At 71.4% G+C, this 57,671-nt stretch carries 48 protein-coding genes and 1 pseudogene (2 of these 49 cut by a window edge); 15 read left to right on the top strand and 34 right to left on the bottom strand.

All coding sequences use genetic code 11. The features are described from left to right. The 3 genes from cimA to JK363_RS33380 all read right to left on the bottom strand — a co-directional run. Positions 1 to 323, bottom strand: partial view of a citramalate synthase gene (cimA, locus tag JK363_RS33390; RefSeq protein WP_201881068.1) — the beginning only. 1,276 nt of this gene lie to the left of the window's left edge; the window shows 323 of its 1,599 coding nt (coding positions 1-323); its start codon is at positions 321 to 323; its stop codon lies off the left edge, out of view. Between the two features lie 301 nt (positions 324 to 624). Further along, positions 625 to 1,710, bottom strand: coding sequence for a branched-chain amino acid aminotransferase (locus JK363_RS33385; RefSeq protein ID WP_201881067.1), 1,086 nt, complete (start codon positions 1,708 to 1,710; stop codon positions 625 to 627). 205 nt (positions 1,711 to 1,915) lie between these two features. Next, on the bottom strand, positions 1,916 to 2,959 hold the full coding sequence (locus JK363_RS33380) for a 3-isopropylmalate dehydrogenase (RefSeq protein WP_201881065.1): 1,044 nt from the start codon (positions 2,957 to 2,959) through the stop codon (positions 1,916 to 1,918). Positions 2,960 to 3,087: 128 nt separating this feature from the next. Between JK363_RS33380 and JK363_RS33375 the strand changes: the two genes are divergently transcribed. Beyond that, positions 3,088 to 4,671 (top strand): purple acid phosphatase family protein, encoded by a 1,584-nt coding sequence (locus JK363_RS33375; RefSeq protein ID WP_201881063.1) that lies wholly within the window; start codon positions 3,088 to 3,090, stop codon positions 4,669 to 4,671. Here JK363_RS33375 and JK363_RS43965 read toward each other — a convergent pair. From JK363_RS43965 to JK363_RS33365, 3 genes are all read right to left on the bottom strand, one after another. Continuing rightward, positions 4,665 to 4,787 (bottom strand): hypothetical protein, encoded by a 123-nt coding sequence (locus JK363_RS43965; protein ID WP_268981122.1) that lies wholly within the window; start codon positions 4,785 to 4,787, stop codon positions 4,665 to 4,667. The genes JK363_RS33375 and JK363_RS43965 overlap by 7 nt on opposite strands. 542 nt (positions 4,788 to 5,329) lie before the next feature. Next, positions 5,330 to 6,961 (bottom strand): L-glutamate gamma-semialdehyde dehydrogenase, encoded by a 1,632-nt coding sequence (gene pruA, locus JK363_RS33370; RefSeq protein WP_201881062.1) that lies wholly within the window; start codon positions 6,959 to 6,961, stop codon positions 5,330 to 5,332. Between the two features lie 68 nt (positions 6,962 to 7,029). Beyond that, positions 7,030 to 7,956: a proline dehydrogenase family protein gene (locus JK363_RS33365; protein WP_201881061.1), complete on the bottom strand. Its 927-nt coding sequence runs from the start codon at positions 7,954 to 7,956 to the stop codon at positions 7,030 to 7,032. A 166-nt stretch (positions 7,957 to 8,122) separates the two neighbouring features. Between JK363_RS33365 and JK363_RS33360 the strand changes: the two genes are divergently transcribed. From JK363_RS33360 to JK363_RS43045, 3 genes are all read left to right on the top strand, one after another. Then, positions 8,123 to 9,379 carry a PucR family transcriptional regulator gene (locus JK363_RS33360; RefSeq protein ID WP_201881060.1) on the top strand — a complete coding sequence of 419 codons (1,257 nt, stop codon included), beginning with the start codon at positions 8,123 to 8,125 and terminating at the stop codon, positions 9,377 to 9,379. A 76-nt stretch (positions 9,380 to 9,455) separates the two neighbouring features. Further along, positions 9,456 to 9,746, top strand: a complete 291-nt coding sequence (locus JK363_RS43050) for a hypothetical protein (RefSeq protein ID WP_236076292.1) — start codon at positions 9,456 to 9,458, stop codon at positions 9,744 to 9,746. Between the two features lie 141 nt (positions 9,747 to 9,887). Further along, positions 9,888 to 10,052: a hypothetical protein gene (locus tag JK363_RS43045; protein WP_236076291.1), complete on the top strand. Its 165-nt coding sequence runs from the start codon at positions 9,888 to 9,890 to the stop codon at positions 10,050 to 10,052. 51 nt (positions 10,053 to 10,103) lie between these two features. On the opposite strand, the gene JK363_RS33350 is transcribed toward JK363_RS43045, so the two are convergent. Next, entirely contained in the window at positions 10,104 to 10,946 is an 843-nt protein-coding gene (locus tag JK363_RS33350; RefSeq protein ID WP_201881059.1) for a MerR family transcriptional regulator, read from the bottom strand. Between the two features lie 94 nt (positions 10,947 to 11,040). After that, entirely contained in the window at positions 11,041 to 11,634 is a 594-nt protein-coding gene (locus tag JK363_RS33345; RefSeq protein ID WP_201881058.1) for a TetR/AcrR family transcriptional regulator, read from the bottom strand. A 96-nt stretch (positions 11,635 to 11,730) separates the two neighbouring features. Between JK363_RS33345 and JK363_RS33340 the strand changes: the two genes are divergently transcribed. Beyond that, positions 11,731 to 13,350, top strand: a complete 1,620-nt coding sequence (locus JK363_RS33340; RefSeq protein ID WP_201881057.1) for an MFS transporter — start codon at positions 11,731 to 11,733, stop codon at positions 13,348 to 13,350. 55 nt (positions 13,351 to 13,405) lie between these two features. Beyond that, entirely contained in the window at positions 13,406 to 13,546 is a 141-nt protein-coding gene (locus JK363_RS44365) for a hypothetical protein (RefSeq protein ID WP_201881056.1), read from the top strand. 231 nt (positions 13,547 to 13,777) lie between these two features. On the opposite strand, the gene JK363_RS33330 is transcribed toward JK363_RS44365, so the two are convergent. The 8 genes from JK363_RS33330 to JK363_RS33295 form a co-directional block, all read right to left on the bottom strand. Continuing rightward, positions 13,778 to 15,280: an MFS transporter gene (locus JK363_RS33330; RefSeq protein ID WP_201881054.1), complete on the bottom strand. Its 1,503-nt coding sequence runs from the start codon at positions 15,278 to 15,280 to the stop codon at positions 13,778 to 13,780. A 60-nt stretch (positions 15,281 to 15,340) separates the two neighbouring features. Beyond that, positions 15,341 to 16,030, bottom strand: coding sequence for a TetR/AcrR family transcriptional regulator (locus tag JK363_RS33325; protein ID WP_307821965.1), 690 nt, complete (start codon positions 16,028 to 16,030; stop codon positions 15,341 to 15,343). Between the two features lie 217 nt (positions 16,031 to 16,247). Beyond that, positions 16,248 to 17,852 carry a phosphoglycerate dehydrogenase gene (gene serA / locus JK363_RS33320; RefSeq protein ID WP_201881052.1) on the bottom strand — a complete coding sequence of 535 codons (1,605 nt, stop codon included), beginning with the start codon at positions 17,850 to 17,852 and terminating at the stop codon, positions 16,248 to 16,250. Between the two features lie 268 nt (positions 17,853 to 18,120). Continuing rightward, positions 18,121 to 19,119 carry a ketol-acid reductoisomerase gene (gene ilvC / locus JK363_RS33315; protein ID WP_201881050.1) on the bottom strand — a complete coding sequence of 333 codons (999 nt, stop codon included), beginning with the start codon at positions 19,117 to 19,119 and terminating at the stop codon, positions 18,121 to 18,123. A gap of 117 nt (positions 19,120 to 19,236) precedes the next feature. Beyond that, positions 19,237 to 19,761 carry an acetolactate synthase small subunit gene (gene ilvN, locus JK363_RS33310; protein WP_201881047.1) on the bottom strand — a complete coding sequence of 175 codons (525 nt, stop codon included), beginning with the start codon at positions 19,759 to 19,761 and terminating at the stop codon, positions 19,237 to 19,239. 41 nt (positions 19,762 to 19,802) lie between these two features. Further along, positions 19,803 to 21,659 carry an acetolactate synthase large subunit gene (locus JK363_RS33305; protein ID WP_201881038.1) on the bottom strand — a complete coding sequence of 619 codons (1,857 nt, stop codon included), beginning with the start codon at positions 21,657 to 21,659 and terminating at the stop codon, positions 19,803 to 19,805. 214 nt (positions 21,660 to 21,873) lie between these two features. Continuing rightward, positions 21,874 to 24,783: a putative bifunctional diguanylate cyclase/phosphodiesterase gene (locus JK363_RS33300; protein WP_201881036.1), complete on the bottom strand. Its 2,910-nt coding sequence runs from the start codon at positions 24,781 to 24,783 to the stop codon at positions 21,874 to 21,876. A 334-nt stretch (positions 24,784 to 25,117) separates the two neighbouring features. Next, on the bottom strand, positions 25,118 to 26,122 hold the full coding sequence (locus JK363_RS33295; protein ID WP_201881035.1) for a 2-hydroxyacid dehydrogenase: 1,005 nt from the start codon (positions 26,120 to 26,122) through the stop codon (positions 25,118 to 25,120). A gap of 74 nt (positions 26,123 to 26,196) precedes the next feature. Between JK363_RS33295 and JK363_RS33290 the strand changes: the two genes are divergently transcribed. The 3 genes from JK363_RS33290 (at position 26,197) to JK363_RS33280 (ending at position 28,936) form a co-directional block, all read left to right on the top strand. Continuing rightward, positions 26,197 to 27,195 carry an aldo/keto reductase gene (locus tag JK363_RS33290; RefSeq protein WP_201881034.1) on the top strand — a complete coding sequence of 333 codons (999 nt, stop codon included), beginning with the start codon at positions 26,197 to 26,199 and terminating at the stop codon, positions 27,193 to 27,195. A gap of 185 nt (positions 27,196 to 27,380) precedes the next feature. Further along, positions 27,381 to 28,580: a PQQ-dependent sugar dehydrogenase gene (locus JK363_RS33285; RefSeq protein WP_201881033.1), complete on the top strand. Its 1,200-nt coding sequence runs from the start codon at positions 27,381 to 27,383 to the stop codon at positions 28,578 to 28,580. Positions 28,581 to 28,768: 188 nt separating this feature from the next. After that, on the top strand, positions 28,769 to 28,936 hold the full coding sequence (locus tag JK363_RS33280) for a DUF6191 domain-containing protein (RefSeq protein WP_201881032.1): 168 nt from the start codon (positions 28,769 to 28,771) through the stop codon (positions 28,934 to 28,936). Between the two features lie 128 nt (positions 28,937 to 29,064). On the opposite strand, the gene JK363_RS33275 is transcribed toward JK363_RS33280, so the two are convergent. The 4 genes and pseudogenes from JK363_RS33275 to JK363_RS44360 form a co-directional block, all read right to left on the bottom strand. After that, positions 29,065 to 32,184, bottom strand: a complete 3,120-nt coding sequence (locus JK363_RS33275; RefSeq protein ID WP_201881031.1) for a helix-turn-helix transcriptional regulator — start codon at positions 32,182 to 32,184, stop codon at positions 29,065 to 29,067. A 73-nt stretch (positions 32,185 to 32,257) separates the two neighbouring features. Beyond that, positions 32,258 to 32,452, bottom strand: coding sequence for a hypothetical protein (locus JK363_RS33270; protein WP_201881030.1), 195 nt, complete (start codon positions 32,450 to 32,452; stop codon positions 32,258 to 32,260). A gap of 256 nt (positions 32,453 to 32,708) precedes the next feature. Then, positions 32,709 to 34,946: an MMPL family transporter gene (locus tag JK363_RS33265; RefSeq protein WP_201881029.1), complete on the bottom strand. Its 2,238-nt coding sequence runs from the start codon at positions 34,944 to 34,946 to the stop codon at positions 32,709 to 32,711. 328 nt (positions 34,947 to 35,274) lie between these two features. Then, positions 35,275 to 35,376: pseudogene (locus tag JK363_RS44360) on the bottom strand (hypothetical protein); the annotation flags it as partial. 221 nt (positions 35,377 to 35,597) lie between these two features. Here JK363_RS44360 and JK363_RS43035 point away from each other — a divergent pair. Genes JK363_RS43035 through JK363_RS33250 form a run of 3 tightly spaced genes read left to right on the top strand, consistent with a single transcriptional unit; the run spans position 35,598 to position 37,919 of the window. Beyond that, positions 35,598 to 36,245 (top strand): ROK family protein, encoded by a 648-nt coding sequence (locus JK363_RS43035; protein ID WP_307821964.1) that lies wholly within the window; start codon positions 35,598 to 35,600, stop codon positions 36,243 to 36,245. Next, on the top strand, positions 36,146 to 36,385 hold the full coding sequence (locus JK363_RS44355; protein WP_307821963.1) for a hypothetical protein: 240 nt from the start codon (positions 36,146 to 36,148) through the stop codon (positions 36,383 to 36,385). Before JK363_RS43035 ends, JK363_RS44355 begins: the two co-directional genes overlap by 100 nt. Positions 36,386 to 36,413: 28 nt before the next feature. Further along, positions 36,414 to 37,919: a M81 family metallopeptidase gene (locus tag JK363_RS33250; RefSeq protein ID WP_201881028.1), complete on the top strand. Its 1,506-nt coding sequence runs from the start codon at positions 36,414 to 36,416 to the stop codon at positions 37,917 to 37,919. A gap of 111 nt (positions 37,920 to 38,030) precedes the next feature. Here JK363_RS33250 and gatB read toward each other — a convergent pair whose 3' ends face one another. From gatB to mnmA, 11 genes are all read right to left on the bottom strand, one after another. Continuing rightward, positions 38,031 to 39,536: an Asp-tRNA(Asn)/Glu-tRNA(Gln) amidotransferase subunit GatB gene (gene gatB / locus JK363_RS33245; RefSeq protein WP_201881026.1), complete on the bottom strand. Its 1,506-nt coding sequence runs from the start codon at positions 39,534 to 39,536 to the stop codon at positions 38,031 to 38,033. 14 nt (positions 39,537 to 39,550) lie between these two features. Beyond that, positions 39,551 to 39,790, bottom strand: coding sequence for a hypothetical protein (locus JK363_RS33240; protein WP_201881024.1), 240 nt, complete (start codon positions 39,788 to 39,790; stop codon positions 39,551 to 39,553). After that, on the bottom strand, positions 39,787 to 41,280 hold the full coding sequence (gene gatA / locus JK363_RS33235; RefSeq protein WP_201881022.1) for an Asp-tRNA(Asn)/Glu-tRNA(Gln) amidotransferase subunit GatA: 1,494 nt from the start codon (positions 41,278 to 41,280) through the stop codon (positions 39,787 to 39,789). The genes JK363_RS33240 and gatA overlap by 4 nt, the downstream gene beginning before the upstream one ends. A gap of 5 nt (positions 41,281 to 41,285) precedes the next feature. Beyond that, positions 41,286 to 41,582 carry an Asp-tRNA(Asn)/Glu-tRNA(Gln) amidotransferase subunit GatC gene (gene gatC / locus JK363_RS33230; protein WP_176180497.1) on the bottom strand — a complete coding sequence of 99 codons (297 nt, stop codon included), beginning with the start codon at positions 41,580 to 41,582 and terminating at the stop codon, positions 41,286 to 41,288. Positions 41,583 to 41,924: 342 nt separating this feature from the next. After that, positions 41,925 to 44,024, bottom strand: a complete 2,100-nt coding sequence (locus JK363_RS33225) for a putative bifunctional diguanylate cyclase/phosphodiesterase (RefSeq protein WP_201881020.1) — start codon at positions 44,022 to 44,024, stop codon at positions 41,925 to 41,927. A gap of 258 nt (positions 44,025 to 44,282) precedes the next feature. Then, positions 44,283 to 46,481: an NAD-dependent DNA ligase LigA gene (gene ligA / locus JK363_RS33220; protein WP_201881018.1), complete on the bottom strand. Its 2,199-nt coding sequence runs from the start codon at positions 46,479 to 46,481 to the stop codon at positions 44,283 to 44,285. Between the two features lie 15 nt (positions 46,482 to 46,496). Beyond that, positions 46,497 to 47,513, bottom strand: a complete 1,017-nt coding sequence (locus JK363_RS33215; protein ID WP_201881017.1) for a methionine synthase — start codon at positions 47,511 to 47,513, stop codon at positions 46,497 to 46,499. A gap of 58 nt (positions 47,514 to 47,571) precedes the next feature. Next, positions 47,572 to 48,261, bottom strand: a complete 690-nt coding sequence (locus JK363_RS33210; protein WP_201881016.1) for an SDR family oxidoreductase — start codon at positions 48,259 to 48,261, stop codon at positions 47,572 to 47,574. 138 nt (positions 48,262 to 48,399) lie between these two features. Beyond that, positions 48,400 to 48,927, bottom strand: coding sequence for an LOG family protein (locus tag JK363_RS33205; RefSeq protein ID WP_201881015.1), 528 nt, complete (start codon positions 48,925 to 48,927; stop codon positions 48,400 to 48,402). 198 nt (positions 48,928 to 49,125) lie between these two features. Beyond that, positions 49,126 to 49,809 carry an HdeD family acid-resistance protein gene (locus JK363_RS33200; RefSeq protein WP_307821962.1) on the bottom strand — a complete coding sequence of 228 codons (684 nt, stop codon included), beginning with the start codon at positions 49,807 to 49,809 and terminating at the stop codon, positions 49,126 to 49,128. 155 nt (positions 49,810 to 49,964) lie between these two features. Then, positions 49,965 to 51,122, bottom strand: a complete 1,158-nt coding sequence (gene mnmA, locus JK363_RS33195) for a tRNA 2-thiouridine(34) synthase MnmA (protein ID WP_201881014.1) — start codon at positions 51,120 to 51,122, stop codon at positions 49,965 to 49,967. A 184-nt stretch (positions 51,123 to 51,306) separates the two neighbouring features. On the opposite strand from mnmA, the gene JK363_RS33190 reads away from it, so the two are divergent. Beyond that, positions 51,307 to 51,999 carry an N-acetylmuramoyl-L-alanine amidase gene (locus JK363_RS33190; RefSeq protein WP_307821961.1) on the top strand — a complete coding sequence of 231 codons (693 nt, stop codon included), beginning with the start codon at positions 51,307 to 51,309 and terminating at the stop codon, positions 51,997 to 51,999. Between the two features lie 19 nt (positions 52,000 to 52,018). On the opposite strand, the gene JK363_RS33185 is transcribed toward JK363_RS33190, so the two are convergent. Then, positions 52,019 to 53,695 (bottom strand): hypothetical protein, encoded by a 1,677-nt coding sequence (locus tag JK363_RS33185; RefSeq protein ID WP_268981121.1) that lies wholly within the window; start codon positions 53,693 to 53,695, stop codon positions 52,019 to 52,021. 316 nt (positions 53,696 to 54,011) lie between these two features. Then, entirely contained in the window at positions 54,012 to 55,181 is a 1,170-nt protein-coding gene (locus JK363_RS33180; RefSeq protein ID WP_201881012.1) for a cysteine desulfurase family protein, read from the bottom strand. Between the two features lie 122 nt (positions 55,182 to 55,303). Between JK363_RS33180 and JK363_RS33175 the strand changes: the two genes are divergently transcribed. Together JK363_RS33175 and JK363_RS33170 are read left to right on the top strand one after the other, a co-directional pair. After that, positions 55,304 to 56,149 (top strand): alpha/beta fold hydrolase, encoded by an 846-nt coding sequence (locus tag JK363_RS33175; RefSeq protein WP_201881010.1) that lies wholly within the window; start codon positions 55,304 to 55,306, stop codon positions 56,147 to 56,149. Positions 56,150 to 56,296: 147 nt separating this feature from the next. Then, complete coding sequence (locus JK363_RS33170) at positions 56,297 to 56,884, top strand: TIGR03086 family metal-binding protein (protein ID WP_201881009.1); 588 nt, start codon at positions 56,297 to 56,299, stop codon at positions 56,882 to 56,884. Between the two features lie 40 nt (positions 56,885 to 56,924). Here the strand turns inward: JK363_RS33170 and JK363_RS33165 are convergent, their stop codons facing one another. After that, positions 56,925 to 57,671, bottom strand: the 3' portion of a protein-coding gene (locus JK363_RS33165) for an SRPBCC family protein (RefSeq protein WP_201881008.1). The gene runs 150 nt beyond the window's last position; only the last 747 of its 897 coding nucleotides appear in the window; the start codon falls outside the window, past its right edge; its stop codon occupies positions 56,925 to 56,927.

Genomic DNA, 57,671 nt, shown 5'->3' with positions numbered 1-57,671 from the left:
AGGGTGATCACCGGCGCGCCGGAGTCGAGGAGCGCCTTCACCTGCGGATCGGCCTCGGCGCTCACCCCCGCCTTGCGGGTCGCGCCGAAGGCGACGAGCAGTGCGTGCTTGAAGTCGATCTCTTCGCGCGCCCGCGCGAAGAACTCCGTGTCGCGCGGATTGGCGCCGGGCCAGCCGCCCTCGATGAAGCCCACGCCGAAGTCGTCGAGGTGACGGGCGATGGTCAGCTTGTCCGCGACCGTCAGATTGATGCCCTCGCGCTGCGCGCCGTCGCGCAGCGTGGTGTCGAAGACATGGAAACCGTCGTCGGGCAGATCCTTCATGGTGGTCGGGCTCCTGTCGGATGGATCTCGGTCTACCGGAATAACCGGTTCCGCGCCCTCCTATGATCCCTCACGCTCCGCATCCGGTGGGATGGTCCGGAAAACGAAAAGACCCCTCGCGGGTGCGAGAGGTCTGCGCGCGGGTCTGGGGCACGGTGTCCACGCCGTACCGGGTCGTACGGGGCGGTCACTGCGGACCGGCGCGCCTGCTGCCAATAATCATGGCGAACGAGAGCACGGGGGCAGTCTGGCACATTCCGCCCCCGGGCTCCCTTCCGTCTCAGTATGCGAACCGCGGGCGTCAGCCCAGGCGGTGCATCCAGCCATGGGTGTCCGGGGCGGCACCGGTCTGGATGTCCAGCAGCGCGCGGCGCAGCTTCATGGTGACCTCGCCGGGCTGCCCGTCGCCCACCGTCCAGCTGCCGCGGGCGGACTTCACCGAGCCGACCGGGGTGATCACGGCCGCGGTACCGCAGGCGAAGACCTCGGTGAGGGAACCGTCCGCGTTGCCCTCGCGCCAGTCGTCCACCGAGATCCGGCCCTCGGAGACCTCGTAGCCGAGGTCGGCGGCGATCCGCAGCAGCGAGGCGCGGGTGATGCCGGGCAGCAGCGAGCCGGTCAGCTCGGGGGTGACGATGCGGTTCCCGTACACGAAGTACAGGTTCATCCCGCCCATCTCCTCGATCCAGCGGCGCTCGATGGCGTCCAGCCAGACCACCTGGTCACAGCCCTGCTCGGCGGCCTGCGCCTGGGCGACCAGCGAGGCGGCGTAGTTGCCGCCCGCCTTGGCCGCGCCGGTGCCGCCGGGGGCGGCGCGGACGTACTCCTCGGAGAGCCACACCGAGACCGGCTTCACCCCGCCGGGGAAGTACGCCCCGGCCGGGGAGGCGATGACGACGAACAGGTACTCGTTGGCGGGCCGGACGCCGAGCCCGACCTCGGTGGCGAACATGAACGGCCGCAGGTAGAGCGACTCCTCGCCGGTGCCGGGCACCCAGGCCCGGTCCTGGGTGACCAGCGCGTCACAGGCCGCGATGAAGGTGTCCACGGGCAGCTCGGGCATGGCCATCCGGCGGGCGGACGACTGGAAGCGCTCGGCGTTCCGCTCGGGGCGGAAGGTGGCCACGGTGCCGTCGGGCTGCCGGTACGCCTTGAGCCCCTCGAAGATGGTCTGGGCGTAGTGGAGCGTCATGTTCGCCGGGTCGAGCGGCAGCGCGGCGTACGGCACGAGCTGGGCCTCGTGCCAGCCGCGGCCCTCCGTCCACTTGATGGTCACCATGTGATCGGTGAAGTGGCGGCCGAACCCGGGGTTGGCCAGAATCCGCTCCCGCTCGGCGTCGGAGAGCGGGTGGGCCGAGGGCTTGAGCTCGATCGTGGGCGTCGTCATGAGTGGTAGTCCTTCACCGTTCGGTTGTCACGGACCGCGCTCACACCGTCCTGACCGTGATCGGTACGAGGACGTCCAAGTTTCGCTGCACACAGCGGCCCCACCAGGATTATCGCCTAGGTGGGGCCGGGGGAAGAGGTGTGCGGGTTGCGCGCGGCCCAGGGGTCGATCGTCGCACCCGGCCGCGCACCGGCACCGGCTGGGGTCAGCCGGCCACCCGCGCGGCGAGCGCGTCGCCGGTCTCGTCGGTGGTGCGGGGCGTCGCGGCGTCCCGCTCGGCGAGGTCCTGCGCGACGGCGGCCTCGATCCGGGCCGCCTCCTCCGCGTAGCCGAGGTGCGACAGGAGCAGGGCCACCGACAGCACGGTCGCGGTCGGGTCGGCCTTGCCGGTGCCCGCGATGTCCGGCGCGGAGCCGTGAACCGGCTCGAACATCGAGGGGAAGGCGCCGGAGGGGTTGATGTTCCCGCTCGCGGCGAGCCCGATACCACCGGTGACGGCGGCGGCGAGGTCGGTCAGAATGTCACCGAAAAGGTTGTCGGTGACGATCACGTCGAACCGCTCGGGCTGGGTGACAAAGAAGATCGTCGCAGCGTCGACATGCAGATAGTCGGTGGTGACCTCGGGGTACTCCTGGCCGACCTGGTCGAAGATGTTCTTCCACAGATGACCGGCGTGCACCAGGACGTTGTTCTTGTGGACCAGGGTCAGCTTCTTGCGCGGACGGGCGTTGGCGCGCTCGTACGCGTCGCGTACCACCCGCTCCACGCCGTACGCCGTGTTCAGGCTGACCTCGGTGGCCACCTCGGCGGGGGTGCCGGTGCGCAGCGAGCCGCCGTTGCCCACGTACGGGCCCTCGGTGCCCTCGCGGACGACCACGAAGTCGATGTCGGGGCGGCCGGCCAGCGGGGTCGCGGTGTTCGGGAAGAGCTTCGACGGACGCAGGTTGACGTAGTGGTCGAAGGCGAAGCGGAGCTTGAGGAGCAGCCCGCGCTCCAGCACGCCGGAGGGTACCGACGGATCGCCGATCGCGCCGAGCAGGATCGCGTCGTGGTCCTTCAGCGACTCCAGGTCGGCGTCCGGCAGGGTCTCGCCGGTGGCGTGCCAGCGCCGGGCGCCCAGATCGTAGTTCCGGGTCTCCAGCTTCACGTCCTGCGGAAGGGCGGCGGCGAGGACCTTGAGGCCCTGGGCCACGACTTCCTGGCCGATACCGTCACCGGGGATCACTGCGAGGCGAAGGGAGCGAGACATACCGGGACCCTACTCCTCGTCCCATGGGCTGACACCGACCGTCCGCCATTCGGACAGACGCCGACCGGAAAGCCACCGTTCACCCCTCGTACCGCGCGCGGTTGACCGCCCGGGGGAGATTCCGGTGCATGGACACACCACGGTTCGGCATCCCTGAGCCGCTCGCGCGCCGGATGAGCCTGGCCGAGCAGCACGAGTACCTGCGGGCGCGGTTCTCCCGCCGGAGGGTGCTGCGCGGGGGCGCGGCCACCGCCGGCGCGGCCGTGGGCGCGGGACTGCTGGGCGGCTCGGCGTGCGCCACCGGCGCCCGGCCCGCCCCCGCGTCCGTACCGGTTCCGCGCCGGGCCACGGTGGACGGCTCGCTGGTGGCCCCGTTCGGCCGTCATCTCGCGTTCGGCGCCGACCCCACGACCGAGATGCGGATCTCCTGGCAGGTGCCGCTGGCGGTGCACAAGCCCTATGTGCGGATCGGCACCGGGCCCGGGGAGCTGACCCGGAAGGTCGAGGCCGAAGTACGGCCGCTGCACACCCCCGCGCTCAGCGACGATCTCCCCGCGGTGGACCAGTACTACCTGCATGCCGCGGTGGACGGACTGAGCCCCGATGTCACCTACTACTACGGCGTCGGCCACGAGGGCTGGGACCCGGCCGACCCCCGCCGCTTCTCCTCGGTGGGCACCTTCCGCACCGCGCCCGATCGGCCGGTGCCGTTTGTCTTCACCGCCTTCGGCGACCAGGGCGTGAGCTATCACGCGCTCGCCAACGACCGGGTGATCCTCGGCCAGAACCCGTCCTTCCATCTCCACGCGGGCGATCTGTGCTACGCGGACACCACCGGCCACGGCAAGAAATCCGACCTCTACGACGCCCGCGTCTGGGACTCCTTCCTCGCCCAGACCGAGGCGGTGGCCGCCACCGTGCCCTGGATGGTGACCACTGGCAACCACGACATGGAGGCGTGGTACTCCCCCGACGGCTACGGCGGACAGCTGGCCCGCTGGTCGTTGCCGCGGAATGGGCCCGCCCCGCGCACATCGCCCGGCGTCTACTCGTTCAGCTACGGGAACGTGGGCGTGATCGCGCTGGACGCCAATGACGTCAGCTACGAGATCACCGCCAACGCGGGCTGGAGCGGCGGTGAGCAGACCCGCTGGCTGGAGCGGCGGCTGACGGAGCTGCGGGCGCGGGAGGACATCGACTTCGTGGTGGTCTTCTTCCACCACTGCGCCTTCTCCACCACCAGCTCGCACGCCTCGGACGGGGGTGTGCGCGACGCATGGGTGCCGCTCTTCGACAAGCACCAGGTGGATCTGGTGATCAACGGTCACAACCACGTCTACGAGCGCACCGACGCCATCCGGGGCGGGAAGGCCGCCCGCCGGGTCCCGGTCGGCGGCGACGCGGACGCGGTGCGCGACGGGATCGTCTATGTGACGGCGGGCGGGGCGGGCGCGGATCTGTACTCCTTCCCCGTGCCCGACAGCTACGAGGGGAAGGTCCGGGACCTGGACGAGGTGAAGACCTACCACTGGACGAAGGACGGGGAGAAAAACCGCGACACCGTGGAGTGGTCGCGGGTCCGCTACACCGGCTTCTCCTTCCTCGCGGTGGAGGTGGAGCCCGGTGCGGAGCCGAAGCTGAAGGTCACGGCGCTGGCGGAGTCCGGTGAGCGCGTGGATCACTTCACGATCACGCGCTCCCGGCGTCAGTGACCGGTGGCGCCGCCGTTGTCCCGGCGGTCCAGCGCGCGCTGGAGCGCGGCGGCCGCCTTCTGACGGTCGGTGTTGTCGGTCTTGCGGCGGACCCGGCGGATGGTCTGCTCGGCCATGTACACGTCTCCTTGGCTCAGCCCCGGAACAGGCCGGGGGGAATCCCCGAGAAGGTGGCAGCCGGAAAGGGCGGGGGCCTGGGTGCGGCAGGGGTCGCCTGCGGCTGTGCACCGGCCACGTCCGCCGTCGCTCGATGGAGCGAGACGTTCGGCTTCCACAAAAGTACGACAGCCCGGCTGCGCTGTCTGCACAATTAGTCGGACGTCCTACTATCTGAGACGCAAAAAACGGCCGATGGAATCCATCGGCCGTCCTGCTGCCCCACGGCAGGGCCGTGGCGGGCCCGTCCTGATGATCGAGGCCGACCCCCGTCCGACCTCGACCACCCTGGCCGATCCCGTACCGCTGTGGGTGACCCCGCACCTGGTTACCCACGTAAACTGCGGTAAATAATGGCTACTTGATTGCCTGACGCTAGCATCGTTGCCGCTCGGGCGTCCACAGCTTTACGGCGTATTCCACTTCCGCACGCACTCCGCCCCCGGCCGGATAGGACACGGCCGGGGGCGGGGTTCAGCGGGCGCGGAGTGCGCCGGGCAGGTCAGCCCATGTGCGGGTAGCGGTAGTCCGTCGGCGGGACCAGGGTCTCCTTGATGGAGCGGGTGGAGGTCCAGCGCATCAGGTTCTGCTTGGCGCCCGCCTTGTCGTTGGTGCCGGAGGCGCGGCCGCCGCCGAACGGCTGCTGACCGACCACCGCACCGGTGGGCTTGTCGTTGATGTAGAAGTTGCCGGCCGCGAAGCGCAGCGCCTCGCAGGTGGCGGCGGCCGCGGCGCGGTCCTGGGCGATGACGCAGCCGGTCAGGCCGTAGGCCGAGGCCGACTCCATCTGCTGGAGCATCGCGTCGTACTCCGCGTCCTCGTAGACGTACACGCCCAGGATCGGGCCGAAGTACTCGTCCTTGAAGATCTCGTTCTCCGGGTCGGTGGAGACCAGGACGGTCGGACGGACGAAGTAACCCTCGCTGTCGTCGTAGGTACCGCCCGCGACCACCTCGATGGTCGGGTCGGACTTCGCCCGGTCGATCGCCGCCTTGTTCTTGGCGAACGACCGGTCGTCGATGACCGCGCCCATGAAGTTGCCGAGCTCGGAGACATCGCCCATCGACAGCCCGTTGACCTCGGCGGCGAACTCCTCCTTGAGGCCGCCGTCCCACAGCGAGCGCGGGACGTAGGCGCGCGAGGCGGCGGAACACTTCTGGCCCTGGAACTCGAAGGCGCCGCGGGTCATCGCCGTCTTCAGCACCCCCGGGTCCGCGGACGGGTGGGCGACGATGAAGTCCTTGCCCCCGGTCTCGCCGACCAGACGCGGGTAGGTCTTGTAGTTCTCGATGTTGGCGCCGACCGTCTTCCACAGGTACTGGAAGGTGCGGGTGGAGCCGGTGAAGTGGATGCCCGCGAGGTCCGGGTGGGTCAGCGCCACCTCGGAGACCTCCTTGCCGTCACCGGTGACGAGGTTGATGACGCCCTTGGGCAGCCCGGCCTCCTCCAGCAGCTGCATCAGCAGCACGGCGGCGTGGGTCTGCGTCGGGGACGGCTTCCAGACCACCACATTGCCCATGAGGGCGGGGGCGGTGGGGAGGTTGCCCGCGATGGCGGTGAAGTTGAACGGGGTGATCGCGTAGACGAACCCCTCCAGCGGCCGGTGGTCGGAGCGGTTCCAGACCCCCGGGGAGTTGGTGACCGGCTGCTCGGCCATGATCTGGCGTGCGAAGTGCACATTGAAGCGCCAGAAGTCGATCAGCTCGCAGGGGGTGTCGATCTCGGCCTGCTGGGCGGTCTTGGACTGGCCGAGCATGGTCGAGGCGGCGAGGGTCTCGCGCCACGGCCCGGAGAGCAGATCGGCGGCTTTGAGGATGATCGCGGCGCGGTCGTCGAAGCTGAGCGCGCGCCACGCCGGGGCGGCGGCCAGCGCCGCGTCGATCGCGTCCTGCGCGTCGGCCTTGGTGGCGTTGGCGTAGGTACCGAGGCGGGCCGCGTGGTTGTGCGGCTGTACGACGTCGAAGCGCTCTCCGCCGCCCATCCGCTTCTCACCGCCGATGGTCATCGACAGCTCGACCGGGTTCTGGGACAGCTCCTTGAGCTTGGTCTCGAGGCGGGCGCGCTCCGGGGTGCCGGGGGCGTAGGTGTGCACCGGCTCGTTCACCGGGACGGGGACCTGGGTGACGGCGTCCATGGTGGCCGTTGTCTCCTTCGATCGTCGGATTGCGAGGGGAAGTCTTCGGGGGGCTGCGGGCGGGACGATCAGCCGCGGCTGACCAGCGAGCGCAGGAAGAACGCGACGTTCGCGGGGCGCTCCGCGAGGCGGCGCATGAAGTACCCATACCAGTCTGTTCCATACGGGACGTAAACCCGCATCCGATGCCCTTCCGCCACCAGCCGCTCCTGCTCGCCCTCGCGGATCCCGTAGAGCATCTGGAACTCGTACTCGTCCAGCTTGCGGCCGACGCGGCGGGCCAGCTCCTGGGCGATGGCCACCATGCGCGGGTCATGCGAGCCGATCATGGGGTAGCCGTCACCGGCCATCAGGATCTTCAGGCAGCGCACATACGCCCGGTCCACCTCGCGCTTGTCCTGGTAAGCGACGCTCGCGGGCTCCTTGTACGCGCCCTTCACCAGCCGCACCCGGGAGCCTTCCCCGGCCAGCGCCCGGCAGTCGTCCTCGGTGCGGAACAGATACGACTGCACCACCGCGCCGGTCTGCGGGAACCGGGAGCGCAGCTCGCCGAGGATCGCCAGGGTGGAGTCCACGGTGGTGTGGTCCTCCATGTCCAGGGTGACGGTCGTCCCCGCCTCGGCCGCCGCCTCGACGACCGGGGTGACATTGGCGAGCGCCACGTCGTGGCCGCCGGGCAGCGCCTGGCCGAAGGCCGACAGCTTGACCGACATCTCCGCGCGGGTGCCGAGCTCCTCGGTGGCCAGTGCCTCGGCCAGCGCGAGATAGGCGTCCCGGCTGCGCAGCGCCTCGGAGCGATCGGTGACATCCTCGCCCAGATGGTCGAGGGTGACCTCAAGACCGCGCGAGGCCAGGGAGCGCACGGCCACAAGCGACTCGTCCAGCCGCTCACCGGCCACGAACCGGTCCACCATCGGGCGGGTGACCGGCGCGGCCGAGACGATGCGACGGATGGCAGCACTGCGCGAAGCGGCGAGCAGCACGGGTCCCAGCACGGGCACCTCCACGATGACGGCCGTCGAACGGCTTCAACAACTCACCGTGAAACTTAAGGATCGCGCGTATCCGCGGCCATCGACAGCTGTCCTACATCCGTGTCCGGGATCTCAGACATCTGTATGAGAATGGGAGAGGCGGATCCGGGAAGGAGGCGAGCGACCGGTGCGGGACGACTATCAGCAACTGGTGGACGAGATCACGGCGGCGCTCGGCGCGCCCGCGACCCTGGAGAACCGCGACTTCGCCCTGATCGCCTTCGGTGCCCACGACAGCGGGGACGCCGAGGAACCGGCGCTGGATCCGGTGCGTACCCGCTCCATCCTCCAGCGGCGCTCGACGGCGGCGGTGCGGGCGTGGTTCGAGGCGTTCGGGATCGCCCGCGCCCAGGCCCCGCTGCGGATTCCGCCGGATCCGGCGGCCGGGGTCTTCATGGGCCGTATCTGTCTGCCCGTGCGGCACCGCGGTGTGGTGCACGGCTATGTGTGGCTGCTGGACGACGGCCATCTCTCGGACCTGGAACTCGGCGGCCCCTTGGTCGCCCCGGACCCGCGGCTGGCGCGGGCCGTGGAGACCACCGCGCGGATCGGCGCGCTGCTGGCGGCCGAGGCACGGGCCGGGGAGGAGCTGGGCGAGCTGCTCGCCGAGCTGCTGACCGGGCCGCCGGGCGGCCAGGACGCGGCCCGCGCGGGGCTGCGGGCCGCGCTGCGCCCAGCGGCCGACGGCCCGCTGGCGCTGGTGGCGGTGGTGCCCTGGACCCCGGACACCGGTGCGGAGGCCGATCACCCGGGGCTGCCCCGGCTGCCGGGGATCGCGGCCGCCAGTGTGGTGCCCGGCGCCGGGGACGTCACCCTGGCCGCCCTGGTGCGGCTGCGCGCCGCCAGCGCCCTGGACCCGGCCCGCACCACCGCCGAACAGCTGCTGCGCTCCCCCCGCGCGAGCGCCCCGAACACCCCCGGCCCCGAGCTGCCGCCGGGCGGCGGCCGGGAGACGGCCGCCGGGGTCTCCGGACCGCGCCGCGGCCTGGACGAGCTGCCCACCGCCTGGGGCGAGGCACTGGCCGCCGCCCGCGCCGCCCGCGCGGACGCCCGGCTCGGACCGGTGGCCGAGTGGACCGCCATCGGCCCGTACCGCCTGCTGACCGCCCTTCCCCCGACCGCGCCGGACGCGGCCGTCCGCCCCCTGCTGGAGCGCTCGCACGCCGAACTCGCCCGTACCGCCGAGGCGTTCCTCGACTGCGCGGGGCAGGCAAGCCGCACCGCCCAGTTGCTCGGCATCCACCGCCAGACCCTCTACTACCGCCTGTCCCGCGTGAAGCAGCTGACCGGCCTCGACCTGGACGCGGGCGAGGACCGCCTGCTCCTCCACATGGCCCTCAAGGCGGCCCGGCTGGGCCCGCCGGGCGGGCCGGACGCCGGCTGAGCGGGGTCGGCACACGGCCCGGTGTCCGAGGGGGTGCGACAGTAGCGCCCTGACAGCGGGGAGGAGTGGGGCGGCGATGGGCGACTCCTACGAGCGGATCGTCGACGTCGAGGTGACCGGCGAGGGGGCCGGGGCGCTGGCGGAGCGGATGGTGGACTGGATGGTCGCCGAGGGGCTGATCACCCGGGAGCTGTCCGGCGACGGGGTGTACAGCCTGACCGTGGACCAGGGATATGTGCCCGGCCCGCGGTGGGTCCGGGCGGTTGACGACTCCTCGGATCCGGCGTGGGTGCCGGGGCCGGTGGCGGTGCTGGTGGGGCGGGATGACCACGTCGGGGGCAGGGGGAGAGCACGGCGGACGAGGTGAGCTGTCCGCGCTGCGACGCCCGCACCGTGGTCATCGACTATCCGGAGAGCTTCGAGCCGGACGAGGAGGTCTGGCGGCCGTTCGGGGAGGCGATCGAGCGCTGGAAGGAGACGGGTGAGGCGGATGTGGTCTGCCCGGCCTGTGCGGCATCGGTCCCGGGTCACCGAGTGGCGGTTCGGGGCCGGTTTCGACCTCGGGGCGCTGGCCTTCGACTTCTGGGGGTGGCAGCCGCTCTCCGCGCGGTTCCACGCGGAGTTCGCCCAGCGGCTGGGGCATCGCACCGCGGAGCAGGCGGGGAAGTTCTGAAGCGGAGTCGGGGGGGCGCGGCCCGCGGGTGGGCGGGCCGCGCCGGGGGCGTCACTTCACGGGGAACGCCACATCGCAGACCTCGTCCTCCGGACCCGCCGCGCACCAGTCGGCGAAGTAGACCTCACGGCAGGGGCCGGTGACGGTCAGGCCCTCGTCGGAGGTCCAGCGCTCGACAGCGTCGAACGCCGAGGTGATCTGCGGATGGACGACCTGGGCCTTGGTCAGCCGGGTGTACGCCAGCCGGTGAGCGGGCTCATGGCGCAGCGACACCTCACGGCTGTGCGCGGCGGCGTACTTCTCGGCTGCGGCGCGGTCGGCGACCGGGACACATGCCTCGGCCGGGCCATCGCTCTCCTCGCTGACCTCGGCGTGGTAGAGGACGAAGGCGGGACCGGCGGTATCGCCGCACGCCGCGGCAGCGGCCTCGAGCCTGCCGAGGGCGGCGCTGATCCACATGGGGAGGTCGTCCGCGAGCAGATGGCGGCGCTCGGTGAGCACGGTCTGCTCGCCGACCTCGCGGATGTTGATGTCATACATACGGGGTCTCCTGCCTGACAGCCGGTCACGGAGGTGTGCCGCGAGGGAACGCTGCCGGGCGGTGCGCGCCTCGACGGCGGCCCAGTAGTCCGCCACCTCGCGCGCTGCCCGCTCCCCCTGGAGCTCCAGCACCCGGCCGATCCGCTCCAGCGGCATGTCCAACCGCCGCAGCAGCGCCACCAGCCGGGCCCGCTCCACCTGGTCGTCGCGGTACCAGCGATAGCCGGTGGCCTCGTCGACATGGTCGGGAGCCAGCAGCCCCAGCCGGTCGTAGAGCCGGAGCGCCTTGGGCGACAGCCGCGTTCTGCGCGCGAAGGCGCCAATGCTGAGCAAAGGTGATTCCACGGTCGCCATCCTCCGTCCCGGGCACCGTGCCCGGTGACCCTCACGCTGGGGTCTGACCCTTGGTCAAGGTCAAGCGGCCCCGGGCGCCGCGCGGCCCGGGACGTCAGTCCGACGGACCCGGCAGGGTGCCGCCCAGGATCCGCCGCATGGCCTCGACCAACTCCTGGGCGTCCGGGGTGAGGTCGGGGTTGATGGCCATCTGGACCACCATGCCGCTCACCAGCGTCATATAGAAGGAGCCCAGGGTCCGGGAGGTCTCCTCGTCGACCTCGCTCTCGTCGACGCCGTGGAAGAGAGCCACCAGCCCCGACCGCCCCTCCGGCTGGGCCCTGGCGAACGCCTCCCGCAGCTCGGGGTCGCTCTCGGCCTGCATGATGGCCTCCAACTGGGCCCGCCACACGGCCTGGTGCTTGCTGAACAGCTCCAGGGCCCGGGTCCAGCCCGACTCGAACCGGCCGACCAGATCGCTCCCGGTGGTGCTGTCTTCCTCGAGGGACCGCTGGACGTCATCGCCCCAGTCGCCCATGGCCGCGAAGAGCGCCTCCCGCATCAGGGCGTCCTTGGAGCCGTAGTGGTAGCCGATGGAGGCCAGGTTGGCGCCGGAGGCGGCCACGATGTCCCGCGCCGTCGTACGCGACCAGCCCTTCTCCAGCAGGCAACGCTTCGCCCCGGCCAGCAGATCCTCTCGATGTCCCATAGCACCAGCCTATCCCGCTGTCATACGGGCGTCCCAGACGTACGTATTACACGCTCGTACTAGACAGTTGTTTTATACGACCGTATATTTCTTGGCATGACAACGACTTCCCCCAACTCCCGTGCCGGACGCAAGGAATGGACCGCCTTCGCGGTCCTGATGCTTCCGCTCCTCCTGGTCTCCATGGATGTGTCGGTGCTGTACTTCGCGGTCCCGCAAATCAGCCGGGAGTTGCACCCGAGTTCGACGCAACAGCTGTGGATCTTCGACATCTACGCCTTCGCGCTGGCCGGGCTGCTGATCACGATGGGGGCGCTGGGAGACCGGATCGGACGCCGGAAGCTGCTGCTGTGCGGCGCCGTGGCGTTCGGCGCCGCCTCCGTCGCGGCGGCGTACGCGCGGAACGCGGAGATGCTCATCGCCGCGCGGGCCGTGCTCGGCATCGGCGGCGCGACCCTGATGCCCTCCACGATGGCTCTGGTCCGCAATATCTTCCAGGACGAGAAGCAGCGCGGTCAGGCCATCGCGATCTGGTCGTCGGCCATGGCGGGCGGGATCGCGCTCGGCTCGGTGATGAGCGGAGTGATGCTCAATCACTTCTGGTGGGGCTCGGTCTTCCTGGTCAACGTCCCGGCGATGGTGCTGCTGCTGGTGCTGGTGCCTGTGCTGGTACCGGAGTTCAAGGACCCCAAGCCCGGCCGGTTCGATCTGCTGAGCGTGCCGCTGTCGATGGGCGCGGTCCTCCCGGTGATCTACGGGCTGAAGAAGATGTCGGCCGACAACAGCGTGGCTCTGGTCCCGGCGCTGTCGATCGTGGCCGGTCTCGCCATCGGCGCGGCCTTCGTACACCGTCAGCGCACCCGGCGCGAGGCCATGATCAGCCCCGAGCTGTTCCGCAACCGCGGCTTCGGACCGTCGATCGCGATCAACTCACTCGCCACCTTCGCCATGATGGGCTCGGCCTTCTTCACCACCCAGTACCTGCAATCGGTGCTGGGGAAGGGCCCGCTGGAGGCGGCGCTGTGGAGCCTGCTCCCCTCGATCTCCGTCGCGTTCGCCGGGCCGATCGCGAGCGTGCTCGTCCAGCGCGGCGCCAACCGCGCCTATGTGATCAGCGGCGGCTTTGTCGTCGGAGCGGTGGGCTACGGGGTACTGGCGCTCGCCGGTACGGACGCGCTGTGGACCGTGCTCATCGGCGCCGCCGTGCTCGCCAGTGGCATCGTCATGGTGATGGCGCTGGTCACCGACATGGCGATCGGCTCCGTACCGCCGAAGCGGGCCGGGTCGGCCGCCGCCCTGCTGGAGACCGGCCAGGAGTTCGGCGGGGCGATGGGCATGGCCGTGCTCGGCAGCGTCGGCACCGCCGTCTACCGCGCCGACGTCAAGGACACGCTGCCGGACGGGCTGCCGCCCGCCGCGGTGGACGCGGTGCGCGAAACCCTGGGCAGCGCCAACGCGGTGGCCGAGCGACTGCCCGGACGGACCGGGGACCTGGTGCTGGACGCCGCGCGTGACGCCTTCACCCACGGCATGCAGATCTCGAGCCTCACCGGAGCCACTGTCCTGATCGCGGGCGCCGTCCTGGCGACCGTGACCCTGCGTCATCTGCGGGTCGCCAGGACCACCACCCCGGCCGCGGCCGGCACCCCCACCGACACCGGCACGGACGACACCACCGATGACGCGGCGGCCCCGACGACCGCCTCCGGCCGCTGACCCCGGACCGCGTCACCCGGGCCGCCCCTCTGCCGAGCCGGGGGGCGGCCCTCCGGTGTCCCGGTCAGTCCCCCAGACCCCGCAGTACCACCGCGAGCCCCCCGAAGAACTCCCGGTCGGCGTCCACCCCAAGGGCGTACCGCGCCGTATCGGCCAAGTGCGGGAAGTCGGCGGGCTGGGGGGTGCCGGTGAGTGAGGGTGAGCGGAAGCACGGCGGGATGGCCGCCGATGACGGTCCGCAGCCGGGCGACCATGGCCTCCACCCGCTCCCGCCAGGTGCCGCCGGGCGGGGGCGGGCGGCGCGCGCCCCGCAGCCGGACTCCGCTGTCTGACGCCCCGCCACAGCGCCGAAAGGCCCACCAAGGCCCCCGTTCCGCGGGAGAGCGCGGAACGGGGGCCCGTGGGACAGCGGTCGGGGGCGCCGCCGTCAGCCCAGGTGCACGGCCTTGGGGCTGGTGTCCCGCGCGCCGGGCTCCCGGGAGGGCCGTGGCGTGTTCATCAGCAGGGTCACCACGATGGCCGCGCCGGTGAGGATCGCGGACGACCAGACGAACGCCTCCGAGAAGCCCTCGACCAGACCGGCCTTCATATGCGCGTGCATGTTCTGCCGGGTGATCTCGTGCATGTGCTCGGCCTTGTAGTCATCGGTCGCGCTGGTGGCGATGGTGTTGAGCAGCGCCGTGCCGATCGAACCGCCGATCTGCTGGGCGGTGTTGACGGTGGCGGACGCGACACCGGCGTCCTGCTCGCGCACCCCGTGCGTCGCGTAGTTCATCGCCGGGGCCATCACCAGGCCCATACCGAAGCCGACCAGGATCTCCGAGGGCAGCACACCGGCCGCGTAGGAGCTGTCGACGTCCAGCGGGACGAGCAGTGCCACACCGGTGGCCGCGATCAGCAGACCGGGGCCGACCAGCATCCGCGGCGCCACCCTGGGGATGAGGCGCGAGGCGAAACCGCCCGCGGAGACCAGCACCGACGCGGTCATCGGCAGGAAGGCCAGACCGGTGGTCAGCGCCGAGTACCCCTTCACGACCTGCATGTAGTAGGTGAGGAACAGGAACATGGCGAACATGCCGACCACCGAGAGGCCGACGGCCAGATAGGCGCCGCCCCGGGTGCGGTCCGCCAGCACCCGCATCGGCAGCAGCGGGTTCTTCACCCGCTTCTCCACCAGGATGAAGGCGAGGAGCAGCACGACGCCCGCGGTGAGCAGACCGGCCACCATGCCCGAGTCCCAGCCCTCGGACTCGGCCTCGCTGCATCCGTAGACCAGGGCCACCAGACCGGTCACGGCCAGGAACACCCCGGGGATGTCGAAACGGGCCCGGCCCTCGGCGCGGGTGTCGGCGGGCAGCACCCACCAGCTGATGACCGCGATGGCGGCGATCGGCACATTCACATACAGGCACCAGCGCCAGTCGAGGTATTCGGTCAGCGCACCGCCGACGACCAGGCCGATCGCGCCGCCGCCCGCGGCGATGGCGCCGAAGATGCCGAACGCCTTGGCGCGTTCACGCGGTTCGGTGAAGTTCACCGCGAGCAGGGAGAGCGCGGAGGGGGCGAGCAGCGCGGCAAACGCGCCCTGGAGGGCACGGGCCAGCAGCAGCGTCTCGAAGCCGGAGGCCGCGCCGCCCAGCGCCGAGGCTCCGGCGAAGCCGAGCAGACCGATCAGGAAGGTACGCCGGCGGCCGGTGTAGTCGGCGATCCGGCCACCGAGCAGCAGCAGACTGCCGAACGCCAGGGTGTACGCCGTGATCACCCACTGGCGGTCGCCGTCGGTGATGCCCAGGTCCTTCTGGGCGGACGGCAGGGCGATGTTCACGATGGTGATATCGAGGACGATCATCAGCTGGGCGAGGCCGATGAACAGCAGAGCCAGCCAGCGCCGAGGGTTGGCCTCGGGCTGTATGCCGGTGGGCTGGGACATGAGGGGCTGCCTTTCCGATCTTTCTGATGGTGCAGAAGCCGAGCGGAGAGAAAGGGAGGTTCAGTCGTCGGCGCGGGCGTCGTCGAGCACGCGCTCCCGGAGTCGCTTGAACGCGGGGGCGTCCACGGCCGGGCCGCTGAGCATGGTGGTGGGGCGTGGCGACCCGCTGGGGCGCAGCCCGTCGACGTACACATCCAGGTGGCGGTGGGCGAGGGCGTCGTCGTCCGGGAACTGCCCACCGCCGGGCAACGGCCGGGACAGCCGCATGATCATCATCGTGATGTCGCCGAAGACGACATCGGGGCGGATCTGTCCGGCCGCCTGGGCGCGGAGGAGTAGTTCGTCGATCGGGTCCACGGCGTCACCGCCTGCGCCGTCGAGGATCTCGTCGAGGCTGACCCGGCCCAGCAACGAGGGCATCACGGAGCCGATCTTGAGATCGAGGGCCCGGTGCATAAAGCGGCGCAGCGCCTCCACCGGGTCGCCCTCGGCGGCGAGGGCCTCCCGCGCGGCGTCGGTGAGTGCGGTGAGGACCTCGTTGGCGACCCCACGGAAGAGATCGGCCCGCTGCGGAAACCGCCGGTAGAGCGTGGCGATGCCGACCCCCGCACGCCGGGCGATCTCGTCCAGCGGCGCGTCGGGCCCCTCGCCGACGAAGACCTCACGGGCGGCGCGCAGGATCTGCTCGCGATTGCGCCGTGCGTCGGCCCGCATCCGGGGCGCGGCAGAGGTAGGGAGGTCAGCAGACACGGGCGTACTCCTGCGGGACGTGCTTCGGGAGAGCCATAACGGCTATCTGGAGAGTTTTTCTCCACATAGCCGTTAGCGTAGCGAGCTCGCCCCGATTATTCAACACATGATGAAAAAGATCAGGAAGCCCCTGTGCACAGCTGATACGCGGACACACAACGGGGCCCGGTTCCCGCCGAAGCGGGAACCGGGCCCCAGGTGGGTCCGTGGTGCCGGACTAGCCGTCCAGATTGACCGAGCGGGCCGAGGTGGCCCCGATCTCACCGGCGATCTCGCTGAGGACAGCCGGCGGAATGGTGTCGTCGACGGTCAGCGCCACCAGGGCGGCCCCACCGGCCGTGGCACGCGAGACCTGCATGCCCGCGATGTTGATCCCTGCCTCGCCGAGGATGCGGCCGAGCGTGCCGACCACACCCGGACGGTCGGTGTAGCGGAGGAAGGCCATGTGATCGGCGAGGGCCAGATCGACATCGTACTCACCGACGGCGACGATCTTCTGAAGGTGCTTGGGACCGGCCAGCGTGCCGGAGATCGAGACCTCCTCGCCACCGGCGAGGGTGCCGCGCACGGTCACCACATTGCGGTGCTCCGACGACTCCGAGCTGGTGGTCAGCCGCACCTCGACACCGCGCTCCTGCGCGAACAGCGGGGCGTTCACATACGACACGGTCTCGTCGACGATGTCCTCGAACACACCCTTGAGCGCGGAGAGCTCCAGCACCTTGACGTCATGCTGGGTGATCTCGCCGTACACCTCGACATCGAGCCGCACCGCGACCTCGCCCGCGAGCGCGGTGAAGATCCGGCCCAGCTTCTCGGCCAGCGGCAGCCCGGGGCGGACGTCCTCGGCGATCACACCGCCCTGGACGTTCACCGCGTCCGGGACCAGCTCGCCCGCGAGCGCCAGCCGCACCGAGCGGGCGACCGCGATACCCGCCTTCTCCTGGGCCTCACCGGTGGAGGCGCCCAGATGGGGGGTGACGACCACATTGTCGAACTCGAAGAGCGGGGAGTCGGTGCACGGCTCCTGGGAGAACACATCCAGACCGGCCGCGGCGACCCGCCCCTCCTTGACGGCGGCGGCCAGCGCCGTCTCGTCCACGATCCCGCCGCGCGCGGCGTTGACGATCCGGACCTCGGGCTTGACCTTGCGCAGCGCCTCGTCACCGATCAGGCCGAGGGTCTCGGGGGTCTTGGGGAGGTGGACGCTGATGAAGTCGGAGACCTCGAGCAGCTCGTCCAGCGAGAGCAGCTTCACACCCATCTGGGCGGCGCGCGCGGGCTGCACATAGGGGTCGTAAGCGACGATCTTCATCCCGAACGCGGACATCCGCTGGGCCACCAGAACGCCGATCCGGCCGAGCCCGACCACACCGAGGGTCTTCTCGCTGAGCTCCACACCGGTGTACTTGCTGCGCTTCCACTCGCCGTTCTTCAGCGCCGCATTGGCCTGCGGGATGTTACGGGCGGTGGCGACCAGCAGACCGCACGCCAGCTCGGCGGCGGTGACGATGTTGGACGTCGGGGCATTGACGACCATGACGCCCGCCTTGGTGGCGGCCGAGACGTCCACATTGTCCAGACCGACACCCGCGCGAGCGACCACCTTCAGCTTCTTCGCCGCGGCGATGGCCTCCGCGTCGACCTTCGTCGCGCTGCGGACGAGGATCGCGTCCACATCGGCGAGGGCGGGAAGCAGCTCGGCGCGGTCCGCGCCGTTACAGCTCCGGATCTCGAAGTCCGGGCCCAGGGCATCGACGGTGGCCGGCGACAGCTCTTCGGCGATGAGTACGACGGGTTTACCGGTGGAAGCAGTGCTCACGTGGTCTTCAGTCCTCACTAGTCCTCAGCGGACGGCCGTCCCTACGGCCGCTGGCGGTGAAGGGAGCCGCGTGGAAGACGCACGACGCTGTGAGCCTGACGCGCTTGTTGCACTTGAGTGTAGTGGCGGTCCGGCATGTGTCTTGCGCCAATGCGGCAGGATCACCCGCACGTGGTGGTGCGGGGTGGACAATGCGCGAACCGGTGCGGCGGGGGTTCCGGGGAACCCCCGCCTGGCCCGGGGCACGGCCACCCGCGCCACCGGGCGCTTACGCCTCGTCGTCGACCCAGCTCATGAGCTTGCGCAGCTCCTTGCCGGTGGTCTCCAGCAGGTGGTCCTGGTCCGCCTTCTTCAGCTCGTTGTACTTCGGCAGACCCGCGTTGTACTCGGCCATCCAGTTCTTGGCGAAGGTGCCGTCCTGGATCTCGCCGAGGACCTTCTTCATCTCGGCCTTGGTGGAGTCGTTGATGATCCGCGGACCGGTGACGTAGTCGCCCCACTCGGCGGTCTCGGAGATCGACCAGCGCATCTTCTCCAGGCCGCCCTCGTACATCAGGTCCACGATCAGCTTCAGCTCGTGGAGGCACTCGAAGTACGCGATCTCGGGCTGGTAACCGGCCTCGACCAGGGTCTCGAACCCGGCCTTGACGAGCGCCGCGGTACCGCCGCAGAGCACCGCCTGCTCACCGAAGAGGTCGGTCTCGGTCTCCTCGGTGAAGGTGGTCTTGATGACACCCGCGCGGGTGCCGCCGATGCCCTTGGCGTACGACAGGGCCAGCGCGAAGGCATTGCCGCTGGCGTCCTGCTCGACGGCCGCGATGCACGGCACGCCGCGGCCCTCCTCGTACTGGCGGCGGACCAGGTGGCCCGGGCCCTTGGGGGCGACCATGCAGACGTCCACATGGGCCGGGGGCTTGATGAAGTCGAACCGGATGTTGAGGCCGTGACCGAAGAACAGCGCGTCGCCGTCCTTCAGGTTGTCCTTCACGGACTCCTCGTAGACCTTGGCCTGGATCGGGTCCGGGACCAGGATCATGATCACGTCGGCCTCGGCGGCCGCCTCGGCCGGGGTGACCACGCGCAGGCCCTGCTCCTCGGCCTTGGCCTTGGACTTCGAGCCCTCGTGCAGGCCGACCCGCACATCGACGCCCGAGTCGCGCAGCGACAGCGCGTGGGCGTGGCCCTGGCTGCCGTAGCCGAGGATGGCGACCTTGCGGCCCTGGATGATCGACAGGTCGGCGTCGTTGTCGTAGAACAGCTCGGCCACTTCGGGATTCTCCTAGCGTTTGGGGTGTGCGTCCCACCGTATGACGGGCGGGCCGGGAAGGGTCCGGGGGTCTCGCAATACGGTCGGTCGCGACGGATGCCCGCCGCGGCCCGCCGGTCAGGCGGAGCGGTCGAGCGCGCGCAGGCTCCGGTCGGTGATGGAGCGGGCGCCGCGTCCTATGGCGATGGTGCCGGACTGCACCAGCTCCTTGATCCCGTACGGCTCCAGCATCCGGAGCATGGCCTCCAGCTTGTCGCTGCTGCCGGTGGCCTCGATCGTCACGGCCTCAGGGGAGACGTCCACGGTTTTGGCGCGGAAGAGCTGGACGATCTCCACGATCTGCGAACGGGTCTCGTTGTCGGCGCGGACCTTCACCAGGACCAGCTCCCGCTGGATCGCCGCGCTGTCCTCCAGCTCGACGATCTTCAGCACATTGACCAGCTTGTTGAGCTGCTTGGTGACCTGCTCCAGGGGCAGCTCCTCGACATTGACCACGATAGTGATGCGGGAGATGTCGGGGTGCTCGGTGACGCCCACCGCGAGCGAGTCGATGTTGAAGCCACGGCGGGAGAACAGGGCGGCGATCCGGGCCAGGATGCCGGGGGTGTTCTCCACCAGGACGGAGAGCGTGTGCTTGGACATGGGCTTGTGTCTCTCTTCTTCTCTCGTCTCGGTCCTGGTCTTCAGTCGTCTTCGCCGTCGCCGAAGTCCGGGCGGGTGTCGCGCGCCGCCAGGATCTCGTCGTTGGAGGTGCCGGCCGCGACCATCGGCCAGACCATGGCGTCCTCGTGGACGATGAAGTCCACGACCACCGGGCGGTCGTTGATCGCGTTGGCCTTCTCGATGACGGCGTCGAGGTCGGCCGGGTCCTCACAGCGCAGGCCCACACAGCCCATGGCCTCGGCGAGCTTGACGAAGTCCGGGACCCGGGTGCCCAGGTTCTGCTGGTCGGGGGTGTCGGGGCCGGAGTGCAGCACGGTGTTGGAGTAGCGCTGGTTGTAGAACAGGGTCTGCCACTGGCGGACCATGCCCAGCGCGCCGTTGTTGATGATCGCGACCTTGATCGGGATGTTGTTCAGCGCGCAGGTGACCAGCTCCTGGTTGGTCATCTGGAAGCAGCCGTCCCCGTCGATCGCCCACACCGGACGGCCCTGGGCACCGGCCTTGGCGCCCATGGCGGCCGGGACGGCGTATCCCATGGTCCCGGCACCGCCCGAGTTCAGCCAGGTGCCCGGCTTCTCGTAGTCGATGAAGTGGGCGGCCCACATCTGGTGTTGGCCGACCCCCGCGGCGAAGATCGTGTCCTGCGGCGCCAGCCGGCCGATCCGCTGGATGACCTGCTGCGGGGACAGGCTGCCGTCGGCGGGCTGGTCGTAGCCGAGCGGGTAGGTCTCCCGCCACCGGTTCAGATCCTCCCACCAGCCGCTGTAGTCACCGGTGTGGCCCGCGTCGTGCTCGGCCTGGACGGCGACCACGAGATCGGCGATGACCTCGCGGGCGTCACCGACGATCGGCACGTCGGCCGCGCGGTTCTTGCCGATCTCCGCCGGGTCGATGTCCGCGTGGACGATCTTGGCGTGCGGGGCGAAGGAGTCCAGCTTGCCGGTGACACGGTCGTCGAAGCGGGCTCCGAGTGCCACGATCAGATCGGCCTTCTGGAGGGCGGTGACGGCGGCGACGGTGCCGTGCATCCCCGGCATGCCCAGGTGGAGCCGGTGGCTGTCAGGGAAGGACCCCAGTGCCATCAGGGTGGTGGTGACGGGTGCCCCGGTCAGCTCGGCCAGGACCTTCAGCTCGGCCGTGGCCTGGGCCTTGATCACACCGCCGCCGACATACAGCACCGGGCGCTCGGCCTGGGTGATCAGCCGGGCGGCCTCGCGGATCTGCTTGGCGTGCGGCTTGGTGACCGGGCGGTAGCCGGGCAGATCGGTCTGCGGCGGCCAGGAGAAGGTGGTCCGGGCCTGGAGGGCGTCCTTGGCGATGTCGACCAGGACCGGGCCGGGGCGGCCGGTGGAGGCGATGTGGAACGCCTCGGCGATCGTCTGGGGGATGTCCTCGGCCCGCGTGACCAGGAAGTTGTGCTTGGTGATCGGCATGGTGATGCCGCAGATGTCCGCCTCCTGGAAGGCGTCCGTACCGATGGCCTTGGACGCGACCTGACCGGTGATCGCGACGATCGGCACCGAGTCCATATGGGCGTCGGCGATCGGGGTGACCAGGTTGGTGGCGCCCGGACCCGAGGTCGCCATGCAGACGCCGACCTTGCCGGTGGCCTGCGCGTAACCGGTGGCGGCGTGACCCGCGCCCTGCTCGTGACGGACGAGCACATGCCGGACCTTCGAGGAGTCCATCATCGGGTCGTACGCCGGGAGGATCGCACCACCGGGAATGCCGAACACGGTGTCGGCGCCGACCTCCTCGAGCGAGCGGATGAGGGACTGCGCGCCCGTGACGTGCTCGACGGTGGCGGACTGCGATCCGCCGTTACGGGCCCGCGGCTGGGGATGGTGGGCCCCGGTGGCCTGCTCGGTCATCGGCATTCTCTTCTCGAATGAGGGTTTGTGCGGGGAGGGAGAGGGCGCTGCACCAGGTGTCTGTGCAACAAAAAACCCCTCGTGCCAGGAGGCAAGCGAGGGGAGCGCGCCGGTGAGGGTCCGCAGGGCTTTCATGAGGCCCTGCTCAGCCGACGCGCTGTCCAAGTACGAGAATTCGGGTGCGCATAGCTCCGACCCTCCACCCGGCGCATATCGGGTGTCAAGTGGGTGGGACGGGCGTCTCAGTATTTGAGCGGGTTGGAGGGTGGCTGTGAGACTCCGCCCGGCGCCCTGCGTGCAGGCCGCCATGGCCGCCGTGACGCACCGCCAGCGCACCCCCGACCAGCAGCGGAGCATCCGAGCGGGGCACCGGATAGGCGCCGCGCGTCAGCGCCCTGCGCAGCCGGTGCTCATCGAGCGGGCCGCTGAAGGCCATGCCCTGGGCGTGGGTGCAGCCCATGCCGCGGAGGGTGACGAGCTGCTCCGGAAGGTCCACTCCCTCGGCGATGGACTGCATCCCCAGATCGCCCGCGATCCTCAGCAGCCCTGAGGTGATCTTATGCAGCCGGGAGGATTCCACGACCCCCTCCACCAGCCCGGGGTCCAGTTTGAGCACATCGACAGGGAGTCTGCGCAGCGACCTGATCGCGGCATAGCCGCTGCCGAAGCCGTCCAGGGCGATCCGCACCCCGAGCCGGCGCAGCGCGCCGAGCCGGTGCTCCAGCTCCTCCAGCGGCATCCGCGGATCGCTGTCGGTCAGCTCCAGGATCAGCGATCCGGAGGGCAGTCCGTGCCGGGCCAGCAGCGTCTCCACGCTCTTGGGCGGCATCGACTTGTCCACCAGACGCCCGGCGGGCAGCCGTACGCAGACGGGCACGGAGTGGCCGTCCCGGCGGCGCTGGGCGGCCTGCTCGACGGCGGCCTCCAGCATCCAGCGGGCGAGCTCGGCGGTGCGGGCGGCCTCGTCACCGCCGCCCCGGCCGTTGTCGGCGACCCGGAGGAACTCGGCGGGGGTGAACAGGATGCCCTGCGCCGAACGCCAGCGGGCCTGCGCCGCGACGGCGGTGATCCGGCCGCTCGCCAGCTCCACCACGGGCTGGTGCAGCAGGACGAACTCGCCGTCGTGCAGGGCCGCGCGCAGCCGGGTGGCGACCTCCGCGCGGCGGGCCACCTCGGCCTGCATCTGCGGTGCGTAGAGCTCCACGCGGTTCTTGCCCCTGGCCTTGGCGCGGTACATCGCCAGGTCGGCGTTGCGCATCAGGGCGCCGGGGCTGATCCCGGGCTCGGCGAAGGCGACGCCGATGCTGGCGGCGACCCTGACCTCGGTGCCGCCCTCGACCCGGTACGGCTGGGAGAGCCGGGCGCGCAGCCGGTCGGCGATCTCCAGGATGCGGCACTCGCGGTCCCCGGCGTCCCCGTCCCCGTCCCCGACGATGAGGGCGGCGAACTCATCACCCCCGAGGCGGGCCGCGCAGTCGCCGGAGCCGGAGCGCACGGACTCCTGGAGCCTGCGGGCGGCCTGGACGAGCAGTTCGTCGCCCGCCTGGTGGCCGACGGTGTCGTTGACGGCCTTGAAGCCGTCGAGATCGATGAAGAGCACGGCGGTGCCCGCGTCGGTGCGGCGGCGCCCGGCGACGGCGTGCCGGACCCGCTTGGTGAACAGGGCGCGGTTGGGCAGGTCGGTGAGCGGGTCGTGCTCGGCGTTGTGCTGCAACTGGGCCTGGAGACGCACCCGCTCGGTGACATCGCGGCTGTTGAAGATCAGGCCGCCGTGGTGGCGGTTGATCGTGGACTCCACGTTGAGCCAGTCGCCGGAGCCGGAACGGAAGCGGCACTCGATCCGGGTGGTGGGCTCCTCCCCCGGCGAAGCGGCCAGGAACCTGCGCACCTCGTGGACGACCGATCCGAGGTCCTCGGGGTGGATGAGCGAGGCCAGTTCGGAGCCGACCAGGTCATCCGCGTCACGGCCGTAGACACCGGAGGCGGCGGGGCTGACGTAGCGCAGGATGCCGGTGGGCGCGGCGATCATGATCACATCGCTGGAACTCTGCACCAGGGAGCGGAAGTGGTTCTCCTTCTGGGCGAGTTCCTGGGTGAGGGTGATGTTGTCCAGGAGCATGATCGCCTGCCGCACGACCAGGGCGAGCACAACCGCGCAGGCGGTGAAGAGCACCACCCCGTCGATCGGCCGCCCGTCCATCACGTTGAACAGGATTCCCAGGGTGCAGACGGCCGCGGCCAGATAGGGCGCGAGCGCGCCCAGGGAGCCCGCGATGGGGCGGCTGGGCTGGGCGATGCGGCGCACCGGCGGCGGGGCCTCGACGGCCTCGCGCCGGGCCACCCACGGGGCGTACGCCAGCAGCAGCGAACCGGCGAACCATCCGGCGTCCAGGATCTGCCCCGAGCGGTAGTGCTCACGCAGCATCGGGGAGGTGAAGAGCGCGTCGCACAGCACGGTCAGCGCGAAGGCGGCGATGGCCGTGTTGATCGCGGAGCGATTGCTGCCGGACGAGCGCCGGAAGTGCAGCACGATCACCATGCTGACCAGCACGATGTCCAGCAGTGGATAGGCCAGCGAAAGGGCTCTGCGAGCCACCGACTCGCCGCTCCCGCCGGCCTGTCCGGTGTGGGCGAGCGCCAGGCTCCAGGAGAGCGTGACCAGGGATCCGGCGATCAGCCAGGCGTCGAGCCCCAGACAGATCCACCCGGCCCGGGTGACCGGACGCTTGGCGAGCACCAGCATGCCGACGATGGCGGGCGGGGCGAAGAGCAGGAAGCAGAAGTCGGCGGCCGACGGCGTGGGTACGGAGCGGCCGAGCACCACCTCGTACCAGCCCCATACGCCGTTACCCAGCGCCGCCATGGCGGAGGAGGCGGCGAACAGCATCCAGGCGGGGCGCATCCGGCCGGAGTGCCTGCGGCCGTACCACAGGCAGGAGGCGGCGGCGGCGAGCGCGGCGGCGCTCAAGCCGAAGTCCCCCATGAAAACGGCCAGTTCGGGCGATCCCCAGCCGAGCACGGCGCCCGCCGCATAGCCGCCACAGACCACGGCGAGGACGACCTGAGGCAGCAGCCCCGCACCACCGCCGGACACCGACGGGCGGGCGAGCACCGCTCCGGTGGCGGTCACCGGACACCCGTCCACTGCGCGAGGGACCGCCGCTCCGGGAGCCGTATCCCCGTGCGCCTCATCGAGTGCGAGAGCCGCGCGGCTGCGCGGAAAGGTCGCGGTCGACGCCTGAGCTGCGTCGGGTCGTTGGTCCATCGGCCATACATCGCCCGTCGCCCCCCTCGAGTTCCGGTCCATCGCTGACGCCGTCAGGTCAGTGGCGCAGCCCCCGCTCGGGACGATACACCAGACTGGTCACTCAGGGACATAGGCCATCTACACACCGTAACCGACTAGGGTGTTGTATATACGGAGTGCAGTCAATCGGTGCCTGTATGTGGTGCCAGAGGCATGTCTACCCCGTGATGGCCACCCGATGACGGAGCGACTCGCCGGACGCGAAGCGCGTCAACTGGTCGCGCAACAGCCGCTTGGCGCGCGGCAGGAACGCCGACGAGGGGCCACCCACGTGCGGCGTGATGAGCACTCCAGGAGCGTGCCACAGCGGGTGCCCGGCGGGCAGCGGTTCGGGGTCGGTCACATCCAGCGCGGCGAGCAGCCTGCCCCTCTCCACCTCGGCGAGCAGGGCCTTGGTGTCCACCACCGGACCGCGTGAGACATTCACCAGCAGCGCCCCGTCCTTCATGCGCGCCAGGAAGTCCGCCCCGGCCAGACCGCGGGTGGCCTCGGTGAGCGGGGTCACCAGCACCACCACATCGGCTTCCGGGAGCAGTTGGGGCAAGGAGTCGATCGGGTGCACCGGACCGCGCTCGGTGGTGCGTGGGGAGCGCGCGACGCGCATGACCCGCTCGCACTCAAAGGGCACAAGCCGGTCCTCGATCGCACGGCCGATGGATCCGTATCCGACGATCAGAACGGACTTGTCGGCCAGCGCCGGACGGAACCCGGCCCGCCACTCCCCCGTGTCCTGGCCGCGGACGAAGTCGGGGATGCCGCGCAGCGACGCGAGGATCAGGGTCAGGGCCAGCTCGGCGGTGCTCGCGTCGTGCACCCCGCGCGCGTTGCACAGCTGTACGCCGGGTGGGAGACCGGCGAGCGCGGGCCGCATGTCGTCTATTCCGGCGGTCAGGGTCTGGATCACCTGGACGTTGGTCATCTCCGGCAGCGGGCGTACGGACACCTCCACGCCCTTCATGTACGGCACGCAGTAGAAGGCGCAGCGGGCGGGGTCCGTGGGGAATTCCGGACCGCCGTCCCAGAAGGCGTAGGAGAGGCCGTCGGGAAGCCCGTCGATCTCCTCGGGCGGGATCGGCAGCCAGGCCAGCGGACGTGCGGAGCCGTCCGGAGAACCATGAGACGGATCATGGTGTCGGAACGTATCGCTGTGGTCTGCACTCATGCCAGGAGGCTATGCGAAGAGGGGTCCCCGGCAGAGGTTAGTTTTGGTGCGAGGAACGGGAGGGGTCAGGCCAGGTGGAGCGCAGGACAATCGGACCGGCGGCGCTCGAGGTGGGCGCGATCGGCCTCGGATGCATGCCCATGAACTGGGCGTACACCGCTTCGCAGCGCAACGGCGAGGACTCGCTGCGCGCGGTGCACACCGCGCTCGACGCGGGCACGAACCTGCTGGACACCGCCGACATGTACGGGCCGTTCACCAATGAGCTGCTGGTGGGGCGGGTGCTCAAGGAGCGGCGCGCGGACGCCTTCGTCTCCACCAAGTGCGGACTGTTGGTGGGCGACCAGCACATCGTGGCCAACGGACGGCCCGGCTATGTGAAGCGGGCCTGTGACGCCTCGCTGCGGCGGCTCCAGACCGATGTGATCGATCTCTACCAGCTCCACCGGGCCGATCCGGAGGTGCCGATAGAGGAGACCTGGGGCGCGATGGCGGAGCTGGTCGCCGCCGGGAAGGTACGGGCGCTGGGACTGTGCGCGGTGGGCGCACGGGCGCAGCGGCGCACGGGCGCCGGGATGCACGACGCCACGGTGCGGCAGCTGGAGCGGGTGCAGCAGGTCTTCCCGGTGGCCTGTGTGCAGGCGGAGCTGTCGGTCTGGTCACCGGAGGCGCTGGAGACGCTGGTTCCGTGGTGCTCCTCACGCGGGGTCGGGTTCCTGGCCGCGATGCCGCTCGGCAACGGCTTCCTGAGCGGCACCCTGACCCCGGGGTCGGGGTTCGAGCCGGACGATATGCGCGCCCGCCACCCCCGCTTCACGGCCGAGATGATGGCGGCGAACCAGCCGATCGTGGTGGGGCTGCGGAGGGTGGCGCGGCGGCACGGGGAGTCGGTGACGGCGGCGCAGGTGGCGCTGGCGTGGCTGCTGGCGCAGGGGCCGCATGTGGTACCGGTGCCGGGCACCAAACGGGAGCGGTGGGCGGCGGAGAACTGCGCGGCGGCCGAGGTGATGCTGACCGGCGAGGACCTGGTGGAGATCGCCCGCCTGCCGCGGGCGCGGGGGTCGTGGGACTGACGCCCGGGGTCGGGGGGCGGGGGTCGGGGATTCAGGAGCCCGAGGCTGGGGGCCGGGATCCGGGGCTGGGATCCGTGGGCCGGCGGGGGATCTGCCTGATCGCGGAACGTGCATGATCGGTGGAGGGAACCCGGCACGGGGCTGCGGTGTATAAGAATCAGTGTCGCGCCGCGGCATCTGTGCCCATGGAGAGGAATCCGACCGTGCGACGTCCCCGCGTCATCCCCGTCATCGCCGCCGCTGCCACGCTGCTGCTCGTGGCCGGCTGCTCGTCCGACGGTGACAGCTTCGCCAGACCGGAAGACCGGAAGTCGTCCTCGGGGAAGCCGGGTTCCGCGGGCGACTCCTCTTCCCCGGGCGCCCCGTCGCCCACCGCCTCCGCCGCGCCCAAGAAGGGGTCGGTGAAGGTCGAGCGCACCCTGACCACCAAGCTGGACTCGCCCTGGGGCGTGGCTCCGCTGCCCGGCGGGGATCTGCTGGTGTCCTCGCGGGACACCGGGAAGATCTTCAAGATCTCGGCGGACACCGGGAAGAAGACCGAGCTGGGGTCGGTCCCCGGGGTCGCCGCGGCGGGCGAGGGCGGTCTGCTGGGGCTGGCGGTCTCCTCCGACTTCGGCTCGGACCACATGGTGTACGCGTACTTCACCACCGATTCCGACAACCGCATCGTGCGGATGATGTACGACGACAAGCGCCCCGCGGGTGATCAGCTGGGCGCCCCGGACACCATCTTCAAGGGCATCCCCAAGGGCGCGATCCACAACGGTGGGCGGATCGCCTTCGGCCCCGACAAGATGCTCTATGCGGGCACGGGCGAGAGCGGGGACCGCGGACTGGCCCAGGACCTGGACTCCTACGGCGGCAAGATCCTGCGGATGACCCCCGAGGGCGAGCCCGCCCATGGCAATCCGGATGCCGATTCGGTGGTCTATTCCTCCGGCCATCGCAATGTCCAGGGACTGGCCTGGGACCGGGACAAGCAGCTGTGGGCCTCCGAGTTCGGCCAGGACACCTGGGACGAGCTCAATCTGATCAAGCCGGGCAAGAACTACGGCTGGCCCGAGGCCGAGGGCAAGGCGGGCAAGAAGGGCTTTGTCGATCCGCTGGAGCAGTGGAAGCCCGCCGATGCCTCACCCAGCGGTATCGCCATCGCCAAGGGTTCGGTGTGGATGGCGGGTCTGCGCGGGGAGCGGCTCTGGCGGATTCCGCTGAAGGGTGAGCGGCCGGTGGCCAAGCCCCAGTCGTTCCTGGTGGAGAAGTACGGGCGGCTGCGGAGTGTGGTGGCCACGGACGACGGGGGGCTATGGGTGACGACCAGCAATACGGACGGGCGGGGTGAGCCGGGCAAGCAGGACGACCGGATCCTGAAGCTCAAGGTCAGCTGAGCGAGGGCGGAGGCGGGTCCGGCACGGAAGCGGGTAGGGCCCGGTGGCCGGTGCGGGGGCGCGGCGGGTGTGGAGAGGGGTGAACGGGCCGATGGGTTCTCGGTGTTCGCCGGAGATGTCATGGCGCGCCCGATTCCGGGCGGGGTCTGCCTACACTGGCTGGAGCCGTACAGCCAACGGGGGTCGCCATGTTCAACCTCATCGAGGAACTGTTCGCGCCCGGCCGCAAGCACACCGAGGAGGAGCGCAACCGGCTGGAGGTCACCCTGGACGAGGTCGGCAGCAACGACCCGGGAAAGGGCCCTATAGACCTCGACTCCGGCCGGGTGGTGGTCCGCCCCCGCGGGACCGACTGACCCGGGGGAGCACACGAGCCCGTTCGGGCAACCGGGCCACGGTCCCGAGCCGCCGTCCGTCCCCTGCTTCCGGTCCCTTGCTTCCGGTCCCCTGCTGCGGGTCCGTTGCTTCCCGTCCGGGCAGCTCGTCAGCGGGCCACCGCGCCGTCGGGCAGGCCGTCGACCACACGCAGCCGGTGCGCCACGGCGGCGGCCTCACCTCGGCCCGAGACGCCCAGCTTCGCCAGGATGTTGGAGACATGCACACTCGCCGTCTTCGGCGAGATGAACAGCTCCTCGGCGATCTGGCGGTTGCTGCGGCCCGCGGCGACCAGCCGCAGCACATCGCGCTCGCGGGGCGTCAGCCCCAGCTCCGCGGCGGGATCGGCGGCTTCGGGGACCGGGGGGTTCGCGGGGGCGGCCGTCATGGGGAGCGCACGGGTTCCGGTCGCGGCGGCGGCGAGTGCGGCACGGGTGGCCGCGGGCGCCAGCGGCAGCCGGGCGCGCCGGGCCAGCAGCTCGATCTCCTCCCGCAGCGGGCGCGCCCCCAGCCGCTCGGCCACGGCATGCGCCTGGGCAAGGAGTTCGGCGGCCTGCTCGCGGCCGCCGGTGCCCACCGGGCCAGGGCCCGCGTCGAGCAGCGCCTCCGCCCAGCGGTGCCGGGCGCGGGCCAGCGGATACGGCCGGTCCAGGGCGGCGAAGGCATCGGTGGCCTCGGCCCAGTGGTCGGGGCGGCTGTGCCCGTCGGCGCGCCCCAGTTCGGCCTGGAGCATCGCGGCGTAGGCCCGCCACATCGGCACCGCCTGCGGCAGCCGCTTGGCGGCCGCGGCGATCCGGGCCAGGGTGGTGGCGCGGCCGGGCTCGGCGGTGGGCAGTCCGCGGGCGGCGGTCTCGGCGGAGGCGGCCGCGTTCAGCAGCGGCCAGGCGTAGCGCTGCATTCCGGGCGGGAATCCGGCGTCCAGAGCCTGGTCCAGCAGCGCCCGGACGTCCAGGATGCGGCCACGCCCGGAGGCCAGCTCGATGGCAAAGCCCGCGGTCTGGATGGTGTACTGCGGCTCGTAGTTATGGGGGCCGAAGTGTTCGCGGGCCGCGGCGAGTTCGCGTTCCGCGGCGTCCCAGTCGCCGCGCATCAGGGCCAGCGTGGCCAGCCGGTTGCAGGCGCTGCCACGCGGTTTGGTGCCCAGGGCGAGCCGCAGGGTCTTCCGGGCCGCCTTCTCCGCCTCGTCCACCCGGCCCAGGGAGAACAGCGACTCCGCGAGGTTGCCGTACACCCAGGCCCGGGAGTCCACCAGACCGAAGCGGTCCAGCACCTGGTCGCCCTCCTCCGACGCCTCGACCGCCTCGACCGATCTGCCGACGCCCTCCAGGGCCGAGGCCAGATTGACATAGCAGCGCCCCAGGACGCTGATGTCGCCCAGGGCCACGGCCCGTGCGCAGACCTCACGCATCGCGGCCAGCCCGCGCTCGGTGTCGCCCGAGTCGCCGGTGAAGTGGCCCAGGGTCAGCCGGGCGTGCAGTTCGGTGCTCTCCGCGCCGACCAACCGGGCCAGCTCCACCGCCCGTTCGGCGACGGCCAGCCCCTGCGGCCCCGGGCGGTGGGTCATGGTCCAGCCCGCCAGATGGGCCATGACCTCGGCGTGCACCGGGGACGGCGGCAGTCCGCGCACCAGCTCCTGGGCACGGCTCAGCTCCTCCCAGCCGTCACTGCGCGCCACGGTCTCCAACAGCTTGGACTGCTGGGTCCAGAACCAGGCGGCCCGCAGCGGATCGCTGTCGCCCTTGGCCAGCTTCCGCAGGGCCTTCTTGCTGACCGCCAAGGCGCGTTCGGGCTGGCCGGACATATGGGCGGCCACCACCACCTCGGCGAGCAGATCGAGATGGCGCAGGGCCTCGTCCTCGCTGCCGTAGGGCGGATACGCCTCGGCGTAGCCCAGGGGGCGCTGTGTCTCGCGGATCTCCTTGGGGGTGTCCTCCCACAGCTCCATCGCCCGCTCCAGCAAACGCAGTTGCTCGGCGTGGGCGTAGCGCCTGCGGGCTTCGACGGAGGCCCGGAGCACGGCGGGCAGCGCCTTGGCCGGGTCATGGGCGTGGTACCAGTAGCTGGCCAGCCGGGCGGCCCGCTCATCGGCACGCACCAGGGAGGGTTCGGCCTCCAGGGCCTCGGCCAGCTGCCGGTTGAGCCGGGAGCGCTCGCCGGGCAGCAGATCGTCGACGACGGCCTCGCGCACCAGCGCGTGCCGGAAGCGGTAGCCGTTCTCATCGGGCGTGGGCTGGACGATATTGGCGCCGACGGCCGCGCGCAGCGCGTCGATCAGTTCGTCCTCGTCGAACCGGGCGACCCTGCGCAGCAGCGGGTACTCCACCGAGGAGCCGCCCTCGGCGAGGATCCGCACCACCGCCTGCGATTCCTCGGGCAGTGCCTCGACCCGCACCAGCAGCAGATCGCGCAGCGATTCGCTGAGCCCGCTGCTGCATCCCTCGTTGAGGGAGCGGGCGATCTCCTCGACGAAGAAGGCGTTGCCGTCGCTGCGCTTGAAGATCCGGTCGACCAGCTGGCGTTCGGGGTCGCTGCCGTTGATCCCGGCGATCTGGTCCCGTACCTCACCGCGGTTGAAACGGGCCAGCTCGATCCGCTGGACCTCGCGCATCCGGTCGACTTCGGCGAGGAAGGGCCGCAGGGGATGGCGCCGGTGGATGTCGTCGGAGCGGTAGGTGGCGACGACCAGCAGCCGGGCGCTGAGCAGCGAGCGGAAGAGATAGGCGAGCAGTTCACGGGTGGAGCGGTCGGCCCAGTGCAGGTCTTCGATGGCGACCACGAGGGTGCGGTCGGCGGCCAGCCGCTCCAGCAGCCGGACGGTGAGTTCGAAGAGCCGGGCCCGCCCGTCCCCGTCGTGGGACTCGCGGGCGGTCTCGCCCAGTTCGGGCAGCAGCCGGGCGAGCTCACCCTCCTGTCCGGCGGCGGCTCCGTCCAGTTCGGTGCCCAGTTTGCGGCGCAGGGAGCGCAGCACGGTGGAGACGGGGGCGAACGGCAGCCCGTCGGCGCCGATTTCGACACAGCCGCCGGTGGCGGCGACGGCTCCAGTGGCCACGGCGGTGGCCAGGAACTCGTCGACCAGCCGGGTCTTGCCGACCCCGGCTTCCCCGCCGATCAGCAGCACCTGCGGCTCGCCCAGGGTGGCGCGGGCGAGCGCGTCGTCGAGGAGGGACAGTTCCTCGGTGCGGCCGACGAACACCGGGCTGACAGACGTGGTGTACACGTCACTGAGCATCGCACAGGAGTCCGGTGTCCGGGCACGGTCTTTCCCCGTGGCCCCCACGGTCGTCATGGCATGGAAGCCGTGGTCAGGCCGCGGTGCCGTAGGACCGGGGCGAGCGGTGTCCGTGGCCGGACCGCCGGGTCAGCTTCACCCGCCCTCCCGATTCGGGTTCCGCGGACCGGCCGCGGCGTCCGGTGGCGGCCTCACGGGCCAGGCGCTCGGCGGCGGCCCGGCGCAGCAGCTCGGCCTCACGGACGCGGTGGAGTTCGTGGTGCAGCATGGTGTTCTCCCTGAAGACGAAGTGTTCTTCGAAGACGAGACATGCTCCGAAGGTGACTCCACTTTCGTCCGCCGGGGGGTTCCGGCACATCGGGAGGCTGCCCGATCTTCGTCCGGCCTCGGGCCTTAGGCCGCTCGGCCCGACGTGGGCGGGGGCCTTAGGCAGGTCCTTAGGCATCGGCCTCGGACGGTGCTCAGGACACCGGGCGACCGGGCCGTACCTCCTCAGACGCCGAAGACCCGCCCAGCCGCCCGCCTCAGACGCCGCCCCGTGTGCCCGCCTCCACGGTCTGTCCGTCGCGCTGTGCGGGCAGGGTCACCGGACCGGCCGCCGCGCTCTCCCCCTCGATGCTGATCCGCGGCAGCAGCCGCTCCAGCCACCCCGGCAGCCACCAGTTGGCGCCGCCGAGCAGATGCATCAGGGCGGGCACCAGCAGCGTGCGCAGTACGAAGGCGTCCAGGGCGACGGCGGCGGCGAGCCCGATGCCGAACATCGCGATGATCCGGTCGCCGCTGAGCACAAACGCGGAGAAGACGGCGATCATGATGACGGCGGCGGAGTTGATGACCCGGCTGGTCTCGGCGAGACCGACCCGGACCGCGATCCGGTTGTCCCGGGTGTGCTGCCACTCCTCGTACATCCGGCTGACCAGGAAGACCTGGTAGTCCATGGAGAGGCCGAAGAGCACCGAGACCATGATCACCGGAAGGAACGGTTCGATCGGACCCGCCCTGCCCAGCCCCAGCAGCTCGCTCCCCCAGCCCCATTGGAAGATCGCAACGACCACGCCGAAGGACGACGCGACGGCGGCCACGTTCATGACCGCCGCCTTGACGGGGATGCCGATGCTGCGGAACGCGAGCAGCAGCAGCACACAGCCGAGGGCCACCACCACCCCCACGAACAGCGGCAGCTTGGCGACGATCACCGCGGCGAAGTCGTCGTAGCCCGCGGTCAGTCCGCCCACGTACACCCTCAGCGAACTGTCCCGTTCGGCCTCCGGCAGCACCTCGGCGCGCAGCCGGTGGACGAGTTGGGAGGTGGCCTCGGCCTGCGGGGCGGTCTTCGGGACGACGGTGATGAGCCCGGTGTCACCCCCTCCACCGAGGTCCGCGGCGCTCACCGACGCCACGCCCTTGGTGGCGCGCAGGGTGTGGGGCAGCTCGGTGAAGGCCATCCGGTCGTCCGCCCCGTCGATCCGGCCGATGAGCGTGAGCGGGCCGTTGAAGCCGGGGCCGAACCCTTCGGCGAGCAGGTCGTAGGCGCGTCGGGTGGTGGAGTCTGCGGGGTTGTTGCCCTGGTCGGAGGTGCCCAGATGGAGGGAGAAGGTGGGCACGGCGAGGACGAGGACCACGGCGGCGGCCACCCCGCCCAGCAGTTTGGGGCGGCGTTCGACGAGGGCCGCCCAGCGGCCGGCCAGGCCGTGATGGCGCACCGGCTGTGGACCGTGCGCGGCCAGCCGGGCGCGTTCCCGCCGGCTCAGGGCCTTCGTTCCGATCAGGCCGAGCAGCGCGGGCAGCAGGGTGAGCGAGGCGGCGACGGTGAACGCGACCGTGAGCGAGGCCGCCACCGCGACCCCGCCCAGGAACTCCAGCCGCAGCACGAGCATGCCGAGCAGGGCGAGACAGACAGTGGCGCCCGCGAAGACCACCGCACGGCCCGAGGTGGCCACCGCGCGCCGTGCGGCCTCGTCGACCGACAGCCCCCGCCGCAGCCCCCGGCGGTGCCGGGTGACGATGAACAGCGCGTAGTCGATGCCGACACCGAGGCCGATCAGCACCCCGAGCATGGGCGCGAAGTCGGCCACGGTCATCGCGTGGCCGAGCAGTCCGATGGCGGCGTAGGCGGTGCCGACACCGATGAGCGCGGTGGCGATCGGCAGCAGGGCCGCGGCGACCGAACCGAAGGCGAGGAAGAGGACCACGGCTGCCACCGCGACCCCGATGATCTCGCTGAGATGCGCGGAGCCGGAGCTCTCGGTCAGGCTCGCGCCCGCCCCGCCCATCTCGACCTGGAGTCCGGGGACTCCGTGGGCGGCGGAGCGTGCGGTGTCCAGCACCCGGCGCACCTCGGCCTCACCCAGGTCGGTCGCGGGTTCGCGGAAGACGACGGTGGCATAGGCGGTGTGCCGGTCGGCACTGATGCGGCCGCCGCTGCCCTCGGCGCCGTACGGGCCGGTCACGGAGACCACGCCGGGCAGCCGCGCGATCCGGTGCAGCGCCGGGGTCATCCGTTGCTCGACGTCCGCGGAGGCTACGGATCCGGCGGATGCGGGGGTGTGCCAGACCAGGGTGTCGCTGTCCCCGGACCGGTCGGGGAAGCGCTGTTCCAGCAGGGCCGAGACCCTGGAGGAGTCGGTTCCCGGGATGTCGTAGTTGTTGGAGTATGCGGAACCGGCCGCCACCGCCGCCGAGGCGACTCCCGCGAACGCCGCCAGCCACAGCACGATGACGAGGACGGGGCGCCTGAGACACCACCGGGCGAGTGCGGCCATGGCTGCTTTCCGGGTACGGCGCCGGTCTCGCGCGGGCTCCCGGCGATGGCCGGGTCCGTGGCGGTGAGCGCGTGATGTGGTTGTGACCTGTGCACTCTGCCAGCCGGAAAAGATCCTTTGTCCCCTTTGTGGCGATCACCACATTCTTGGCACGGGCCTGGCCGGCCACCCCCGTCACCTCACACCGCGGCCGCCGGGACCAGCGGGAAGTGGCAGGCCGCCCGGTGCCCGGGGCCGCCGGTTCGGACTCCACCGGGTCGGCACGGGCGCAGATCTCCCGGGCTGCCGGGCAGCGGGTGCGGAACCGGCAGCCCGAGGGCGGATCGGCGGCCGACGGCGTCTCGCCGCCCAGCGGCGCCCCGGCCCGTTCCGCCGCCGGGTCGGGCCGCTCGGCGGTGTCCAGCAGCCCACGGGTGTGACGCAGACCCATGCTGCCTCCGCGGGATTCATCGGCCGCTCGGCCGCTCGGCCGTTCGAAGACAGCGAGCAAAGTACGGACGCCTCTGAGATGACGTCACGAGTCTGGTGTGACCGGTGCCGAATATTGTCACTGAATGTCGCGAGATACCGGGACTTGATTCGGCCAGCAAATAAAGTAGTCATGCCGAGTTCCGGAGAAGTACCACAACAACCCGATGGAAAGCGCGCCCTATGACCGTCGCCGACGAGCAGCCCGGCTCCGCCGCCCATGTCCGGATATCGGACAGCGGGGCCGTGGCGCTCGCCGCCGACCTGGGCAGCCATCACGCCCGGACCGGAGCGGTCGGGCTGACCGAGCCGGCCGACCGCCGGCGCGCCGCGGGCCGTACCGTACGGGCGGTCGGGGTGGGCTTCCCCGGACCGGTCGACACCGGCACCGGCCAGGTCATCGCCCCGTCCCGGATGCCCGGCCGACATCTGTACGAACTGCGCGACCGGCTCTCGAGACGTCTGGAGCTGCCCGTCCTCGTCGACAACGACGCCAACATGATGGCCCTCGGCGAGCACCGCGCCGCCCGCTGCGGGCTGCGCCACCTCGTGGTGGTCAAGGCCGGGCGCGGTATCGGCTCCGGGGTCATCAGCGATGGCCGCCTCTACCGCGGGGCGCGCGGCTCGGCGGGCGACATCAGCCATGTACGGGTCGACGCCGCCGAACGCAGGCGGGGCGGCACATCGGCGCGGTGCTGTCCGTCGTCGTCAACTCCTTCAACCCCGAGGCGGTGGTCCTCGGCGGAGCCCTCGCCGAGGCCGAACCGCTGGTCGCGGCGGTCCGCGGAGTGCTGTACGAGCGCTGTCTGCCGATGGCCACGAGCGAGCTGACCATCACGGCCGCTACCAGCGGCGCCGACGCGGGGCTGCTGGGCGCGGGCCACGCCGCGGTGCGCGAACTCGCCGCGGGAGGCCGTCCGATGCCCCTGGCCGGGGCCGCCGCCCGCTGCCCCCTCCCCACCGCCCCCTGAGATGTCCGTACCGCGAAAGCGAGACAGCATGGCTCCCCCCGCACCCCAAGGCCGCCGCCTGCGCATCGGGATCGGCGGTATGTCCATCGAATCCAGCACCTTCTGCCCGCACCGCACCACCTACGACGACTTCCGGATCACCCGCGGCGCCGAACTGCTGGACCGCTACACCTGGACCGCGGCCGACGGCGATCTCGCGGAACGGGTCGCATGGGTTCCGCTGGTCCACGCCGTCTCCCTCCCCGGCGGGCCGGTGGAACGCGACACCTACGACCGCATCAAGGACGAACTCACCGACCGGCTGCGCCGCGCGCACCAGGACGGCCCCCTCGACGGGCTGGTCTACGACATCCATGGCGCGATGAGCGTGGTCGGCATGGAGGACGCCGAGGGCGATCTGACCGACGCGGTACGGGAGGCGATCGGCCCCGACGCGCTGATCTCCGCCGCCATGGATCCGCACGGCAATGTCTCCCGCCGGTTCGCCGACCGGCTCGACCTCCTCACCGCCCACCGGCTGGCCCCGCACGAGGACGCCTGGGAGACCCGGGAGCGCGCCGCCCGCAAGCTGGTGGAGCGGCTCGTCTCCGGCAAGGGCCGCCCCCATGTGGCCTGGGTCCAGATCCCGGTACTGCTGCCCGGTGAGAAGACCAGCACCCGGCTGGAGCCCGCCAAGTCGCTCTACGGACGGCTGGCCGCGGTAGAGGCGCTGGACGGCGTGGTGGACGCCGCAGTGTGGGTCGGCTACGCCTGGGCGGACGAACCGCGCTGCCGGGCCGCGGTGGTGGTCACCGCCGACGACCCCGTCCTCGCGGTGGAACAGGCCCGCTCCCTGGCCCGCGAATACTGGGAGGTGCGCCGCGACTTCGTCTTCGTCGGCCCCACCGGCACCGCCGACGCGTGCATCGCCGAAGCCGTGGCCTCCCCCGCCCGCCCGTTCCTGATCAGCGACTCCGGAGACAATCCCACCGCCGGGGGCGCCGGTGACCTGGCCTATGTGCTGGGTCGGCTGCTGGCCCACGAGGAGCTGGCCTCCGGCCGCGTCACCGCCCTGCACCCGGGCATCACCGATCCCGCGGCGGTCGCGGAGTGCTTCACCGCCGGGCTCGGCGCCACCGTACGGCTGTCGGTCGGCGGCGCGGTCAGCGCCGGGACCGGGGAGCACGCCGCACCGTACGCGCTCACCGGCGAGGTGGTGGCACTGCGGCGGGACGACGAGGTGGGCGGCGATCTGGCGGCCGTGCGCAGCGGCGGAGTCACCGTGGTCCTGGTCAGCCGCCGCAAACCGTTCCACACCCGGGCCGACTTCGGGGAGCTGGATCCGCGCGGCTACGACCTGGTGGTCGTCAAGATCGGCTATCTGGAGCCGGAGTTGTACGAGATGGCGGCGGACTGGCGGCTGGCGCTCACCCCCGGCGGGGTGGACCAGGACCTGCTGCGGCTGGGCCACCACCGCATCGAGCGGCCGCTGTACCCGTTCGACGACGCGGAGTTCGACACCCCGGATCTCACCCCCCGGCTGCTCACCCGCTGACCGGGCCGCCCCGTCGTACCGGCCGGTCGGCGACGGCTGGACCCTCCGCCGCGTACAGCACAACGGGGTGGGCCCGCCCGGGCCCACCCCGTCGTCGTACTGCGGTGACGCTCAGCCCTCGACGCCGAGCTTCTCCAGGATCAGCTCGCGGACGCGGGCCGCGTCCGCCTGGCCGCGGGTGGCCTTCATGACCGCGCCCACGAGCGCGCCCGCGGCCGCGACCTTGCCGCCGCGGATCTTGTCGGCGATGGCGGCGTTGGCGGCGATCGCCTCGTCGACGGCGGTGCCGAGCGCGCCCTCGTCCGAGACCACCTTCAGACCGCGCTTCTCCACCACGGTGTCCGGGTCGCCCTCGCCCGCGAGCACGCCCTCGATGACCTGGCGCGCCAGCTTGTCGTTGAGCGAGCCCTCCTTGACCAGGGCGCACACCCGCGCGATCTGCTCCGGGGTGATCGGCAGGGCGGCGAGCTCGGTGCCCTCCTCGTTGGCCCGGCGGGCCAGCTCGCCCATCCACCACTTACGGGCCTGGTCGGCCGGGGCGCCCGCGTCGATGGTGGCGGAGATCAGGTCGATCGCGCCCGCGTTGAGCACCGACTGCATCTCGTGCTCCGAGATGCCCCAGTCCTCGCGCAGTCGGGTACGGCGCACCCGCGGCAGCTCCGGAAGCCCGGCCCGCAGCTCCTCGACCCACTCCCGGGACGGGGCGACCGGCACCAGGTCCGGCTCGGGGAAGTAGCGGTAGTCCTCCGCCTCCTCCTTGACCCGGCCGGGAGTGGTGGAGCCGTCCTCCTCGTGGAAGTGACGAGTCTCCTGGATGATCGTCCCGCCGCCGCCGAGCACCGCGGCATGGCGCTGGATCTCGAAGCGCGCCGCACGCTCCACCGAGCGCAGCGAGTTGACGTTCTTCGTCTCCGAGCGGGTGCCGAACTTCTCGGCGCCGTGCGGGCGCAGCGAGAGGTTCACATCGCAGCGCATCTGGCCCATCTCCATGCGCGCCTCGGAGACCCCGAGCGCCTTGATGAGCTCCCGCAGCTCGGTGACGTACGCCTTGGCGACCTCGGGGGCCTTCTCCCCGGCCCCGACAATCGGCTTGGTGACGATCTCGATGAGCGGGATCCCGGCCCGGTTGTAGTCCAGGAGAGAGTGCGAGGCACCCTGGATACGGCCGGTGGCACCGCCGACATGGGTGGACTTGCCGGTGTCCTCCTCCATGTGGGCGCGCTCGATCTCGACGCGGAAGATCTCTCCCTCGACCTCGACGTCCAGATAGCCGTTGAAGGCGATCGGCTCGTCGTACTGCGAGGTCTGGAAGTTCTTCGGCATGTCCGGATAGAAGTAGTTCTTCCGGGCGAAGCGGCACCACTCGGCGATCTCGCAGTTCAGCGCGAGACCGATCTTGATGGCGGACTCGACACCGGTCGCGTTGACGACCGGCAGCGAGCCGGGCAGGCCGAGGCAGGTGGGGCAGGTCTGCGCGTTGGGCTCGGCGCCCAGCGTCGTCGAACACCCGCAGAACATCTTGGTCTTGGTGCCGAGCTCGACATGCACCTCGAGCCCCATCACAGGCTCGTAGGCGGCCATGGCGTCCTCGTACGACACCAGTTCAGTGACGGTCACGGAAAACTAACCTCTCAGTCCGCGAGGACGTCGTCGTCGCCCATACGCTTGAGCTCGCGGACGAGCAGGGCGACGCCGGTGACGATGGCGGCGGCCGAGACCACCGCATCGGCCAGCTGGAGCTTGTCGTTCTCGAAGCGGGCCTTCTTGGCCTGCTTGAAGACATTGACCGCGCCGAACAGCGTGGTCCCGATGGACAAGTAGGTGCCAGGCTTGGACTTCTTGAAGCCCTTGGCCTTCTTCAGAGCGCTCACAGGGACGGTGCCTCCTCAAGCAGCGGGTGGCCCCACGTGGCGGTGAGCGCGGCCTCGACCGCGGCACCGACCTTGTAGAGCCGGTCGTCGGCCATGGCAGGGGCGATGATCTGGAGGCCCACCGGCAAACCGTCCTCGGGCGCCAGCCCGCAGGGCAGCGACATGGCCGCGTTGCCCGCGAGGTTCGCCGGGATGGTGCACAGGTCGGCCAGGTACATCGCCATCGGGTCGTCGGCGCGCTCGCCGATCGGGAAGGCGGTGGTCGGAGTGGTCGGCGAGATGAGCACGTCGACCTGCTCGAAGGCCTTCTCGAAGTCCCGGGTGATCAGGGTGCGGACCTTCTGCGCGGAACCGTAGTACGCGTCGTAGTAGCCGGAGCTGAGCGCATAGGTGCCGAGCATGATGCGGCGCTTGACCTCGGCGCCGAAGCCCTCCGCGCGGGTCAGCGCGGTGACCTCCTCCGCGGAGCGGCTGCCGTCGTCGCCCGCCCGCAGGCCGTAGCGCATGGCGTCGAAGCGGGCCAGGTTGGACGAGCACTCCGACGGGGCGATCAGGTAGTAGGCGGCCAGCGCCTTGTCGAAGGACGGACAGGAGATCTCCACGATCTCGGCGCCCAGCTCGCGCAGCAGCTCCACGGACTCGTTGAACCGCTGCATCACGCCGGCCTGGTAGCCCTCGCCCGCGAACTCCTTGACGACACCGATGCGCATGCCCTGCACACTGCCGTTGCGCGCGGCCTCGACGACCGGCGGGACGGGCGCGTCGATGGAGGTGGAGTCCATCGGGTCGTGTCCGGCGATCACCTCGTGCAGCAGCGCCGCGTCCAGCACGGTGCGGGCGCAGGGGCCGCCCTGGTCCAGGGAGGAGGAGAACGCCACCATGCCGTACCGGGACACCGCCCCGTAGGTGGGCTTGACGCCGACGGTGCCGGTGACGGCGGCGGGCTGGCGGATGGAGCCGCCGGTGTCGGTACCGATGGCCAGCGGGGCCTGGAACGAGGCCAGCGAGGCGGAGGAGCCGCCGCCGGAGCCGCCGGGGATACGGGTGAGGTCCCACGGGTTGCCGGTGGGGCCGAACGCGCTGTTCTCGGTCGAGGACCCCATGGCGAACTCGTCCATGTTGGTCTTGCCGAGCACGACGACGCCCGCGTCCCGCAGCCGCTTGGTCACGGTGGCGTCGTACGGCGGGAGCCAGCCCTCGAGGATCTTGGAGCCGACGGTGGTCGGGATCCCCTGGGTGGTGAAGATGTCCTTGAGCGCGAGCGGAACACCGGCCAGCGGGCCCAGCTCCTCGCCGCGCTCCCGCTTCTCGTCGACCGCGCGCGCCTGCGCGAGCGCGCCCTCCCGGTCCACGTGCAGGAAGGCGTGCACCTTCTCGTCGACGGCCTCGATACGGGCCAGATGGGCTTCGGTGACCTCGACGGCGGTGAGCTCGCCGGAGGCGACCTTGACGGCGATCTCCGCCGCGGTGAGCCTGGTCAGATCGGCCATGGTGGTCACTCCTCCCCCAGGATCTGCGGCACCTTGAAACGCTGCTGCTCCTGCGCCGGGGCGCAGGCCAGCGCCTCCTGCGGGGTCAGCGACGGACGGACCTCGTCCGGGCGCATGACGTTGGTCAGCGGCAGCGGGTGAGAGGTCGGCGGTACGTCTTGGTCGGCGACCTCGGAGACGCGGGCGACCGCGCCGATGATGTCGTCCAGCTGTCCGGCGAAGTGGTCGAGCTCTTCGTCCTTCAGCTCCAGACGCGCCAGCCGGGCGAGGTGGGCGACCTCCTCGCGCGTGATGCCAGGCATGCAGATCCTCGGGGTGAGTGTGTAAGTTCCGGCCCCAATCCTATGGCGCCGCCCGCACCGGGCGCGAAACGCTTTCCCCCGCCCCGCCGGGCCAGTCCCGGGGCGGGGCCCCGGGCGCCGTCATGGGGCGGTTCGTACACGGCGCCGGAGCATGCGCCCCGCCGTACACCGGTGCGCGGGGCCCGTGGCCGCGGGGTTCGGGTGCGGGGCCGGCAGCGGGAAGGACGGAGCGCGGCCGGCGTTCAGGGCGCGGGGTCGGAGAGGGCCCACAGACGGGCGCGAGGGTCGGGGGGCGGCGCCGGGCGCGCGCGGCGGCGGGGCATGGGCCCCGGACGTACGGGGCTAGATGACCGGCTGGTCGGCGTCGGTTTCGGCCGGGGACGGCTCGGCGTCCGGGTCCTCGCGGCTCCAGCCGCCCTCACCGCGGGCCCGCAGCCAGGCGGTGGTCTCCTCGGGCGGCATCGCGGCGGCCACCAGCCAGCCCTGGACCGCGTCGCATCCCAGGTCGCGCAGGCGCTCCCAGGTCTCGTCGTCCTCCACGCCCTCGGCGACGACCAGCAGGCCCAGCGAATGGGCGAGGTCGACCGTACAGCGGACGATCTCCGCGTCCTCGTTGTCCACGGCCAGCCGCGCCACAAAGGAACGGTCGATCTTGAGCTCGCTCACCGGGAGCCTGCGCAGATGCACCAGGGAGGAGTAGCCGGTGCCGAAGTCGTCGAGGGACATCCGCACACCGTGGCCGGTCAGCCCGGCCAGGGTGTCGGCCGCGCGCTGGGGGTCCTCGAGCAGCACATGCTCGGTTATCTCCAGCTGGAGGGCACCGGCCGGGACGCCGTGCCGGGCCAGCCGTCCGGCCACCGCGCCCGCGAAACCGGGGGTGTGGACATCGCGCGGCGAGACATTGACGGCGACCGGCACCTCGAGGCCGTCCGCCCGCCATCGGGCGACCTGGCCGAGGGCGGTCTCCAGGACGTATTCGGTGAGCCGCGGCATCAGCCCGGAGCTCTCGGCCATGGCGATGAACTCGTCCGGCGGCACCCGGCCGCGGTCCGGGTGCACCCAGCGGACCAGCGCCTCAAGGCCGGAGACATGACCGTCGAAGCCGACCTTGGGCTGGTAGTGGAGCTCCACCTCGCCCGCGTCCAGGGCGCGCCGCAGATCGCCCAGCAGTCCGAGCCGGTCGGGGGTGTTGCCGTCGCGGCGGGCCTCGTAGAGCTCGACCCCGCTGCGATCCCGCTTGGCCTGGTACATCGCGACATCGGCGCGGCGCAGCAGCCCTTCGGCGTCCAGCGCGTGGTCGGGGTAGACCGCGACCCCGGCGCTGGCCTCCAGCACCAGGGTGAGCCCGTCGAGGTCGAGCGGTGAGCCGAGGTCGCCGACGAGGACGCGGGCCGAGCGCTGGGCGGCGGTGAGCGAGTCGGTGGTGGGCAGCAGCACCGCGAACTCGTCTCCGCCGAGCCGGGCCACCTCCGCCCCGCGCGGCAGGGCCAGCCGCAGCCGCTCGGCGATCTGGAGCAGCAGCCGGTCGCCCGCCAAATGACCCAATGTGTCATTGACCGAACGGAACCGGTCCAGGTCGAGCAGGACCAGTGCGGTACGGGTCCCGGCCCGCTCGGCCTCGTCCAGCGCGGCCCAGGTGCGCTCCAGCAGCCACTGGCGGTTGGGCAGTCCGGTGAGCGGATCGCGCAGCTGCTCCTCGGCGCGCACCCGGGCGATCCACAGCGTGGAGTCCAGGGCGACCAGCGGGACCGCGAACAGCGGGAGCAGCAACGGGGTGTCCCCGGCGACGACGACGATCAGCGGGGCGATACCGAGCAGCGCGATGCCGACGAGGGCGTGGCGGAAGAGCGCGGTGCGGGCGGCGGTGGGCAGTCCGGCGCCGGGCGGGGCGAAGGAGTACCAGAGCAGGGCGCGGGTGACGGCGAGATAGGCAAAGGCGGTCAGGGCCGTCTGGGGGATGGCGGACATCTCCCAGGTGTCGGTCTGCCAGGGGTTTTCGACGGAGGGCGTGGTACCGAAGGCGGCGAGGGTGAGGGCCCCGGCGCCGACGCCGAGGATGTCGACCGCGCCGTGCAGAACGGCCTGCCGCCAGCGGTGCCGCCGGGCGGCGCCGACCAGCACCACGACGGCGAGGCTGATGAGCACGGCCGGGATCCAGCCGTAGAGCAGCAGCGCGGCCAGGGTTAACGCGGCGCCGGAGCCGGTGCCGCCCCACCAGCGGTCCCGGCCCAGGGCCACGAGATGGCCGACGATGATGCCGGTGAGCACGGCGAACGACCAGCCCACGGTGCCGTCGGGAAAGAGCGCGTGGCCCGCGTCGAGCACCCGGAACACTCCGATGCCGAACGCGAAAGCGGCCATGGCGACCGCCGCGGCCGGCAGCGCGGGCAGGACTGCCCGGCGCAGCCGCGACGCCGGGGCGGCGCTTTCGGTCGGTTTCATACCCGTCCCTCTCACAGCCGGCGGTGCCCGCGCCACGGCAGGCGCACACCTCAACAGTAGGCGGCAGAAGGCCATGACGGGCGGGGATCGGCAGCGGTTGCCCGAATGCCGTCCGACGATCGGTGACCTTCTGGTATGCGCTGTAAGGGTGATGCCCGCCGGCTACGCGCGGGAAGTGCTCCCAGTCGTAATCCGGCCACCTTTGAACTGCTGTGCAGACAAGATGGCCGGACCGCTGCGCCGGTCGGGTGGACCGGGCTACTCCTCGGATGACTCCGGAGCCGCCAGAGCCACTTCTTTCGCGGCGTCGGGCCCCTGTTCGAGCAGCACGGCGAAACCGTCGTCGTCCAGAACCGGAACTTTCAGCTGCACAGCCTTGTCGTATTTCGAGCCGGGATTGTCGCCGACAACGACGAAATCGGTCTTTTTCGAAACAGAGCCGGTGACTTTGGCACCGCGGTTCTGGAGCGCCTCCTTGGCGCCGTCCCGGGTGTGCGAGGCCAGGGTGCCGGTGACCACGACGGTGAGACCGGCCAGCGGACGCGGGCCCTCGTCCTCGCCCGCCTCCTCCTCCAGCCGCACCCCGGCCCGCCGCCACTTCTCCACGATCTCGCGGTGCCAGCCCACGGTGAACCACTGCTTGACCGAGGCCGCGATGATGTCGCCCACGCCCTCGACGGCCGCCAGCTCCTCCTCGCTCGCCTCGGCGATCCGGTCCAGCGAACGGAACTCGCGGGCCAGCGCGGTGGCCGCGACCGGTCCGACATGGCGGATCGACAGACCGGTGATGATCCGGGCCAGCGGACGCTGCTTGGCGGCCTCGATATTGGCCAGCATGGCCAGGGCGTTCTTCTTCGGCTCGCCCTTCTGGTTGGCGAAGAAGGTGACCACCTTCTCCTCGCCGGTCCTGGGGTCGCGCTTGGGCAGCCCACTGTCCGGATCCAATACGTACGACCTGATGGGCAGCAGCTGTTCGATATCGAGATCGAACAGATCCCCCTCGTCCTTCAGCGGTGGATCGGAGGGCTCCAGCGGCTGGGTGAGGGCGGCGGCGGCCACATAGCCCAGATTCTCGATGTCCAGGCACTTGCGGCCCGCGAGATAGAAGATGCGCTCCCTCAACTGCGCCGGACAGGAACGGCCGTTGGGGCAGCGCAGATCGACATCGCCCTCCTTGGCGGGCTGCAACGGGGTGTGGCACTCCGGGCATTCGGCGGGCATCACGAACTCCCGCTCGCTGCCGTCCCGCAGATCGACGACCGGGCCCAGGATCTCCGGGATGACATCGCCCGCCTTGCGCAGCACCACGGTGTCACCGATGAGCACGCCCTTGGCCTTGACCACGTCCTGGTTGTGCAGGGTCGCGAACTCCACCTCCGAGCCGGCCACCGTGATCGGCTCCACCACCGCGTACGGCGTCACCCGGCCGGTGCGGCCCACCCCGACCCGGATGTCGACCAGCTTGGTGTTGACCTCCTCGGGCGGGAACTTCCAGGCGATGGCCCAGCGCGGCGCCCGGGAGGTGGAGCCCAGTCGCCCCTGCAACGGGATCTCGTCCAGCTTGACGACGGCGCCGTCGATCTCGTGCTCCACCGAGTGCCGGTGCTCGCTGTCGCCGTAGTACGCGATGTACTCCCGCACACCCTCCAGGGAGTCCACGACCCGGGAGTGGGCCGCGGTCGGCAGCCCCCACTCGTGCAGCAGCTCGTACGCCTGCGACAGCCGGTCGATGTCGAAGCCCTCCCGGGCGCCGATGCCGTGGACCACCATGCGCAGCGGACGGGAGGCGGTGACCTTCGGGTCCTTCTGGCGCAGCGAACCGGCCGCCGCGTTCCGCGGGTTGGCGAACGGCGGCTTCCCCGCCTCCACCAGCCGGGCGTTGAGCTCGTCGAAGCGCTCGCGGGGGAAGAAGACCTCGCCGCGCACCTCCACCAGCTCCGGGATCCGGTCGCCCTTGAGGCGGTTGGGGATCTCGGCGATGGTGCGCACATTGGGCGTGATGTCCTCACCGGTGCGCCCGTCGCCCCGGGTCGCGGCGCGGGTCAGCCGCCCGCGCTCATAGGTGAGGTTGACCGCCAGACCGTCCACCTTGAGCTCGAGGAGGAAGTGGTACGCGGTGCTCCCCAGCTCGCGGGCGATGCGGTCGGCCCACGTCCCCAACTCCTCGTCGTCGAAGGCATTGTCCAGGCTGAGCATCCGCTCGCGGTGCTGGACCTCGGTGAACTCCGTCTCGTACGCCCCCGCGACCTTCTGGGTGGGCGAATCGGGCGTCCTGAGCTCGGGGTGCTTCTCCTCCAGGGCCTCCAGGCTGCGCAGCAGCCGGTCGAACTCCGCGTCCGAGACGATCGGGGCGTCCTTGACGTAGTACCGGAAGCGGTGCTCCTCGACCTGCTCAGCGATCTTGGCGTGCTGATCCCGTGCCTCGGCGGGCACTGTCGACTGCTGTTCGCCGGCCACCGTGTCGTCCTCCCGTTACTCAGGGTTGTCCGCGAGCGATCTCGCCGCCCGGACGCAATGGGCCAGCGCGGTACGGGCATACGCGGGCGAAGCACCCGCGAGACCGCACGACGGAGTGATCACCACGGACTCCGCGAGAGTCCCTGGAGACAGCCCCAGCCTGCGCCACAGCGTCCTGACACCCCTGACGCTACCGGCAGGGTCGGACAATGGACCCTCCACGCCGGGGACGGCACCGACGAAGAGTGCCGTACCGCCCTCCACGGCCTCTCCGATCGCCTCCTCCTCACTCTCCGTGAGGAGCGAGAGGTCGAAGGAGATCCCCGCGACCCCGGCCCTCCGCAGCAGCCGGAACGGCACGGACGGGGCGCAGGAGTGGACCACCACGGGCCCGTCCGCCACCGACATCAGATCGCGCAGCGCGCCCTCGACCACCGCCCGGTCCACCGCCGGGTGGGTGCGGTAGCCGCTGGCCGTACGGACGCTCCCGGCCAGCACCGCGGTCAGCGACGGCTCGTCGAGCTGGAGCACCACCTCGGCGCCCGGCACCCGCCGGCGCACCTCCGCGAGATGGGTGCGCAGCCCCTCGGCGAGCGAGGCGGTCAGGTCCCGGCAGGCTCCCGGGTCGCTCAGCGCGGCCTCCCCGCCGCGCAGTTCCAGGGCGGCGGCCAGGGTCCACGGCCCGACGGCGGAGACCTTCAGCGCCCCCCGGTGCCCTTGTGTGTACTCCTCCAGGGCGTCGAGGTCCTCGCCCAGCCAGGACCGCGCCCGCCGGGTGTCCCGCCCCGGCCGGTCGCTGATCCGCCAGCCGCTGGGCTCGACATGGGCGTACAGCTCGACGAGCATCCCGGCGGTCCGCCCGATCATGTCCGCGCCCGGCCCCCGCGCGGGCAGCTCCGCCAGATACGGCAGGGCCTCCAGCGATCCGGTGACGGTCTTCGCGGCCTCCCGCGCGTCGCCGCCCGGCATCGACCCGACGCCGGTCGCGGCCCCGGCGCCCCAGCTGTGGTGGTTGCTGCTCTTCTCGCTCACCCGGGAAGCCTAAGGCCCGGCCGGAGCGGCGGCACGGACGGCGGCGCGGACGTGCGGGTCAGCCGCGCGGACGCACCGACAGATCGGTGATCTCCGCGTCACGCGGCAGATCGAGCGCGGTCAGCACGGTGGTGGCCACGGTCTCCGGCGCGATCCAGCGCTCCGGGTCGTACTCCTTGCCCTCCTGCTGGTGCACCTTCACCTGCATCGGGGTCGCGGTGCGCCCGGGGTAGACAGTGGTCACCCGCACCCCGTTGTCGCTCTCCTCCCAGCGCAGCGCGTCGGCCAGCGCCTTGAGGCCGTGCTTGCTCGCGGCGTACGCGCCCCACTGGGCGTTGGCGCGCAGGCCCGCACCGGAGTTGACGAACAGCACATGCCCCTTGGCCAGCCGGAGCTGGGGCAGCAGCAGCCGGGTCAGCTCGGCGGGCGAGACGAGGTTGGCGGCGAGCTGGCGGTTCCACGCCTTGGGGGTCAGCTCCCCGATCTCCCCGAGGTCGACCACACCCGCGATGTGCAGCAGTGAGTCCAGCCGGTCCGGCAGCGCCTGGTGGCTCAGCGCCCAGGACAGCTTCTCCGGGTCCGCGAGGTCTCCGACGACCGTGCGCGCCCCGGGGAACCGCCGCTCCAGCTCCTTCGCCCGTCCGGCGTCCCGTGCCAGCAGCCACAGCTCGTCGCCGCGCTCGGCCAGCCGCTCGGCCACCGCCGTGCCGATGCCCGAGCCTGCCCCAGTGATCAGATGCGTTCCCATGCCCCCAGCTTGCCTCACCGCGTACACGTGCACGTCCTGGCTTGGCGCAATCCCATGCACCCCGGGCGGGCGGCCTTCACGCCGGACGCTGCCGTCCTGTAACGGCCCCGGTGAGGTCCGTCCGCCCCGGAACGGCCCTCAGACGGACTCGAGATACGCCATGGCGGCCACGCCGTCGTCCGCGAAGAAGACCAGCTCGCTCAGCGGCCGGGGCAGGAAGCCCTCTTCCTCCATCCGCTGGAACTGCTGCCTCAGCCCGTCATAGAACCCGGCCGTGTTGAGCAGCACCACCGGCTTGATGTGCAGACCGTGCTTCTTCAACTCCAGGATCTCGGTGGCCTCGTCGAGCGTCCCGGTGCCGCCGACCATGACGACCACGGCGTCGGCGCGGGCCAGCAACTGCGCCTTGCGCTCGGCGAGATCCTTGGTGATTACCATCTCGTCGGCGTTCCGGCGGGCCTTCTCCGCCAGGAACTCCACCGAAACCCCCACCAGCCGCCCGCCGTTCTCCTGCACCTCGTCCGCCATGACCTTCATCAGCCCGACGTCCGACCCGCCCCAGACCAGCGTGTGCCCGCCCTTGCCGATCAGCTCGGCGAACTCACGGGCGGGGGTGGTGTAGCGGGCGTCGAGATCGGCGGCGGAGCAGAAGACACAGATATTCATGGCGCCACTCTACGAGCGCCGCCCGGACCCTCCGGCCCGCGCTCACGGCAGCCCGCGGGGCCACGCGCGGCGGGCTGGGGTCCGTCTTCAGGGGGGCGCCCGGCCGCGAGCGGCGTGTGGGCGCACGGGGCACCTCCCAGCGGTAGCCGGGGGCGCCGTGCCAGGCGTCGGGAGCAGGGAGCCGCGGTGAAGACGGCCCTACGGCTGGGGATGGGGCTGCGAGCGGAAGTGCAGTCCGCGGCCCGCTCTGCGCGGTGGGTGGCCACTGCCGACGCGCAGCTGGATGCCGTGGACCACTTCGATCACGCCCAGGGCGATCAGCCACACCCCGGCCGTCAGGGCGAGCGCCTTGATGGAGCCGAAGGGCAGGACGACCAGCAGCACCCCGGCCAGCGCGGTGATCAGCCCGAGGGCGATCTGCCAGCCGCGGGCGGGCAGCTCCTCGGCGGAGATGGCCGTGGCGGTCAGCATGACGCCGCGCAGCAGCCAGCCGAAGCCGATCCACAGCGCGAGCAGCAGGATCGACTGCGCGGGCCCCCGGAAGCAGAGCAGTCCGAGAAGCACCGAGAGGGCGCCGCTGACGAAGCCCAGGACGCGCAACTGCCGGGGCACCTGCGAACTGAACGTCCCGGCCAGCTGAAAGATGCCGCCGACCAGCAGATACACACCGAAGAGAGCGCCAACGACCGCCAGCGTGGGCCCCGGCCACGCCAGCACGATGACACCCAGCGCGATGGCCACCAGACCCGCGGTGACCAGGACCTGCCAGGTGGCCTCGGACAGGACGCCCATGAGACCGGCGTGCGGACCGCCGAGGCCGCCGGGACTCTCGTCCCGCGGCCGGTTCTCGGCGCCATGAGGGGTATCGGAGGAAAAACTCACGCTCGTCCACCTCCTGGGGCTCCTCGGGAAGGAGGATCGCGGTAGACCGGACGCAACCATCGTCACCCCGCGCCCACCGCTTCGCCTGGGGAACGGCCCGGAGCCCGGCGCTCCCGGCCCGCCGCCCGGCTGCGGGGCCCCGCGCCGGGCCGGTCCTACGCCGGGGATACGACCGGGCGCGCCCGCTCGGTGGTGGCGATGGTGGCCGAGCCGACGACCCGCGTCCCGTCGTAGAGGACGATGGCCTGGCCGGGGGCGACGCCCCGGACCGGCTCGGCGAAGGTCACCCGCAGCTCGGCGCCGTCGACCAGCTCCGCGGTGACCTCGGTCTCGCCGCCGTGGGCGCGCAGCTGGGCGGTGTAGCCGCCGGGGCCGCTCGGCGGGGCCCCGCACCAGCGGGGCTTGATGGCGGTGAGGGCGACGACGTCCAGGGACTCGGCGGGGCCGACGGTGACCGTGTTGTTCACCGGGGAGATGTCCAGCACGTAGCGCGGCTTGCCGTCGGGCGCCGGGTGGCCGATGCGCAGCCCCTTGCGCTGGCCGATGGTGAAGCCGTACGCACCCTCGTGGGTGCCCAGCTTGCGGCCCTCCTCGTCGACGATGTCGCCCTCGGCGGTGCCCAGATGGCTCGCGAGGAAGCCCTGGGTGTCACCGTCCGCGATGAAGCAGATGTCATGGCTGTCGGGCTTCTTGGCGACCGCCAGCCCCCGCCGCTCGGCCTCCGCGCGGATCTCGTCCTTGGTGGTCAGGGTGTCCCCGAGGGGGAACAGGGCATGGGCGAGCTGGCGCTCGTCCAGCACCCCGAGCACGTAGGACTGGTCCTTGGCCATGTCGCTGGCGCGGTGCAGCTCACGGGAGCCGTCCTCGCGGCGCACGACGGTGGCGTAGTGGCCGGTGCACACGGCGTCGAAGCCGAGCGCGAGCGCCTTGTCCAGCAGCGCGGCGAACTTGATCTTCTCGTTGCAGCGCAGACAGGGGTTGGGGGTGCGGCCCGCCTCGTACTCGGCGATGAAGTCCTCGACCACGTCCTCGCGGAATCGCTCGGCGAGGTCCCACACGTAGAACGGGATGCCGATCACATCGGCCGCGCGCCGGGCGTCCCGCGAGTCCTCGATGGTGCAGCAGCCGCGGGCGCCGGTGCGGAAGGACTGCGGATTGGCGGAGAGCGCGAGGTGGACGCCGGTCACGTCGTGGCCCGCCTCGGCCGCACGCGCCGCCGCGACCGCGGAGTCCACACCGCCGGACATGGCGGCGAGGACGCGCAGACGACGGCCGTCGCGGGGACCGGTGGGCGCACCGGGGAAGTCAGTCATAACCCCTCCAGGGTAGGCCCTGCCCCGGCATGGCCTCCGCGCGGAGCGGCGGCCCGCCGCGCGGTGGCGGGCAGGGCGTCCGCGGGTCCGCCGCACTGGCGCCCTGCCAGTATCTGCGCGGAGCGGAACCGGGCCGCGTCCTCCGGGCGTTGAGCGGTCCGTGAATGAGGACGTCGAGCGGACCGTGAGCGAAGACACAGACGCGGCCACCCCCACCGACGGCGAGCGCCGCCGGTTCAGCAGGCGCGCCGTGCTGCTCGGCGGTACGGCCGCCGGGCTGACCGCGGCCGGAGTCGCCGGGTACGCCGCGCGGGAGCAGCTGAAGCGGCTGTGGTGGCGGCTGCCGGGGGTGGATCAGGAGCGCGAGGCGGGGGCGGTCGACTACCCGGGCGCGGAGTGGGTCGCGGCCTCGGGGGAGAACTGGCGGCGGGCGGACCGGCCGTACGACTACACCGTGGACCGGGTGGTGATCCATGTGGTGCAGGGCAGTTTCGCGGACGCCCTCAGGGTCTTCCGCGACCCCGAGCACCGCGCCGCGGCGCACTATGTGGTGCGCCGCGACGGCCATGTCGCGCAGACGGTCCGTGAGATGGACGTGGCGTTCCATGCGGGCAACCGCCCGTACAACGAGCGCAGTGTCGGCATCGAGCACGAGGGATTCGTCAGCCGGGCGAGCTCCTTCACGGACGCGATGTACCGCTCCTCGGCCCGGCTGACCGCCGCGATCTGCGAGCGCTACGGGATCCCGAGGGACCGCGAGCACATCGTGGGTCATGTGGAGGTGCCGGGCACCGATCACACCGACCCCGGGACCCTGTGGGACTGGGACCGCTATCTGCGGCTGGTGCGGGCGGTCCGGACGAGGACGGCGAGGTGAGGGACCGGCGGACGGTGGCTCAGGCGGGGCCGAAGACCACGGCGAGCGGACGGTGCGCCGTGTCGTTGCTGGAGGGCCTGCTCGCCTTGTCGTCGCCGATGTAGAGCTTCTTGCCGGCGTAGATCATCGTGCAGTCGCCGTAGATGTCCATGCCGGATTCGGCCTCCTTCATGTCGTCCGGATGCTTGTGGAGCGTCTCCATCGAGAAGGACTTGGGATCGATGCGTACGACCCCGCCGGCCTCGCTGTACTGGCTGCCCAGATAGGCCAGGAGAGAGCCGTCCTCCTCGGTCTGGACGGGCATCAGCGACCTGCTCTCGGCCATCTTGGTCTTCCCGGTCTTCTTGCCGGTCTTCAGGTCCAGGCCGGTGATCCGTTCGCCCGGGCCACCGTCGTCCACATCCACCTCCGAGGAGAGGTAGATGGTGCTGTTCTTCTTGTCGAGGGCGAACTCCTTGCACCCCTCCACACCGGCCACCGTGCAGCTGGGCTTGTACCCCGCGGCCACCACGTCGATCTTGCTGAGCAACCTGCCCTGCTTACCGCTGTCGTCGATGGTCAGGATGTCGGTGACGCCACTACCGCCCTCGGAGTCGCCGGTGTCGACGGCGACGACGAGCGGTGCGGTGGAGAGCACATGCGCTTCTTCGACCTTCTCGTCCAGCTTGTAGGTCGACTTCACCGCCCGCGTTGTGGGATCCAGCGTCTGGATCTCCTGCTTCGTCTCGGTGACGGAGGTCGAGGTGTCGCATCCGTACAACGCGACCAGTTTGTCACCGCCGCCCGCGTAGCCGTCGTCGTCGCAGTCCGCGATGTACTTCGGCGTCCACAGCGGCTTGCCCTCGAGCGACCAGGCTCCCCCGCCGCTGGTGCCGCCGGCGGCCACGGTGCCACCGCCGATGGTGACCTCGTCGAACTGCACCCCGGCGTTGCCCTCGCTGTCCGACCCTTCCTTCTGCCAGACCAGCTTGCCCTTCTTCAGGTCGACCAACCCGACCTTGGTGCAGAGCGCGTCCTCCCCTTTGCCGTCCCGGAACAGGACCGCGGTGAGACCCTCCTTGGTGACATGCGGGGACGCCCAGCAGATCTGTCCACCGAGCGGTATCTCCCACTGCGACTTCGCGCCGTCGAGGGAATAACCGACGATTTTGTTGACCTCGCCCTTCACGAAGTTCTTGTCGGTCACCCAGGTGCCCATGGTGTTGGCCTCCTTGCCGACCTTCGGCATGGCGACCTTGCCCAGTGTCTTCGCCTGGACGCCTTCGGAGGAGGACCCGCCGTCCTTACCGCCGTCGTCGTCGCCTCCGGTCGCCAGCGCGATACCCCCGCCCACCAGGGCCACCGCGAGCACTCCGCCGATGATCAGCCCCAGGGGCGGCTTGGACCGCCGGCCACGGCCGCGCCCGCGCCCGCCCGAGCGGCCGTGCCCGCCGGGACCACCACCGTGGCCGCCGGTGCCACCCGGACCACCCGGACCGCCACCGTGCCCGCCAGGACCACCCGGGCCGCCCGCACCGCCAGGACCCCCGTAGCCGCCGTAGCCCTCGGGGCCGCCGGAGCCGCCCGGGGCCGGGGCCGCGCCCGGGTATCCACCGGCGCCGAAGTGCCCCGCCTGGGAGGGTGGTTGCTGCGGCCCTTGCGGCTGCGGCGGCGGGTACTGGGGCTGGTGGTGCGGCGGCAGCGGAGGCTGCGACATCCATGGCTCCTGTTCACACGGGCCCGGCTCAGGAACCGGCGCTCACCGCGTGCTCATCGTGCCGACGGACGCCGCCGACACGAAAAACCGCCCAGGCCGATCCGGCTCGGGCCGGTTCTCATGAAGGCGGCCTGCGCATTCCCCCGGAATCACAGGACCGTTGCGGATCAATTCTTTCGGCCGCATCTCCGCGATATCAAGCGGAAATTCCTGTTCCGGGGACTATTTGAAATGACCGGCAGATCACTTCCCATTCCGCGGTGCCACGAAAGGGGCAGGAGCGGACCAACCCAGCGTGGGACCAGGGTCCGTGTCCCTAACTCAGCCCGGCACCGCGCGCCCGCTCCACCGCCGGGCCGATCGCTTCCGCCACCGCGTCCACATCGGCCTTGGTCGAGGTGTGGCCGAAGGAGAAGCGCAGGGTGCCGCGGGCGAGGTCGGCGTCGGTCCCGGTGGCCAGCACCACATGGCTGGGCTGGGCGACACCGGCCGTACAGGCGGAGCCCGTCGAGCATTCGATGCCCTGCGCGTCCAGCAGCAGAAGCAGCGAATCGCCCTCGCAGCCGGGGAAGGAGAAGTGGGCGTTGGCCGGGAGGCGGCCCGCGGGGTCGGGGTCGCCGCCGAGGACCGCGTCGGGCACGGCGGTACGCACGGCGGCGATCAGCGCGTCGCGCAGCGCGCCGATCTCGCGCGCGAACTCCTCGCGGTGCGCGGCCGCATGGGCACCGGCGACGGCGAACGAGGCGATGGCCGGGGTGTCCAGGGTGCCGGAGCGCACCTGGCGCTCCTGGCCGCCGCCGTGCAGCAGCGGTACGGGGCTGTGCTCACGGCCGAGCAGCAGTGCGCCGACGCCGTACGGACCGCCGATCTTGTGACCGCTGACGGTCATCGCGGCCAGCCCCGAGGCGGCGAAGTCGACCTCCAGCTGACCGAACGCCTGGACGGCGTCGGCGTGCAGCGGTACGCCGAACTCGGCGGCCGCCTCGGCGAGTTCCCGGACCGGCTGGACCGTGCCGATCTCGTTGTTGGCCCACATGACGGTCGCGAGGGCGACGGTCGCGGGGTCGCGGGCGATGGCCTCGCGCAGCGCGTCGGGGTGTACCCGCCCCAGGGAGTCGACCGGCAGCCATTCGACCCGCGCGCCCTCGTGCTCGGCGAGCCAGTCGACGGCGTCGAGGACGGCGTGGTGCTCGACGGGGCTGGCGAGCAGCCGGGTGCGGGCCGGGTCGGCGTCCCGGCGTGACCAGTAGAGCCCCTTGACCGCGAGGTTGTCGGCCTCGGTCCCGCCCGAGGTGAAGACCACCTCGCTCGGGCGGGCACCCAGCGAGGCGGCGAGGGATTCCCGGGACTCCTCGACGGTACGGCGGGCCCGCCGTCCGGCGGCGTGCAGCGAGGAGGCGTTGCCCGTGACGGCGAGCTGGGCGGTCAGCGCCTGCACCGCCTCCGGGAGCATCGGGGTGGTGGCGGCGTGGTCGAGGTAAACCATGGTGGGCTCGATTCTACGAGCCGCGGTGGGGGCGCGTGCCGGGCGCGTGGGCGTAGATGCCGTGCGCCGACCGCCGAAGCACCCCTCGACACGACCTGTAAGGAGTGTTTAGGCTTTTACTCATGACAGTGATCTGGAACCCGGACCGGACGTTCCGCAGCTCCTCCGGCGAGGTCCGCTGGACCGCCTTCGGCGCGCCGGACGCACCGCCGGTCGTACTGCTGCACGGCACACCCTTCTCCTCGTACGTCTGGCGGGCCGTCGCCCGCGCGCTCGCCGACCGCCACCGGGTGTTCGTCTGGGACATGCCGGGTTACGGCGCCTCCGCCAAACACGAGGGCCAGGACGTCTCCCTCGCCGCCCAGGGCCGGGTCTTCGGCGAGCTGCTGGAACACTGGGGACTGACCGCGCCCGGGGCGGAACCGGCCGTCGTCGCCCATGACTTCGGCGGCTGTGTCGCGCTGCGCGCCCATCTGCTGCACGGTGCGCGCTACCGGCGGCTGGCCCTGGTCGATCCGGTCGCCCTCCCGCCCTTCGGCTCCGCCGCCTATCAGTTGTTCGGCGGCCACGCCAAGGTCTTCACGGAGCTGCCTCCGGCGCTCCACCGGGCGCTGGTGCGCGAGTACGTCGGCTCGGCGAGCGGGCCGGGGCTGCATCCGGCGGTGTGGGAGCGGCTCGTCGAACCGTGGTGCGGGAAGGACGGGCAGCCCGCGTTCTACCGGCAGATCGCGCAGAACGACCAGCGGTTCATCGACGAGATCGAGGGCCTGTACGGCGAGCTGGACCTCCCCGTCCTGGTCTGCTGGGGCACCGACGACGCGTGGATCCCGGTCGAGCACGCACATGAGCTGGCCTCCCGCATCCCCGGGGCGGAGCTGCGGCTGATCGAGGGAGCGGGCCATCTGGTCCAGGAGGACGCTCCGGCCGAGCTGACCGCGGCGCTGCTCGGCTTCCTGAGCACCCCCTGAGGCGGAACACCCCGGCGGCGGGCTCGGGAAAGCGCCGGAGGCGGGAAGGACACGCGCAGAAAAAACCTGACGGCGGATGTCAACTTAACGCGGGAAGCTCCCTCCCGATCCCGACGCAGTCCCTCCCGACCAACGGAAAGGGTCCTCATGGACGCCGCATCGCCCCTGCCCGACCCGCGCCCCTTCTACGAGCGCGCCGCCGACCAGATGGCCGCGCTGATCGACCTGGCGACCAAGGACACCCTGGACCGGCAGACGCCCTGTACCGAGTACGACGTACAGGGCCTGGTGTCCCATGTCATCGCCGGCACCCGGCGGTTCGTGACGGTGGGCGAGCACGGCGCCGCGCCGGCCGCCGCCGACGACGCCCCCGACGTCCCGGGCGACGGGCTGGCCGAGGCGTACGCCACGGAGCGCCGCAAGCTCGCCGCGGCCTGGGCGGATGACGCCAAGCTGGACACCGAGGTCACCGTGCCCTGGGGCACGATGCCCGGCCGGTACGCGCTCAGCGGCTCGGTGATGGAGACGGTGACGCACGCCTGGGACCTGTCGCGGACCCTCGGCCATCCGATCCCGCTCGACCAGGAGCTGGCCGCGTTCGCGCTGGGGACCGCCCGGCAGGCGCTTCCGGCGGAGGGGCGCGAGGGGCTGCCCTTCGGTCCGGTGGTGCCGGTCGATCCGGCGGAGACCGACGCCTACGTCCAGCTGGCGGGCTGGCTCGGCCGCACCCCGTAACGCCCGCGCGGGGCGACCGCCCGTCGCCCCGCCCGCGGCGTCAGCCCGGCATCCGCAGCAGCTTCGCCGCGAGCAGCGCGATATGGCGGCGCCAGGCGGTGAGCACCTCGGCCCGCCGCTCCTCGTCCGCCTCCGCGGGCGCGGTCTGGGTGAGGATCAGCCGGGCTCCATGGCCGGTGCCCTGGGTCAGCTCCCAGCGCACCCGGCCGACGGGACGGCCGTCCAGCTCCCAGTCGTAGGAGAGCACCCGGGGCGCCTCGACCTCGGCCACCGGCCCGGCCGGGACGGCGTCCACCCGGAACCCGAAGGGCACCGGACCGCCGACGACGGGTGCCTCGGCCCCGGTCCCGGCGGGGCCGGGCTTTCCGGCCAGCGCCTGCCACGCCGTCTCGGCGGGGCGGACGAGCTGGCGCTCGAAGCGCAGCCGCCAGCCGCCGCCCTCGACGGTCTCGACCGCCCCCTCGGCCAGCCCGAACGCCTCGATGTACTTCTCGTGCAGCTCGGCCATGTCGCCGGGGGCGGTCTCGGCGCCGTCCAGCAGTGCCGCGAGACCGGTGAGACAGGCGTGCCAGCCGGAGGCGAAGCTGGCCGCGCCGAACCGGTCGCCGAAGGTGTGGGTGAGGGTCAGCACACAGCCGTCGCCGTCGGGGCGGAGCTCCCAGCGGAGCTGGTCGTCGCCCCACGTGAAGGCGAAGACCCGGGGCGGGTCCAGCTCGGTGACCGCCCCGCCCATGTCCGGCCCCTCGCGGCCGGGGAAGACAAAGCCCATCTTTCCGCCGACCTTGAG

This window comes from Streptomyces coffeae (assembly GCF_016741875.1).
Taxonomy (GTDB): domain Bacteria; phylum Actinomycetota; class Actinomycetes; order Streptomycetales; family Streptomycetaceae; genus Streptomyces; species Streptomyces coffeae.
Note: the sequence above shows the minus strand (reverse complement) of the source record. Positions and strands in the feature narration are given on the sequence as shown.

Excerpts from the sequence above, each read along its gene's own strand:
- ilvN (WP_201881047.1), bottom strand. The coding sequence starts at position 19,761 with ATGTCCAAGCACACGCTCTCCGTCCTGGTGGAGAACACCCCCGGCATC.
- JK363_RS33375 (WP_201881063.1), top strand. The coding sequence starts at position 3,088 with ATGGACACACCACGGTTCGGCATCCCTGAGCCGCTCGCGCGCCGGATG.
- JK363_RS33180 (WP_201881012.1), bottom strand. The coding sequence starts at position 55,181 with ATGGTTTACCTCGACCACGCCGCCACCACCCCGATGCTCCCGGAGGCG.
- JK363_RS33295 (WP_201881035.1), bottom strand. The coding sequence starts at position 26,122 with ATGAGTGCAGACCACAGCGATACGTTCCGACACCATGATCCGTCTCAT.
- JK363_RS33205 (WP_201881015.1), bottom strand. The coding sequence starts at position 48,927 with ATGAATATCTGTGTCTTCTGCTCCGCCGCCGATCTCGACGCCCGCTAC.
- JK363_RS33270 (WP_201881030.1), bottom strand. The coding sequence starts at position 32,452 with ATGCTGCACCACGAACTCCACCGCGTCCGTGAGGCCGAGCTGCTGCGC.
- JK363_RS43035 (WP_307821964.1), top strand. The coding sequence starts at position 35,598 with ATGACCGTCGCCGACGAGCAGCCCGGCTCCGCCGCCCATGTCCGGATA.
- JK363_RS33210 (WP_201881016.1), bottom strand. The coding sequence starts at position 48,261 with ATGGGAACGCATCTGATCACTGGGGCAGGCTCGGGCATCGGCACGGCG.
- JK363_RS33285 (WP_201881033.1), top strand. The coding sequence starts at position 27,381 with ATGGAGAGGAATCCGACCGTGCGACGTCCCCGCGTCATCCCCGTCATC.
- JK363_RS33275 (WP_201881031.1), bottom strand. The coding sequence starts at position 32,184 with ATGCTCAGTGACGTGTACACCACGTCTGTCAGCCCGGTGTTCGTCGGC.
- JK363_RS33250 (WP_201881028.1), top strand. The coding sequence starts at position 36,414 with ATGGCTCCCCCCGCACCCCAAGGCCGCCGCCTGCGCATCGGGATCGGC.
- JK363_RS33265 (WP_201881029.1), bottom strand. The coding sequence starts at position 34,946 with ATGGCCGCACTCGCCCGGTGGTGTCTCAGGCGCCCCGTCCTCGTCATC.
- gatA (WP_201881022.1), bottom strand. The coding sequence starts at position 41,280 with ATGGCCGATCTGACCAGGCTCACCGCGGCGGAGATCGCCGTCAAGGTC.
- JK363_RS33380 (WP_201881065.1), bottom strand. The coding sequence starts at position 2,959 with ATGTCTCGCTCCCTTCGCCTCGCAGTGATCCCCGGTGACGGTATCGGC.
- JK363_RS43965 (WP_268981122.1), bottom strand. The coding sequence starts at position 4,787 with ATGGCCGAGCAGACCATCCGCCGGGTCCGCCGCAAGACCGACAACACC.
- pruA (WP_201881062.1), bottom strand. The coding sequence starts at position 6,961 with ATGGACGCCGTCACCCAGGTCCCCGTCCCGGTGAACGAGCCGGTGCAC.
- gatC (WP_176180497.1), bottom strand. The coding sequence starts at position 41,582 with ATGCCTGGCATCACGCGCGAGGAGGTCGCCCACCTCGCCCGGCTGGCG.
- mnmA (WP_201881014.1), bottom strand. The coding sequence starts at position 51,122 with ATGACTGACTTCCCCGGTGCGCCCACCGGTCCCCGCGACGGCCGTCGT.
- JK363_RS33175 (WP_201881010.1), top strand. The coding sequence starts at position 55,304 with ATGACAGTGATCTGGAACCCGGACCGGACGTTCCGCAGCTCCTCCGGC.
- JK363_RS33185 (WP_268981121.1), bottom strand. The coding sequence starts at position 53,695 with ATGTCGCAGCCTCCGCTGCCGCCGCACCACCAGCCCCAGTACCCGCCG.
- JK363_RS33385 (WP_201881067.1), bottom strand. The coding sequence starts at position 1,710 with ATGACGACGCCCACGATCGAGCTCAAGCCCTCGGCCCACCCGCTCTCC.
- JK363_RS33170 (WP_201881009.1), top strand. The coding sequence starts at position 56,297 with ATGGACGCCGCATCGCCCCTGCCCGACCCGCGCCCCTTCTACGAGCGC.
- JK363_RS33305 (WP_201881038.1), bottom strand. The coding sequence starts at position 21,659 with ATGCCGATGACCGAGCAGGCCACCGGGGCCCACCATCCCCAGCCGCGG.
- JK363_RS33350 (WP_201881059.1), bottom strand. The coding sequence starts at position 10,946 with ATGGCGACCGTGGAATCACCTTTGCTCAGCATTGGCGCCTTCGCGCGC.
- JK363_RS33225 (WP_201881020.1), bottom strand. The coding sequence starts at position 44,024 with ATGAAACCGACCGAAAGCGCCGCCCCGGCGTCGCGGCTGCGCCGGGCA.
- JK363_RS33345 (WP_201881058.1), bottom strand. The coding sequence starts at position 11,634 with ATGGGACATCGAGAGGATCTGCTGGCCGGGGCGAAGCGTTGCCTGCTG.
- JK363_RS33280 (WP_201881032.1), top strand. The coding sequence starts at position 28,769 with ATGTTCAACCTCATCGAGGAACTGTTCGCGCCCGGCCGCAAGCACACC.
- JK363_RS43050 (WP_236076292.1), top strand. The coding sequence starts at position 9,456 with ATGGGCGACTCCTACGAGCGGATCGTCGACGTCGAGGTGACCGGCGAG.
- JK363_RS33340 (WP_201881057.1), top strand. The coding sequence starts at position 11,731 with ATGACAACGACTTCCCCCAACTCCCGTGCCGGACGCAAGGAATGGACC.
- JK363_RS33330 (WP_201881054.1), bottom strand. The coding sequence starts at position 15,280 with ATGTCCCAGCCCACCGGCATACAGCCCGAGGCCAACCCTCGGCGCTGG.